At 73.2% G+C, this 55,439-nt stretch carries 54 protein-coding genes and 1 pseudogene (1 of these 55 cut by a window edge); 17 read left to right on the plus strand and 38 right to left on the minus strand.

Features of this window, described 5'->3' with window-relative positions:
• Positions 1–35 precede the first annotated feature (35 nt).
• Together HAV39_RS03075 and HAV39_RS03080 are read right to left on the minus strand one after the other, a co-directional pair.
• A complete protein-coding gene (locus HAV39_RS03075; protein WP_191837638.1) occupies positions 36–890 on the minus strand; it encodes an alpha/beta fold hydrolase in 855 nt (284 codons plus the stop codon).
• A gap of 131 nt (positions 891–1,021) precedes the next feature.
• Positions 1,022–2,080 carry a 3-deoxy-7-phosphoheptulonate synthase gene (locus HAV39_RS03080; protein WP_191837639.1) on the minus strand — a complete coding sequence of 353 codons (1,059 nt, stop codon included), beginning with the start codon at positions 2,078–2,080 and terminating at the stop codon, positions 1,022–1,024.
• 379 nt (positions 2,081–2,459) lie between these two features.
• On the opposite strand from HAV39_RS03080, the gene HAV39_RS03085 reads away from it, so the two are divergent.
• Both HAV39_RS03085 and HAV39_RS03090 read left to right on the plus strand, forming a co-directional pair.
• Entirely contained in the window at positions 2,460–3,137 is a 678-nt protein-coding gene (locus tag HAV39_RS03085; RefSeq protein ID WP_191837640.1) for a GntR family transcriptional regulator, read from the plus strand.
• A gap of 145 nt (positions 3,138–3,282) precedes the next feature.
• Positions 3,283–3,936: an MBL fold metallo-hydrolase gene (locus HAV39_RS03090; RefSeq protein WP_191837641.1), complete on the plus strand. Its 654-nt coding sequence runs from the start codon at positions 3,283–3,285 to the stop codon at positions 3,934–3,936.
• Between the two features lie 18 nt (positions 3,937–3,954).
• Here HAV39_RS03090 and HAV39_RS03095 read toward each other — a convergent pair whose 3' ends face one another.
• The 3 genes from HAV39_RS03095 to HAV39_RS03105 form a co-directional block, all read right to left on the minus strand.
• Positions 3,955–4,779 carry a hypothetical protein gene (locus tag HAV39_RS03095; protein ID WP_191837642.1) on the minus strand — a complete coding sequence of 275 codons (825 nt, stop codon included), beginning with the start codon at positions 4,777–4,779 and terminating at the stop codon, positions 3,955–3,957.
• 125 nt (positions 4,780–4,904) lie between these two features.
• Positions 4,905–6,110, minus strand: a complete 1,206-nt coding sequence (locus HAV39_RS03100; RefSeq protein WP_191837643.1) for an RNA polymerase sigma factor — start codon at positions 6,108–6,110, stop codon at positions 4,905–4,907.
• A 1-nt stretch (position 6,111) separates the two neighbouring features.
• A complete protein-coding gene (locus HAV39_RS03105) occupies positions 6,112–6,459 on the minus strand; it encodes a YciI family protein (RefSeq protein WP_191837644.1) in 348 nt (115 codons plus the stop codon).
• 182 nt (positions 6,460–6,641) lie between these two features.
• Between HAV39_RS03105 and HAV39_RS03110 the strand changes: the two genes are divergently transcribed.
• Positions 6,642–6,848 carry a hypothetical protein gene (locus tag HAV39_RS03110; protein ID WP_191837645.1) on the plus strand — a complete coding sequence of 69 codons (207 nt, stop codon included), beginning with the start codon at positions 6,642–6,644 and terminating at the stop codon, positions 6,846–6,848.
• A gap of 3 nt (positions 6,849–6,851) precedes the next feature.
• Here HAV39_RS03110 and HAV39_RS03115 read toward each other — a convergent pair whose 3' ends face one another.
• On the minus strand, positions 6,852–9,602 hold the full coding sequence (locus tag HAV39_RS03115; protein ID WP_308440867.1) for an FtsX-like permease family protein: 2,751 nt from the start codon (positions 9,600–9,602) through the stop codon (positions 6,852–6,854).
• A gap of 5 nt (positions 9,603–9,607) precedes the next feature.
• The gene (locus HAV39_RS03120; protein ID WP_191837647.1) at positions 9,608–10,363 is read right to left on the minus strand and encodes an ABC transporter ATP-binding protein; all 756 of its coding nucleotides are present in this window, start codon (positions 10,361–10,363) and stop codon (positions 9,608–9,610) included.
• A gap of 93 nt (positions 10,364–10,456) precedes the next feature.
• Between HAV39_RS03120 and HAV39_RS03125 the strand changes: the two genes are divergently transcribed.
• Positions 10,457–10,975, plus strand: coding sequence for a PadR family transcriptional regulator (locus HAV39_RS03125; RefSeq protein ID WP_191837648.1), 519 nt, complete (start codon positions 10,457–10,459; stop codon positions 10,973–10,975).
• 3 nt (positions 10,976–10,978) lie between these two features.
• Here HAV39_RS03125 and HAV39_RS03130 read toward each other — a convergent pair whose 3' ends face one another.
• A complete protein-coding gene (locus HAV39_RS03130; RefSeq protein ID WP_191837649.1) occupies positions 10,979–13,732 on the minus strand; it encodes an FtsX-like permease family protein in 2,754 nt (917 codons plus the stop codon).
• A gap of 137 nt (positions 13,733–13,869) precedes the next feature.
• Between HAV39_RS03130 and HAV39_RS03135 the strand changes: the two genes are divergently transcribed.
• The 5 genes from HAV39_RS03135 to HAV39_RS03155 all read left to right on the plus strand — a co-directional run bounded on the left by HAV39_RS03135 (position 13,870) and on the right by HAV39_RS03155 (position 17,242).
• The gene (locus tag HAV39_RS03135) at positions 13,870–14,442 is read left to right on the plus strand and encodes a dihydrofolate reductase family protein (protein ID WP_191837650.1); all 573 of its coding nucleotides are present in this window, start codon (positions 13,870–13,872) and stop codon (positions 14,440–14,442) included.
• A gap of 49 nt (positions 14,443–14,491) precedes the next feature.
• Positions 14,492–14,764 (plus strand): hypothetical protein, encoded by a 273-nt coding sequence (locus HAV39_RS03140; RefSeq protein WP_191837651.1) that lies wholly within the window; start codon positions 14,492–14,494, stop codon positions 14,762–14,764.
• A gap of 212 nt (positions 14,765–14,976) precedes the next feature.
• Positions 14,977–15,180, plus strand: coding sequence for a cold-shock protein (locus HAV39_RS03145; RefSeq protein ID WP_120318694.1), 204 nt, complete (start codon positions 14,977–14,979; stop codon positions 15,178–15,180).
• Positions 15,181–15,393: 213 nt separating this feature from the next.
• A complete protein-coding gene (locus HAV39_RS03150; RefSeq protein ID WP_239120373.1) occupies positions 15,394–16,767 on the plus strand; it encodes a DEAD/DEAH box helicase in 1,374 nt (457 codons plus the stop codon).
• 211 nt (positions 16,768–16,978) lie between these two features.
• Positions 16,979–17,242 (plus strand): hypothetical protein, encoded by a 264-nt coding sequence (locus HAV39_RS03155; protein ID WP_120318696.1) that lies wholly within the window; start codon positions 16,979–16,981, stop codon positions 17,240–17,242.
• Between the two features lie 7 nt (positions 17,243–17,249).
• Here HAV39_RS03155 and HAV39_RS03160 read toward each other — a convergent pair whose 3' ends face one another.
• Positions 17,250–18,023, minus strand: coding sequence for a class I SAM-dependent methyltransferase (locus tag HAV39_RS03160; protein ID WP_191837653.1), 774 nt, complete (start codon positions 18,021–18,023; stop codon positions 17,250–17,252).
• 121 nt (positions 18,024–18,144) lie between these two features.
• Here HAV39_RS03160 and HAV39_RS03165 point away from each other — a divergent pair, with 121 nt between their 5' ends.
• Complete coding sequence (locus HAV39_RS03165) at positions 18,145–18,915, plus strand: hypothetical protein (protein ID WP_191837654.1); 771 nt, start codon at positions 18,145–18,147, stop codon at positions 18,913–18,915.
• On the opposite strand, the gene HAV39_RS03170 is transcribed toward HAV39_RS03165, so the two are convergent.
• From HAV39_RS03170 to HAV39_RS42130, 3 genes are all read right to left on the minus strand, one after another.
• Positions 18,912–19,340 (minus strand): hypothetical protein, encoded by a 429-nt coding sequence (locus HAV39_RS03170; RefSeq protein WP_191837655.1) that lies wholly within the window; start codon positions 19,338–19,340, stop codon positions 18,912–18,914. The two genes, HAV39_RS03165 and HAV39_RS03170, sit on opposite strands and share 4 nt — an antisense overlap.
• A gap of 57 nt (positions 19,341–19,397) precedes the next feature.
• Positions 19,398–20,837: a SigE family RNA polymerase sigma factor gene (locus HAV39_RS42125; RefSeq protein ID WP_203736141.1), complete on the minus strand. Its 1,440-nt coding sequence runs from the start codon at positions 20,835–20,837 to the stop codon at positions 19,398–19,400.
• A 226-nt stretch (positions 20,838–21,063) separates the two neighbouring features.
• On the minus strand, positions 21,064–22,545 hold the full coding sequence (locus tag HAV39_RS42130) for a SigE family RNA polymerase sigma factor (protein WP_203736140.1): 1,482 nt from the start codon (positions 22,543–22,545) through the stop codon (positions 21,064–21,066).
• An 87-nt stretch (positions 22,546–22,632) separates the two neighbouring features.
• Between HAV39_RS42130 and HAV39_RS03185 the strand changes: the two genes are divergently transcribed.
• Entirely contained in the window at positions 22,633–23,022 is a 390-nt protein-coding gene (locus HAV39_RS03185) for an ArsC/Spx/MgsR family protein (RefSeq protein WP_239120372.1), read from the plus strand.
• Position 23,023: 1 nt separating this feature from the next.
• A complete protein-coding gene (locus tag HAV39_RS03190) occupies positions 23,024–24,247 on the plus strand; it encodes an ArsB/NhaD family transporter (protein WP_191837656.1) in 1,224 nt (407 codons plus the stop codon).
• A 1-nt stretch (position 24,248) separates the two neighbouring features.
• On the opposite strand, the gene HAV39_RS03195 is transcribed toward HAV39_RS03190, so the two are convergent.
• Positions 24,249–25,046, minus strand: coding sequence for an isocitrate lyase/PEP mutase family protein (locus HAV39_RS03195; RefSeq protein ID WP_191837657.1), 798 nt, complete (start codon positions 25,044–25,046; stop codon positions 24,249–24,251).
• Between the two features lie 121 nt (positions 25,047–25,167).
• On the opposite strand from HAV39_RS03195, the gene HAV39_RS03200 reads away from it, so the two are divergent.
• On the plus strand, positions 25,168–26,532 hold the full coding sequence (locus tag HAV39_RS03200) for a DNA-3-methyladenine glycosylase 2 family protein (protein ID WP_191837658.1): 1,365 nt from the start codon (positions 25,168–25,170) through the stop codon (positions 26,530–26,532).
• Positions 26,533–26,581: 49 nt separating this feature from the next.
• Complete coding sequence (locus HAV39_RS03205) at positions 26,582–26,935, plus strand: hypothetical protein (protein ID WP_191837659.1); 354 nt, start codon at positions 26,582–26,584, stop codon at positions 26,933–26,935.
• Here HAV39_RS03205 and HAV39_RS03210 read toward each other — a convergent pair.
• The 8 genes and pseudogenes from HAV39_RS03210 to msrB form a co-directional block, all read right to left on the minus strand.
• Complete coding sequence (locus HAV39_RS03210) at positions 26,928–27,407, minus strand: DUF4231 domain-containing protein (RefSeq protein WP_155387313.1); 480 nt, start codon at positions 27,405–27,407, stop codon at positions 26,928–26,930. The genes HAV39_RS03205 and HAV39_RS03210 overlap by 8 nt on opposite strands.
• A 159-nt stretch (positions 27,408–27,566) precedes the next feature.
• Entirely contained in the window at positions 27,567–28,769 is a 1,203-nt protein-coding gene (locus HAV39_RS03215; RefSeq protein ID WP_203736139.1) for an ABC transporter permease, read from the minus strand.
• A complete protein-coding gene (locus tag HAV39_RS03220) occupies positions 28,766–29,473 on the minus strand; it encodes an ABC transporter ATP-binding protein (protein WP_191837965.1) in 708 nt (235 codons plus the stop codon). The genes HAV39_RS03215 and HAV39_RS03220 overlap by 4 nt, the downstream gene beginning before the upstream one ends.
• Positions 29,474–29,475: 2 nt before the next feature.
• On the minus strand, positions 29,476–30,528 hold the full coding sequence (locus HAV39_RS03225) for a peptidoglycan-binding protein (RefSeq protein ID WP_191837660.1): 1,053 nt from the start codon (positions 30,526–30,528) through the stop codon (positions 29,476–29,478).
• Positions 30,525–31,106, minus strand: coding sequence for a hypothetical protein (locus HAV39_RS03230; protein WP_191837661.1), 582 nt, complete (start codon positions 31,104–31,106; stop codon positions 30,525–30,527). The genes HAV39_RS03225 and HAV39_RS03230 overlap by 4 nt, the downstream gene beginning before the upstream one ends.
• 213 nt (positions 31,107–31,319) lie before the next feature.
• The gene (locus HAV39_RS03235) at positions 31,320–32,480 is read right to left on the minus strand and encodes a sensor histidine kinase (RefSeq protein ID WP_191837662.1); all 1,161 of its coding nucleotides are present in this window, start codon (positions 32,478–32,480) and stop codon (positions 31,320–31,322) included.
• A gap of 77 nt (positions 32,481–32,557) precedes the next feature.
• Positions 32,558–32,899, minus strand: a pseudogene (locus HAV39_RS03240) (response regulator transcription factor); the annotation flags it as partial.
• Positions 32,900–33,038: 139 nt separating this feature from the next.
• Positions 33,039–33,443 carry a peptide-methionine (R)-S-oxide reductase MsrB gene (gene msrB / locus HAV39_RS03245; RefSeq protein WP_120318712.1) on the minus strand — a complete coding sequence of 135 codons (405 nt, stop codon included), beginning with the start codon at positions 33,441–33,443 and terminating at the stop codon, positions 33,039–33,041.
• Positions 33,444–33,472: 29 nt separating this feature from the next.
• Between msrB and ligD the strand changes: the two genes are divergently transcribed.
• A complete protein-coding gene (gene ligD / locus HAV39_RS03250; protein ID WP_191837664.1) occupies positions 33,473–34,507 on the plus strand; it encodes a non-homologous end-joining DNA ligase in 1,035 nt (344 codons plus the stop codon).
• Positions 34,508–34,519: 12 nt separating this feature from the next.
• Here ligD and HAV39_RS03255 read toward each other — a convergent pair whose 3' ends face one another.
• Positions 34,520–35,185 (minus strand): helix-turn-helix domain-containing protein, encoded by a 666-nt coding sequence (locus HAV39_RS03255; protein WP_191837665.1) that lies wholly within the window; start codon positions 35,183–35,185, stop codon positions 34,520–34,522.
• A gap of 66 nt (positions 35,186–35,251) precedes the next feature.
• On the opposite strand from HAV39_RS03255, the gene HAV39_RS03260 reads away from it, so the two are divergent.
• A complete protein-coding gene (locus HAV39_RS03260; RefSeq protein ID WP_191837666.1) occupies positions 35,252–36,094 on the plus strand; it encodes an aldo/keto reductase in 843 nt (280 codons plus the stop codon).
• 89 nt (positions 36,095–36,183) lie between these two features.
• Here the strand turns inward: HAV39_RS03260 and HAV39_RS03265 are convergent, their stop codons facing one another.
• The 6 genes from HAV39_RS03265 to HAV39_RS03290 form a co-directional block, all read right to left on the minus strand.
• Positions 36,184–37,719, minus strand: a complete 1,536-nt coding sequence (locus HAV39_RS03265; RefSeq protein ID WP_191837667.1) for an alpha/beta hydrolase — start codon at positions 37,717–37,719, stop codon at positions 36,184–36,186.
• 38 nt (positions 37,720–37,757) lie between these two features.
• Positions 37,758–38,822, minus strand: coding sequence for an ATP-dependent DNA ligase (locus HAV39_RS03270; protein WP_191837668.1), 1,065 nt, complete (start codon positions 38,820–38,822; stop codon positions 37,758–37,760).
• 129 nt (positions 38,823–38,951) lie between these two features.
• Positions 38,952–39,683, minus strand: a complete 732-nt coding sequence (locus HAV39_RS03275; RefSeq protein WP_191837669.1) for an SDR family oxidoreductase — start codon at positions 39,681–39,683, stop codon at positions 38,952–38,954.
• A gap of 48 nt (positions 39,684–39,731) precedes the next feature.
• Positions 39,732–40,160, minus strand: a complete 429-nt coding sequence (locus HAV39_RS03280; protein ID WP_191837670.1) for a hypothetical protein — start codon at positions 40,158–40,160, stop codon at positions 39,732–39,734.
• A gap of 143 nt (positions 40,161–40,303) precedes the next feature.
• Positions 40,304–40,846 carry a hypothetical protein gene (locus HAV39_RS03285; protein ID WP_191837671.1) on the minus strand — a complete coding sequence of 181 codons (543 nt, stop codon included), beginning with the start codon at positions 40,844–40,846 and terminating at the stop codon, positions 40,304–40,306.
• 63 nt (positions 40,847–40,909) lie between these two features.
• Positions 40,910–41,536, minus strand: a complete 627-nt coding sequence (locus tag HAV39_RS03290) for a CG0192-related protein (protein WP_191837672.1) — start codon at positions 41,534–41,536, stop codon at positions 40,910–40,912.
• 134 nt (positions 41,537–41,670) lie between these two features.
• On the opposite strand from HAV39_RS03290, the gene HAV39_RS03295 reads away from it, so the two are divergent.
• The gene (locus HAV39_RS03295) at positions 41,671–43,407 is read left to right on the plus strand and encodes an MOSC and FAD-binding oxidoreductase domain-containing protein (RefSeq protein ID WP_191837673.1); all 1,737 of its coding nucleotides are present in this window, start codon (positions 41,671–41,673) and stop codon (positions 43,405–43,407) included.
• A 12-nt stretch (positions 43,408–43,419) separates the two neighbouring features.
• Here the strand turns inward: HAV39_RS03295 and HAV39_RS03300 are convergent, their stop codons facing one another.
• The 10 genes from HAV39_RS03300 to HAV39_RS03345 form a co-directional block, all read right to left on the minus strand.
• On the minus strand, positions 43,420–44,319 hold the full coding sequence (locus tag HAV39_RS03300) for a DNA-3-methyladenine glycosylase family protein (RefSeq protein WP_191837674.1): 900 nt from the start codon (positions 44,317–44,319) through the stop codon (positions 43,420–43,422).
• Positions 44,320–44,338: 19 nt separating this feature from the next.
• Entirely contained in the window at positions 44,339–45,268 is a 930-nt protein-coding gene (locus HAV39_RS03305) for a lytic polysaccharide monooxygenase auxiliary activity family 9 protein (RefSeq protein WP_203736138.1), read from the minus strand.
• A 98-nt stretch (positions 45,269–45,366) separates the two neighbouring features.
• Positions 45,367–46,326: a hypothetical protein gene (locus tag HAV39_RS03310; RefSeq protein ID WP_120318724.1), complete on the minus strand. Its 960-nt coding sequence runs from the start codon at positions 46,324–46,326 to the stop codon at positions 45,367–45,369.
• A gap of 23 nt (positions 46,327–46,349) precedes the next feature.
• Entirely contained in the window at positions 46,350–48,827 is a 2,478-nt protein-coding gene (locus HAV39_RS03315; RefSeq protein WP_191837675.1) for an AAA family ATPase, read from the minus strand.
• 37 nt (positions 48,828–48,864) lie between these two features.
• On the minus strand, positions 48,865–50,028 hold the full coding sequence (locus HAV39_RS03320; protein WP_191837676.1) for an exonuclease SbcCD subunit D: 1,164 nt from the start codon (positions 50,026–50,028) through the stop codon (positions 48,865–48,867).
• A gap of 31 nt (positions 50,029–50,059) precedes the next feature.
• The gene (locus HAV39_RS03325; RefSeq protein ID WP_373311656.1) at positions 50,060–51,811 is read right to left on the minus strand and encodes an ATP-binding protein; all 1,752 of its coding nucleotides are present in this window, start codon (positions 51,809–51,811) and stop codon (positions 50,060–50,062) included.
• 244 nt (positions 51,812–52,055) lie between these two features.
• Positions 52,056–53,120 (minus strand): hypothetical protein, encoded by a 1,065-nt coding sequence (locus tag HAV39_RS03330; protein WP_191837678.1) that lies wholly within the window; start codon positions 53,118–53,120, stop codon positions 52,056–52,058.
• Entirely contained in the window at positions 53,117–53,611 is a 495-nt protein-coding gene (locus tag HAV39_RS03335; protein WP_191837679.1) for a SigE family RNA polymerase sigma factor, read from the minus strand. Before HAV39_RS03335 ends, HAV39_RS03330 begins: the two co-directional genes overlap by 4 nt.
• A 177-nt stretch (positions 53,612–53,788) precedes the next feature.
• Positions 53,789–54,532: a pyrimidine reductase family protein gene (locus tag HAV39_RS03340; RefSeq protein ID WP_373311661.1), complete on the minus strand. Its 744-nt coding sequence runs from the start codon at positions 54,530–54,532 to the stop codon at positions 53,789–53,791.
• 206 nt (positions 54,533–54,738) lie between these two features.
• Positions 54,739–55,439, minus strand: partial view of a potassium channel family protein gene (locus tag HAV39_RS03345; RefSeq protein ID WP_191837680.1) — the 3' portion only. 370 nt of this gene lie beyond the right edge of the window; only the last 701 of its 1,071 coding nucleotides appear in the window; its start codon lies beyond the right edge, outside the window — the gene reads right to left on this strand; the stop codon is at positions 54,739–54,741.

The following is a 55,439-nucleotide window of genomic DNA, read 5'->3' on the forward strand; positions in this document are numbered from 1 at the left end:
CGGGCTCACGCCGAGCGGGGGTGTCGATCCTCCGGTCAGATCCGGTCCAGGAATCCGGCGATCAGCGGGGCGATCTCGGGCAGGCATTCCTCCAGCGCGAAGTGCCCGGTGGGGAACAGGTGCAACTCGGCGTCGGGCAGGTCGCGCAGGTAGGCCCGGGCGCCGGCGGGCAGGAAGAACGCGTCGCCGGTGCCCCACAGGACCAGGGTCGGCGGCCGGTGCTCGCGCAGCCACCGCTGCCAGTCCGGGTACAGCTCGACGTTGGTGTGGTAGTCCAGCAACAGGTCGATCTGGGCGTCCTTGCGGCCGGGCAGGTCCAGGTAGTGCTGGTCCAGGGTCCAGCTGTCGGGTGCGACCAGTTCGGGGTCGCTCGTGCCGCCCTCGTACTGGCCGCGGGTCACCGGGAGCACCAGGATCTCGGCGACCGCCTCGCGCGCGCCCGGCACGCCGGGCCGGTGTCCGGTCAGGCCGCGGGCGAGGTCGGACAGGCCCTCGTCGTACGCGTTGGCGTTCTGCACGACCAGGCCCGCGATCCACTCCGGATGCCGGGTGGCCAGCCGCATCCCGACCGGCCCGCCGAAGTCGAAGGTGTACAGCGTGAACGGGTGCAGGCCGAGCCGCGCCACGAAGCCCTCGATCACGTCGGCCAGCCGCTCGAACGTGTACGTGAACCCCGCCGGGACCTCGGTCTGCCCGGACCCGGGGTAGTCCGGCGCGACGACATGCCAGCGGCCGCCGAGCGCGTCGATCAGCCGCCGGAACTGCGCCGAGGAGCTGGGGAAGCCGTGCAGGAGCAGCAGCGTCGGCGCACCGGGATCACCGGCCTCGCGATAGAACACGCGCACCCCGTCGACGTCGACGAACCGGTGCGTGACCTTGGGGATCTCCACACCATGCCGAACTGCCCGGCGCGCGGCCGCGACACGGCAGGCGGGCAAACGAAGACCGCCGTTTCCGGTCGGCACCCGCGGTGTGACCCGAGGTGGCGACCGGAAACGGCGATCTTGGAAGGGTGGGGAGGTCAGGCAGCCGCGCGGCGGGCGGTGACGGCGTGGGCCAGGGTGGCCAGGGTCTGCTCGGTGGTCTCCCAGCTCATGCAGGCGTCCGTCACGCTCTGGCCGTAGGTCAGCGGCTGCCCGGAGTCGAGGTCCTGGCGGCCCGCGACGATGAAGCTCTCCAGCATCACGCCCGCGATGCCGGCCTGGCCGCCCGCGATCTGCGCCGCGATCTCGTCGGAGACGACGGCCTGGCGCTCGTGGCTCTTGCCGCTGTTGCCGTGGCTCGCGTCGATGACCAGGCGGTGCTTCAGGCCGGCCTTCTCGGTCATGGCCAGCGTCGCGGCCACCGACTCGGGGCCGTAGTTCGGGCCGCTGCGGCCGCCGCGCAGGATCACGTGGCAGTCCTCGTTGCCGGTGGTGGTGACGATCGCGGCCCGGCCGTCGGTGTCCACCCCGAAGAAGACGTGGCTGTTGCGGCCCACCTCACAGGCGTCGATCGCGCCCTGCACACCGCCGTCGGTGGTGTTCTTGAACCCGACCGGCATGGACAGGCCGGACGCCAGCTGGCGGTGCACCTGGCTCTCGATGGTCCGCGCGCCGATGGCGCCCCAGGTCACCGCGTCGGCGATGTACTGCGGGCTGGTCGGGTCGAGGAACTCGCAGCCCACCGGCACGCCCAGGTCGAGGATGTCGAGCAGCAGCGCCCGCGCGGTGCGCAGCCCGCGGTGCACGTCGTAGGTCCCGTCCAGCCCCGGGTCGTTGATGAGGCCCTTCCAGCCGATCGTGGTGCGTGGCTTCTCGAAGTAGACCCGCATCACCACGCACAGCTCGCGGGAGTGCTGCTTGGCGGCCTCGGCCAGCCGGCGGGCGTAGTCCATGGCCGCCTCGGTGTCATGCACCGAACACGGGCCGACCACCACCAGCAGCCGGTCGTCGCGACCGGTGAGCACGTCGCGCACCTCCTGGCGGGACCGCTCCACCAGCGCGGCGCGATGTTCACCGAGCGGCAGCTCGGTGAGCAGCTCGCGCGGCGGCCGCAGCGGCTCGAAGGACAGGACGTGGACGTCGTTGGTCTGGGTCATCGGAGCGTCTCCCGGTTCCGTGGGGGGACGGGCCCCGCACCTCGGAATGTCCCAGGCCAGCCCGTCCATGACATGGCAAAGGGCGAAGACGAGACGTCTTCGCCCTGCTGGCTCTGGGTGGAATCGCGGTCAGCGCACAGAACCGCCGGCTCCACCCAGAGCCAGCGTAAAGCGCCAATACATGCGAACCACGGGGGAAGCCTACCCCATGTGACGGCATCGATCCAGACTGCTGTCCCACCGGAACCGGACAGGAGGGCCGACACCTCCGTGCGGGCAGGCCGAGCCGAGCGTGGCTGTGGTGATGGACTCATGGCAGCCGTCACGTCGATACGTTTACTGTGGGCGCTCGAGACGGACACGACGAGGAGGCGGCCAGGTGCCCCCAGCAGATGCTGAGCCGCGGCAAGAACTGCCCGCTGAGCCGATGCACGCCACGCGCACCCTGTCGGACAACGTCTACCGCTGGCTGCGCGACCAGATCGTGCTGGGCAAGATCGGCCCCAACGAGCCGCTCGTCGAAGCGGTGATCGCGGAGAAGCTCCAGGTCAGCCGCACGCCCATCCGGGAGAGCCTGCAGCGGCTGGCCGCCGACGGGCTGATCGTGTCCCACCGCCGCCGCTGGATCGTGCGCCAGCACGGCCGTGACGAGATCGTGGCCATCTACGAGGTCAGAATGGCGCTGGAGTCCTTCGCGGCCCGCTTCGCCTGCCAGCGCGCCACCGACGCCGAACTCGCCGCCATCGCCGCACACTGCGACACCTGGTCGGCCGGCGGGCCGCCCGACGAGTTCGTGGTCTTCAACGACCGCTTCCACCACCTGATCGTCGAGGCCGCGCACAACCCCCGCCTGGCCCGCGTGATCGAGCAGAACCACCTCTACTACTTCAACGACCAGGTCGCCGCCCAATACCGCCCCGACGAGATCACCGCCTCCCAGTCCGAACACCAGGACCTGGTCGACGCGCTGCGCAAACGCGACGCGGACCGCGCCGCCGACCTCTCCCGCCGCCACGCCGAGGAAGCCCTCGACCTAATCCTGACCCGCCTGTTCTAACCCCCACCCCACCCCCACCCCACCCCACCCCCACCCGGGCGATCTTGCGTGAACTGTGGGGGCGACACGGGTGAAACGGGCAAAGGGGCAACAGTTCGCGCAAGATCGTCGCGATCTTGCGCGGTGGCGGGGATAGTCTGCGGGCATGTCCTATACCGGAGAGGTGAGCCGCGGGGCGGCTGCCGATGTGCGTGAGCTCGACGAGCTGGTCATCAGCAAGGTGTCCGTCGGGCCGCACGACAACAACGCCTACCTGCTGCGCTGCCGGCATACCGGTGAGCAGGTGCTGATCGACGCCGCCAACGACGCGGACACGCTGCTGGCGCTGGTCGGCGAGGGCGGGCTGGCCACGGTGGTGACCACGCACCGGCACGGCGACCACTGGCAGGCGCTCGCCGAGGTCGTGGCGCAGACCGGCGCGACGCCCGTCGCGCACCCCGACGACGCCGAGGAACTGCCGGTCAAGGCGCAGACCATCGAGGAAGGACAGACCGTCCGCGTCGGGCAGGTCGAGCTGGAGGTCATCCATCTGGTCGGGCACACCCCGGGATCGATCGCGCTGCTCTACCGCGATCCGCACGGCCACCCGCACCTGTTCACGGGTGACTCGCTGTTCCCGGGCGGGGTCGGCAACACCTGGGGCGACCCGCAGGCATTCGCGTCGCTGCTGCACGACGTCGAGACGAAGCTCTTCGCCCGGCTGCCCGACGACACCTGGTTCTACCCGGGCCACGGCAAGGACAGCACGCTCGGCCGCGAACGGCCGTCCCTGCCGGAGTGGCGCACCCGAGGCTGGTGACCCGGGCCGCCGCGGATGTCAGCCCTTGCGCCAGGGCAGCCAGGAGCGTCGTGCGGGTGTGACGGCGGCCAGTGCGGGCACGGACGCGACCAGGAACACCGTGCCCCCGATGACGTTGCCCGGACGGGGCAGCTCGGCGGTGTCGGCCGAGGCCAGGCACAGGTCGACCTCGAAGCCGACTGTGCGTACCCGGGCGACCACGAAGGATCCGCCGGTCAGGGCGACCGTGCGCCGCTGCGCGGAGAGCACGGTGCCGTGCAGGCGGGCGTACGCCTCGGCCTGCTCGGGCGGTCCGAACACGCCGTAGGAGATGAACGACTCGGGGCCCATCCGTGGCGGCCACGGATGGCCCTGCTCGACGACGTGGGCCGGCGGTTCACCGGGCTCGCTGCCGGGGCTGAGCAGACTGGCGTCCGAGGCCGCGAACGCCGCCTCGTCGGCGTGCACCGTGACGTCGACCCCGAGCGCGACCACGGCCGCCTCGGCGTCCACGGGCTGCTTGCCCGCGGACAGCAGGCGGCGCTGCTCCACCTCGACGGCCAGCATGGTCAGGGTCTCGCCGTCCGCGTCGACCACGTGGGCCACGGCGACCTCGTCGTTGACCGCGTGGAGCCCCGCCAGGCGCGCGCCGGGCGTGCCGGCGTACGAGGGAAGCAGGTCCTTGACCGTGCGTTCCTGAGTGGACACGACGAGCCGGGCGCCGCTCGGGTCCTGCCACGCGTGCACGGACGTCCCGGCGACCTCGCCGAGCAGTTCGGCCCGCTCCAGCGCTTGACCGATCAGTGCGGACAGCCCGTCGCCGTCGGAGACGCCCAGGCCGACACATTCCAGGTTCGATGCCATCCGGCGACCTTAACGATCACCATCGCCCGCTGTCGGCCTGTTTTCCGGCGGAAGGTCCGCCGCGCGCGGCAGTGGACTCGATCGCCAGGGACCGGTTCTGGGCCGGTGGTGCGTGCGGGCCCGCCTCAGGCGGGCAAAGCCTGCCGGCGGCGGCGCAGGAACTCCTGTTCGGCCGCGTTGGCGGTGCGGGACGCGGCCGTCTGGTAGGCGGCCGCGGCCTCCGGGTCGCGGCCCAGGCGGTGCAGCAGGTCCGCGCGCACCGCGTGGTACACGTGGTAACCGTCCAGGTCGAGCGTGTCCAGCACGGCCAGGGCCGGGCCGGGGCCGTGTACTTCGGCCACCGCGACCGCGCGGTGCAGCGCCACGACCGGGCTGGGCGTCAGGGCCAGCAGGCGGTCGTACAGGGCCAGCACGCGCGGCCAGTCGGTGGACGCGGCGTCCGGGGCGGCGGCATGCACCGCGCTGATCGCCGCCTGGAGCTGGTACGGCCCCGGCTGCCGCCGCCGCAGGCACCGGCCGACCAGGGTCAGCCCTTCGGCGATCAGGGCCCGGTCCCAGCAGCTGCGGTCCTGCTCGGGCAGCGGCACGAGCTGCCCGGTCGCGGTCGTGCGGGCCGCCCGGCGGGCTTCGGCGAGCAGCATCAGGGCGAGCAGGCCCAGCGCCTCCGGCTCGTCGGGCATCAGTTCGGCGAGCAGCCGTCCCAGGCGTACCGCCTCCTGGCACAGGTCGGCCCGCATCAGCGCGTCCCCGGAGCTGGCCGTGTAGCCCTCGTTGAAGATCAGGTAGACCACGGCGAGCACGGAGCGCAGGCGGCCGGGCAGGTCGGCGTCGCGCGGCACCCGGTACGGGATGCCCGCGCCCTTGATCTTGTTCTTGGCCCGGACCAGGCGCTGCGCCATCGTGGCCTCGGGCACCAGGAACGCGTGCGCGATCTCGGCGGTGCTGAGGCCGCCGAGCAGCCGCAGCGTCAGCGCCACCTGGGCGGTGACCGCGAGCGCCGGGTGGCAGCAGGTGAAGATCAGGCGGAGCCGGTCGTCGGGCACGGGCCCCTCCTCGGCCGGTGGGTCCGGGGCGAGCAGCAGCGCGGCCTGCGCGTGCCGCTCGTCGCGGGTGGCCTCGCGCCGCAGCCGGTCCACGGCCCGGTTGCGGGCCGTGGTGATGATCCAGCCGGCCGGGCTCGGCGGCACGCCGTCGTCCGGCCAGCGCCGCACCGCCTCGGCGAACGCGTCCTGCACGGCCTCCTCGGCGAGGTCGATGTCGCCGAAGGCGCGCACCAGCACGGCCACCGCGCGGCCGTACTCCGCCCGGAAGACGCCGTCGACGTCGGCCAACTCAGGCCTCGGAGTGCAGCGGGCGCACCTCGACGGGCAGGGTGACCGCACGGGCCGCCTTGGCCGCCCAGGCGAGCGCCGCGTCGAGGTCCGGCGCCTTGATGATCCAGAACCCGCCGATGTGCTCCTTGCCCTCGACGTACGGCCCGTCGGTGAGCAGGATGTCGTCGCCCTTGGCACGGACCACCGTGGCGGTCTCCGGCGGCAGCAACCCGTCCTTGAAGACCGTCACGCCCGCCGCGTCGAGTTCGGCGTTCAGCACGTCGAGGGCCCGCAGCACGGGGTCCAGGACCTCGGGCGGCGGCGGCCCGCCGTCGGGCTGGTAGATGCTGAGCAGGTACTGCTTCATGACGGCGCTCCTCGTCTCGGCTGCGGCTGACACTCCACCCTCCATACGAACAGGGTCCGCCCGCATCGACACCCTCCGGCGCGAAAGAAGACGGTGGTGTGGCGCACGTATCGATCAGCACCCCTTCCCGCAGCTGCGGGTGCGGCGGTAACGTGAGCGCTCCCCGCCCCCCGGAGAGTTCCATGCCTGCCACCGAGCCCGTCGTCGCCGACCGGTTACTGCTGGTCAGCGTGCTGACGATCGGCGAATACGTGCTGGAGCTGTCCGAGACGGTGCTGGTCCGCCCGGGGCAGCGCACCTGGGTGCAGGGCAGCGCCTTCTTCGTGCAGTCGCCGAACGGGCAGACGCGCCGGATCGAAGGCGACGTCCACCCGTTCTGCCACGGCTGAGCGCTACTCCTGGGCGAGCAGCGTCGACAGGCGCAGCCGGCGTACGGACAGGGCGGGCAGCACCGCGGCGAGCCCGGACAGCGCCACCCCGGCCAGTGCCGCGGCGGCGGTGGCCGCCACGGCCGTCGCGGGCACGGCGGCGGCGAACCGGTCGACGAAGAACAGCCCGACACCCGCTCCGGCCAGCGCGCCCGCGGCGCCGATGAGCACGCCCTCGTACGCGATGAGGCGGGTCAGCGCCCCGTCGCCCCACCCGGCCGCCTGCAGCGTCGCCAGCTCGGCCGAACGCTCCCGTACGTTGAGGTAGAGCACGTCGGCCAGGGCGAGCACGGCCAGCACCAGGGTCGCCGCCACCGCGACGGTGTCCACGGCGCGGACCCGCAGCGACACCGCGTCGCCGAGCAGGGTGCCGGTGACGTTGCCGTGGAAGACCCAGGTCAGGGTCAGCAGTGTGGTGAACGCCCCGACGCCGAGCGCGACCGCGACTGCTGCCAGCAGCGTGCGGCCCGGCCTGCGCCGCGTGTTGCGCAGCGCGGCGGACAGCACGGTGTGCCCGGTCCGCGTGCGCCGCGCCCGGCGTACCGGGGAGACCAGCGGGGCGAGCGCGGTGCCGGGGTGGGCCCGGGCGGCCTGGACCGCCGGGACGACCGCGGCGACCACGGCCAGCAGCAGGGCCAGCGGCACCGCGAGCAGCGCCTGCGATGTTCCGGCGGGCACGTCCACCACCCGGCTCAGCGGGACCGCGAGTCCGGCGGAGACCAGGCCCGCGGCGAGTCCGACGACGGCGACCTCGCCGGTGACCATGGCGGCGAGCCGGTATCGGGGCCAGCCGACGCAGGCGAGCACGGCCAGTTCGCGCCTGCGGTCGCGGACCGCGGCGGTGGTGGCGTTGGCCAGGAACAGCACGCAGACCACCAGGATCAGGCCGAACAGCAGCACGCTCTTGCGGTCGATCGCCTCCATGATCGCCACGGCGACGCCCTTGCGGCTCCACCACTCGGACAGGCGCAGCTCGGGTCGGCCCAGCGTGCCCGCGGCCAGGTCGACGGTCTGCCGCTGCAGCGACGAGCCGACGGTGATGTCGACGTCGAGGCCGGTCGTGGTGCTGATCTCCTCGGCGATCCGGCGGATCCGCTCGCGGGTCAGCTCATCGAGCGTTTGCACGTCGGCGACCCGAACGCGGACCGCCGAGATGGCGTTCTCCGCCGCCTTCGCGCCGAGCAGGCCGGGCACCGCGGCCAACGTCGTGATGAGCTGCGGCGCGGAGACGAGGTAACCGGCCGGGTTGCTGGACGGCGCCAGCGGCCGGTCGCCGAGCAGTTCGCGGCTGCGGGGGTCGGCGCCCTCGGCCTCGGGCGACCGGTACGTCTCCAGAGGCACCCGGCTCAGCTCCGAATACCCCTGCAGTTTCGCCGGGTCGAAGACACCGACGGGTTCGGCGGACAGCATCGACTCACGATTGGCCAGTTCGACGTCGCGGAAGGCGGTGTCGAAGATGAGGCTCGGTGTACCGCCACCGCCGAGAAGCGGGCCGTGGATGATCCAGCTGCCCGGAGCGGCGGCGCTGACCACGGGGCGCAAACCGCCGTCGGCGGTCGTGTCGTACCGGGGCAGCCCGCTCCGCAGCACGAACATGAAGATCACCAGCGGCGTCTCCAAGGCGGGATCGGGCTGAGGAGGCCGTGTCTCGAACGTGCGCGTCCCGGACGGTGCCGCCTCGGCCTTGCCGAGTCTGGCGTGCAGGACGTCGCTACGGGTGCCCGGGATCGTGCGGACCAGGTCGTCGTCGACGGTGCCCAGGGTGACGCGCAGCGTCTCGTCGACCTGCGGCCGGGCCGCGGTCAGCACGGGCAGCCGCACCTTCTTCGCCAGGTCGGCCGTCTCGTCCTGACGCAGGTAGCGGCCCGACACGACCGCCTGGTCCAGGCCCAGCAGGCGTGCCTCCATCACCGGATCGACCGCCGCGAGCCCGACGGTCGTCATCCACCAGATGTTGACCACCAGGCGATCCGTGGCGTACTGCGGGTCGCTGCCGCCGCTGCTGAAGCGGCCGTCGGGCAGTAGGCCGTAGACGTCGAACGGCGGGGTTCGGAAGCCCCCGAAGTCGTCCGGCCAGTTCGACAGGGACGCCCCGCACAGGCGCTTCTTCGTGCCGTCCTCCTGCACCTCCAGCGAGCCGGTGTCGCAATACTCCCTGGGCGGCAGGGCGGTGCCGTCGGTGAAGTACGCGGTGGGGCCGGTCGACCTCGCGGTGTCCAGCCCGATGAGCGGCCGCTGGGTGACGTAGATGTAGTGGCTGACCCGCAGGGCGCTCGACAGCCCGCGGTCGGCGAGCATCGTGGGCTCGAGCCGGATGAGCTGGCGGGGCTTGGACCGGTCCACGAGATCGGTGATGTCGACCTGCGCGGTGTTCGAGACGAGTGTGGAGCCCAGTGTCGCGATCGGAGCCGCGACCTCGACGCCCTGCACCGCCTGGATCGCGCGGTACTGCGCCGTGGTGATGCCGCCGTTCGTGCCGGACAGCTGGTTGGGCGCGACCGTGCCGCGCTCGTTCTCGACCGCGGTGCGGGCGCCCTTCGGGCGGACCAGGATGTCGTAGGCCCCGCGGAAGTTCGCGTCCACCTCGCCGGTGACCTGCAGGCGCGAGGTGTTGACGGTGCCCGTGAGCACGGTGAAACCGGTGGTGGCCAGCAGGATCGCGGCGAACAGCGCGCTGCTGCGCCACAGCCGGCGACGCAGCTGCGACCAGATCATGGTGATCACAGGCGGGGACCGCCCAGCCGGCTCAGCGTCTCCTCGGGCTGCTCGCCGCCGGCCAGTGACACGTCCTGCACGACCTCGCCGTCGCGCAGCCGGATGAGCCGGTCGCAGGCAGCGGCGACGTGCTGCTCGTGCGTGGCGACCAGCACCGTCATGGCGTGCTCGGCGCGCAGCGCGGCCAGCAGGTCGAGGATCTCGGTGCCGGTGCGCGAGTCGAGGTTGCCGGTGGGCTCGTCGGCCAGCAGCAGGGTGGGCGCGCCGATGAGCGCGCGGGCGATGGCGACGCGCTGCTGCTGACCGCCGGACAGCTGGGAGGGCAACGAGTGCTCCCGGCCCGCGAGCCCGACCGCGGCGAGCAGCTCCCGGCCGCGGGCGGCCTTGTCGAACCTCACCCGGTACGGCACCACGGGCGCGATGACGTTGTCGAGCGCGGTGAGCGCGGGCAGCAGGTGGTAGCGCTGGAACACGAAGCCGACGCGGCGGCGGTAGGCGGTGAGGTGGCGCCGCTTCATGGAGGTGATCTCCATGTCGTCGACGGTGATGCTGCCCGCGTCGGGCGCTTCGATCGCGCCGATGAGGTGCAGCAGGGTGGACTTGCCGGATCCGCTGGGGCCGGTGATCGCGGTCATGGTGCCCGGAGCGAACTCCAGCGACACCCCGGCTACAGCGGGTATCCGCACGTCGCCGCCTTGGTAGTGCTTGGCCAGCTCGGCCACGCGCACCGTGGCGCCGGCCCCCGTCGTGCTATCGGTCATAGCGATCACTGTCGGTGTTACATTGTCACAATGCAAGAACCGTCCGGTCGGTTGTGATGCAGCTGTGATGTCGAGAGGGGAGGGTGGTGTGCCATGCCGATCCAGCATGCAGTGCTGGCCCTGCTGCGCGAAGGGCCGAGCCACGGGTACGAACTGAAGAGCGCGTTCGAGTCCGCGGTCGGACCGCAGTGGGGCGCGCTCAACATCGGGCACCTGTACCAGGTGCTGGAGCGTCTCTCCCGGGACGGTTTCGTCGACTCCAGCCGGATGGCGCAGGAGGTCAAACCCGACCGCGTGGTGTACCGGATGACCGACGCCGGGCAGCGCGAACTCGGCGACTGGATGACCTCGCCCAGCCCGCGCACCGCCGGTTTCCGGGACGACCTGTTCCTCAAGGTGGTCGCCGCGACCCGCACCGGCGATCCCGGCACGGTGTCCGATGTGCTCGCCGCGCAGCGCGCCCACCTCCTGCGGGAACTGCGCAACCTGGAGACGCTGCGCCGCGATCCGGCGCGCGAGACGGTGGTGCGCCTGCTGCTGGCCGCCGCCGCCCGGCACGTCACCGCCGACCTGACCTTCCTGGAGGACGTCGAGGCGGAGCTGCTGTCCTGATCCTCACTCCCGGGCCAGCAGCGCCGCCAGGGGCAGCCGTCGCACGGACAGGGCAGGCAGCACGGCCGCCGACCCGGCCAGCGCCAGACCGCCCAGGGCGGCCCCGGCGCTCACCGCGTACGCCGCGGGCGGGATGCCGCCGGCGAGCCGGTCCAGGAACAGCACCCCGGCCGCGGCCCCGAGCGCCGCGCCGAGCGCCCCGATGACCAGCCCCTCGTAGGCGACCAGCCGGATCAGCGGACCGTCGCCCCAGCCCGCGGCGCGCAGCGCGGCCAGCTCGGCGGCGCGTTCGCGCACGTTGAGGTAGAGCACGTCCGCCACGACGAGGGCGGCCAGCGCGAGCGTCACCGCGACCGCGACCGTGTCGACGGCCCGGACCCGCAGCGAGACCGCGTCGCCGAGCAGCGTGCCCGTGACGGCGCCGTGGAACGCCCAGGTGAGGGTCAGCAGCGCGGTGAACGCGCTCACGCCCAGCGCGACGGCCGCGGTGGCCAGCGTCGTGCGGCCCGGTCTGCGCCGGGCGTTGCGCAGCGCGGTGGCGAGCACGGTCCGGCTGGGCCGCGCCCGTCGCCGCCGCACCACCGAGGCCTGCGGGGACAGCGCCGCGCCGGGGTGGGCGCGGGCCGCCCGGATCGCCGGGAGGACCCCGGCGAGCAGCGCGAGCAGCAGCGCCAGCGGGGCGGCCGGCAGGGTCTGCGCCACGGTGATCCGGACCCCGGCGGCCGCGCCGAGCGGCACGCTCAGCGCGGCGGCGACGATGCCGGCGGACAGGCCCACGAGGGCCACCTCACCGGTGACCAGCGCGGCCAGCCGGCTCCGGGGCCAGCCGACGCAGGCGAGCACGGCCAGCTCGCGGCGGCGGTCGTGCACCGCGGCGGTGGTGGCGTTGGCCAGGAACAGCAGGCAGACCACCAGGATGAGGCCGAACAGCAGGGCGCTCTTGCGGTCGACCGCCTCGATGATGGCGACGGCCACGCCCTTGCGCGACCACAGCTCCGCCAGCCGCAGCTCGGGGCGGCCCAGCTTCCCCTCAGGCAGCACGACCGTCTGCGGCGCCAGCGAGGAACCGACGGTGATGTCGACGTCGAGGCCGGTCGCGGCGGTGATCTCCTCGGCGGTGCGGCGGATGCGCTCCCGGGTGACCTCGTCGAGGGTGTGCACATCGGAGATCCGCACCCGCACTGCGGAGATCGACTTCTCGGCCGCGTCCCGGCCGAGGATGCCCGGCAGCGCCGCGAGCGAGGTGAGCAGCAGCGGTGGGGAGACCAGATAGCCCTGCGGAGCGCCGGAGGGCCGCAGGGGGCGGTCGCCGAGCAGCGTCCGGCTCGCGGCGTCGGCGCCCGCCGCCTCCGGCGCCTGGTACGTCTCCAGCGGCACCCGCCCCAGCGCGGAGTTGCCGTGCAGGCGGCCGGGGTCGAAGGCGCCGACCGGATCGGCGGCGATGGTCGCCTCGCCGCGCATCACCGCGTTCAGCGACCGGAACGTGGTGTCGTTCAGGAACACCGGAAACCGGCCGCCCGACACCCGGTAGAAGCCCGTCCACCGGGTCGGGTCGGGCGCGCCGGCGACCGGGGCCAGCGAGTCGCCGGACCCGGTCCGGTACTCGGGCAGCCCGCTCTGCAGCAGCATGTTGAAGGCGACGAGGGCCTGTCCGCGGAACCGGGACACGTCACCGCGCAGTGCCGCCGCGTCGAGCCGCCGCTCGCCCCGCGCGGCCACCGTGACCGCGGCGAGCCGGGTCCGCAGCACGTCGCTGCGGGTGCCGGGCAGGTCGGCCACCGCCGCGTCGGGCACCGCGGAGAGGGCCAGCCGCAGGCTCTCGTCCACGTACGACTCGTCGGCCACCAGCACCGGCACGCTCTTGCCCACCTCGGCGGGCTGGGTGGCGTCCGTGGCGGTGAGGTAGCGCCCGGAGACGAGCGCCTGGTCGAGGCCGACGAGCCGCGCCTCCGCCGCCGGGTCGACGGCGGCGGCGCCGATCACGGTCCACCAGACGACCGGGACGACCAGCCACGGCTGCGGGCCGATCGTGGCGCCGAACTGCTCGAAGCGGCCGTCGGGCAGCAGCCGCACGATGGTGAACCCCGGCGCGCCCTCACCGGAGTCGCCGTCGCCCGGCTGCACCACCGACGTGGTGCAGATGGGCAGCTTCGTGCCGTCCTCCTGCACCTCCAGCACCGCGAGCGGGCAGCGCGGGTCGTCGGGGCGGGTCGAGCCGTCCGGGTAGCGCAGCGTCCCCCCGGCCTGCTGGACGTTCTGCGGGGCCAGCAGCGGGCGGGTGGTCACGTAGACGTAGCTCTCGGTCTTGCGGAACGACGAGAGCCCGCGGTCGGCCAGGAACGTCGGGTCGAGCCGGATCAGCTGGCGGGCCTTGGCCCGGTCCACCAGGTCCGTGAGGTCGACGGGCACGGTGCGGAGCACCGCGACGAAGCCGAGGTTCGCGATCGGCGCGGCCACCTCGATCCCCTGGACCGCCTGGATCGCCCGGAGCTGCGCCTGGGTGATGCCGCCGAACGTGCCCGACAGGTAATTCGGGCCGACCAGGCCGCGCTCCTGCTCGATCGCGGTGCGGGCGCCCTTCGGACGGACCAGGATGTCGTACGCCCCGCGCAGGTTGGCGTTCACGTCCCCGACGACCCGCAGCCGGGCGGTGTTGACGGTGCCGGTCAGCACGGTGAACCCGGTGGTGGCCAGTAGCACGGCGGTGAACAGGGCGCCGGTGCGCCAGGCGCGGTGGCGCAGTTGCGACCAGATCATGGCAAGCACTCGACCACTGTCACTCTTTACATTGTCACAATGCAAGGAGTCGCGACACTCGTTACTCGGCTGTGACGTCCGCTGTGGACCGTGGCAGCATGTAGGCGCATCCATGGCGCTCTACCCGGGGGACGGCGATGGCACAGGTGATCGCGCACGTGACGATGTCGCTCGACGGCTTCATGGCCGGGCCCGACGTGGGTGTGGCACACCCCATGGGCCGCGGCGGCGAGCGACTGCACCAATGGATCTTCGACGGGTCGAGCGAGGTGGACGCCGAGGCCGTGCGGCGGCAGTTCGCGCTGACCGGAGCGGTCCTGCTGGGCCGGCGCACCTTCGACGTCGGGGTGGGCGTGTGGGGGGACACCCCGTACGCGGTGCCCTGCTTCGTGCTGACCCACCACCCGGCGCCGGACCGGACCGAGCGCAGCGGCACGTTCACCTTCGTGCACACCGGCCTGTCCGACGCGCTGGACCTGGCCGTCGCGGCGGCCGGGGCGCGGGCGGTGACGCTGATGGGCGCGGACGTCGTCCAGCAGGTGCTGCGGGTTGGACTGCTCGACGAGATCCACCTGCAGCTCGCGCCGGTGCTGCTGGGCGGCGGCCGGCGGTTGTTCGACCAGCTCGGGACCGACCACATCGAACTCGAGCAGCTGGCCGCGCAACCGTCGCCGCACGTCACGCACCTGCGATACCGCGTCGTGAAATAGCCACGCCCGTCACTGGCCCCGGCGCGGCGCAGCGGCTACCTTCGGTCGCATGTCTGCCGGTGAGGTCGTGCTCTGGGTGCTGCTCGGGCTGGCCGCGCTGGCCGTGCTGGCCTTCGCCGGCATCGTGGTGAAGTTCGTGGGCAAGGCCGCGGTGTCCTACGCGCGGCGCAAACCCCCGCAGGCGGTCGGCTTCTTCGCCGTGCCGGGCGGCCTGGCCAGCTTCGTCGCCACCTTCTTCGGGGCCGGCCTGCCGCTGGCCATGGGCCTCGGGATGATCACCGGTCTGGCGGTATTCCTGCTCGTCGCGATGGAGCTGGGTTAGCCAGGACACACCGACGCGGACCCGGGACACCCGTCCGGGGACGTCGCGACGTGTATGGTGGAGAGACAGTTTCTTGTTTGTGGTTGCTTCACCTGCCTGGTTTCAGTACACCGGGATCGGTTCTCCTTCCGGATCACCGTGGGTTTACCGCTGCTCGAGACGGCCCATCCGGGCCTCGCAGCGAGCGTGGCCCATCCGTAGAGGAGAACACCATGGCTTCTGGCGTCGTGAAGTGGTTCAACGCCGACAAGGGTTTCGGCTTCATCACCGTCGACGGTGGTGGCGCTGACGTCTTCGTCCACCACTCGGTCATCCAGCTCGACGGCTTCCGCGAGCTGCGCGAGAACGAGCGCGTCGAGTTCGAGATCGTGCAGGGCCCGAAGGGCCCGCAGGCCGAGGCCGTACGCCTCGTCTGACCCCCACGCCACGCCCCTGAGCGTGGCGCGGCATGCTTGATTGTCCGGTTCCGCGGCGGCAACGCCGCGGAACCGGCGGCAACACCCCACCATTCGGTTCGTTACCTGTTGACTCTCCCCGGGCATCACCCGGGTCGAGAGCCTTCGCGCGGCGTGCCGACAGCGAAAGGCTCCAATTTGACCGCCGCAGTACACGGTTCGTCGGCTCACCCCGTGCGCCGTCGCCCCCGTCGCCGCCCCACGCAGACCGGCCAGCAGGCCGTCGCCAAGGCGACCCCCACGCCGACGCCGGTGACGGCGGAGCCGGAGTTCACCGGCCCGCTGGCGACCAGCTTCACCGAACTCCCGCTCCACCCCTCGCTGGCGGCGGTGCTGGCCAAGCAGGGTCTGACCGTGCCGTCGCCGATCCAGGCGCGCACCATCGCCGACGCCGTCGCCGGGCGCGACGTGCTCGGCCGCGCCCGCACCGGCTCGGGCAAGACGCTCGCCTTCGGGCTGCCGATGCTGACCCGCCTGGCGGGCCGCCGCGCCCGCTCCCGCCAGCCGCTGGCCCTGGTGCTGGTCCCCACCCGGGAACTGGCCGCCCAGGTCGCCGCCGCGCTGGCCCCGTACGCCAGCGCGCTCAACCTGCGCACCGTCACCGTCGTCGGCGGGCTGTCCCTGGGCCGTCAGGCCGACCAGGTGCGCGCCGGTGCGGAGATCGTCATCGCCACCCCGGGCCGCCTCAACGACCTGCTGGACCGCGGTGACTGCAAGCTCGACCAGATCGACATCACCGTGCTCGACGAGGCCGACCAGATGGCCGACATGGGCTTCCTGCCCCAGGTCACCTCGCTGCTGACGGCCACCGCGCCGGGCGGGCAGCGCATGCTGTTCTCGGCCACCCTCGACGGCGACGTGGACCGGCTGGTCCGGCGCTTCCTGAGCAACCCGGCCCGGCACTCGGTGGACCCGCCGGCCGGCGCGGTCACCACCATGGAGCACCACCTGCTGCACGTCGACGCCGCCGACAAGGACACCGCCACGGCGCACATCGGGGCGCGCGACGGTCGGGTGATCATGTTCGTGAAGACCAAGCACCGCGCGGACCGGGTCGCCCGGCGGCTGCTGGCCAGCGGGGTCACCGCGGCCGCGCTGCACGGCGGCAAGTCGCAGCCGCAGCGCACCCGGATCCTCGACCAGTTCAAGTCGGGCGCGGTCAACGCGCTGATCGCCACCGACCTGGCGGCGCGGGGCATCCACATCGACGACCTCGACCTGGTCGTGAACTACGACCCGCCGAACGACGCCAAGGACTACCTGCACCGCGGCGGCCGCACCGCCCGCGCCGGGCGCACCGGCACCGTCGTCACCCTGGTGGTGGCCGAGGAGCGGCGGGAGACCGCGCGGCTGCTCGCCGCCGCGGGCGTCGCCGCCCGGACCACCGCGGTCCGCCCGCACGACCAGGAGCTGGCCCGGATCACCGGCGCACGCACCCCGTCGGGCACCCCGGCCGTGCTGCCGGCCCCGCCCGCGGCAGCCACCTCCGAGGACGGACAGGCCGCGCGCCGCTCCAGCCGTTCCCGCCGAGGCCGCCGGTCGCGCTGACCGCGCAGTCCGACCCCGATTGTCATGGACGCTGGCCTATCTCATCGAGTTTCCGCAGCTCGAATTCGATGAGATAGGCCAGCGTCGTTGTGTGGGCACGCCGAGGCGGTGGGCGCGGGCCGGTGGTGTTCGGTTGCGCGCGGTCATGAGTGCGGCGACGCAGGGCGGTCGCGTTTGGACAGGCTGCTTGGCGCTGCGGCACAATGGCCGCATGACGCGCTGGCAGTACGCACGGCTCGAATACCGATCGGCGGGCACCCTGGGCGCGGATCGCTTCATGGACTGGGACGCGGTCTTCCACGGCCCCGACGGCGTCGAGCGGTGGGGCACCGACGAGCGGTTCGACGACCTGCGCCACCTCAACCGGGCCGGTGAGTCGGGCTGGCAGGCGTACGACCGGGGTGCGGTGTTCCTGCACACCGAGCCCTACCGCCTGCACGCCGTGACCTACTCGATGCGCCGCCGGGTCGGCTGACGGCGTTTCAGGCCGTGCGGCGGCCCAGGTAGAGCAGCGTCTCCACGGCCAGCGTCACCTTCTCGGGCAGGCGTTGCAGCAGCGCGGTGAACAGCGCCTCGCGGGTCGCCTCCGGCAGGATGCGATACGTCGGCTGGGTCGACAGGTAGGAGACGTAGTCGTCGGCCGACAGCGTGCGCTCCCAGGTGTAGAGCCGCTCGGTGAGGTCGCCGAACTCGGGCAGCGCGGCCAGGTCCGGCCCGGGCCAGTACGCCGACAGGTCGGCGCCGTCCGCGGGCTCCTCGTCGATCATCGCGTGCGGGGCGTAGCCGGCGTGCACCTCGCGGACGAGAGCGCGCAGGTCGTCGTCGGCGATGCGGTCGAAGTTCCAGAACAGCGCGATCGTGCCGCCGGGGGCCAGCGCCGCCGCGGCCCGCCGCCAGCGCTGCGAGCCGTCGGTCCACTGCCACGCCTGGGCGCAGAACAGCAGGTTGAAGGCGAGGTCGGGTTCGTACTGCTCCCACAGCGCGACCACGATGCGCACCGAGGACTGCCCGGACAGCCGCTCCGACAGCAGCGCGGCCATCTTCGGGTCCGGCTCGATCGCGGTGATCTGCAGGCCGCGCGCCGCGAACGCGGTGGTGGCCTTGCCGGTGCCCGCGCCCACCTCCAGCGCCTGGACGCCGATCCCGGTGTAGGCGAGCACGTCGTCGACGAGCCCTTCCGGGTAACCGGGTCGGATCCGGTCGAACTCCTCGGCGATCTCGCCGAACATGAGGCCCTGGGTGCGCGCGTCACTCATTCGCGAGAGCGTAGTGCCATCCCGGCCGCCGCGACACTCGGGGGAAACGGTCCGTCCACACCGATCCCGGTGCTCCGAAACGTGGTGAAGGCGGGTGACGTGCGTTGTTACGCTGCCGGCCATGGTGCGGGTGACGAACAGGTCCATGGCCGGCGGCTGCTTCGGCCCCGTGCGGGTCACGGTCGACGTGGAACCGGCCGCCGCAAGCAGCGTGCACGTCGCCGACGACTTCATCGACCTGCGCGACCGGGACCGCGACGACGAGTACATGCGTGCGGAGCTCGCCAACGAGCAGTGGACGGCGGAACTGACCACCGGCGCGCTGCGCGGCGTGCGCGCCGCGCTCCTGCAGCACGAGTACCGCACCGGGCCACTGCGCGTGGTGCTGGTCAAGCACTACCTGCACATCGTCGAGTCCAGCTACTTCTCGGTGCGGGCGGGCGCGTCCCGGGCGGTGCGGGCCGCGATCGAGCAGCTTCCCCACCGCATGGTCCGCGAGTGGGTCACGCTCACCCCGGGCGGGCCCGTGGTGCGGCTGGCCAACCCGGTCGACCCCGAGGTCGGCGACACGGACGCCGAGGTCTTCATCGAGGTCGCGCCCGCCGCCGCGCGCTCTGTCGTGCTCGCCGAGGACTTCGCGACCGACGCCACCGGACCCCGGCTGGACGCGGCGGATCTGTCCCGGATTCCCGGCATCGCGGTCGCGGCCGCGCACGCCGCCCTCGACAGGCATGAGGAGCGGGTCGGGCCGCTGCGCCTCACCCTGGTCGGCCACCGGCCGCACCAGACCGTGTCCTGGTCGTTGGAGCACCAATATCGCGATGCCCTCGACGACGGGGTGCGGATGGCCGTCGAACAGCTGGAGTTCGCCCTGGCCGAGCAGGCCGGCTAGGGCCAGTCGTCGCCTGCGGCCAGGCGGCGCTGCAGCAGCGTCTCCAGCGGCATCGACTCGCCGTCGCGCGCGCCCCGGCCGACGATCAGCGGCGGGTCGGCGGGCGGCACCTGCGCGCCGAGCAGCCGGGCCCGCAGCGACGACGGCACGCCGAGCACGTAGTAGCGGCCGTCCTCGGTGATCGCGAGGGTGCGGTTGCGGTGCACGTACCAGCCGCGCAGGTCGGTGCGGTAGCGGCCCCCGCCGTCGTAGGCGAACGCCGTCAGCGCCGTGGTGCGCAGGCCGCGCGCGGCCGCCTCGCGGGCGAACCGGGTCACCAGCTCCATCGCCTGCGCCGTCTCGGCCGCCCGGCGGCGCTGCTCGGCCAGCGCATGCTGCGCCACCGCATGATCGCGCTGCGCGCGCCAGTCCGACTGATCCGCCACAAGCCCGACCCTAACGCGGCCACCTTGGCGGCCCGCAGCGGATCTCCTACGCGCCCGTCAGCCGGCCGGCATCACCGCCAGCCACCAGTCGCCGGTCAGGTGCTCGGGCTCGACGGTGATGGTCAGCTGATCGGGATACTGGGCGCTCAGCCCGCGCACCTTGGCGTCGTCGCCGGCGGGCGCGAACTCCGACTGCCAGGTCTGCTGGTCGTAGTCCCACCAGGTCTTCACGTCGACGAGCACGCCGTTGATGCGCAGCCGCAGCACGCCGGGCGTCTGCGAGCGCGCCATGATGCGCACCGCGCCGCTGCGCCAGTCCAGCGTGGCGGTGCGCGGACCGTCGGCGGTGAGCAGCACGCTGGTGCCCGTCGCGTACGCGGGCCGGTCCAGCGGCGTCAGGGTCGCCGGCCGCTCGGGCAGGTCGACCTTGTCGAACCCGACGGACTCGCCGACGAGGAGCGCGAGCACACCGTCCGCGGGCACCTCCGTCTTCGGTTCCGTGACCGGGGTCGTGGGGTCCGTGTAGACGTACGACACGTCCAGGTCGAAGGAGACCGTCACGGGCTTGCCCACCTCGACGCCGGCGGCGCGCAGGGTGTCCGGGGCGGGCGTGAGCCGGTTGTCGAAGGACAGGCCGTCGGTGGCGCAGTCCGCCGCGCCGATCGACCTGCCGCCGACCCACACCTTGACCTCCAGCGGCACCTCGTAGCCGGAGTGCGTGCAGGCGGGGAAGAACGCCAGGTCGAGAGTGGACGGGGTGAAGGTGATCTCGCCGGTCCGCGCCGGGAAGCCGGCCTGCGCGCGTTGCGTGATGCGGTAGCCCTGGTGGAAGTCGGGCACGCCGGCCAGCCCGTCGGTCTCGCCGCCAGGCGCGATCACGTACCCGGTGATGCCCGCCAGGATCACGGCGAGCGCCGCCGCGGCGGAGGCGAGCCGGCCGCGGCGCTGCTGCACGATACGACGGCGTACGCCGGCCAGCCGCTCGTTGCCGGCCGGGGCGTCGTCGTCGATCGCGGGCATGGGCTGCAGGTCGGGGTCGAGCCGCAGCCGGGCCAGTCCCTTGGCGGCGTAGCTCTTCACCGAGCCCGGCGAGATGTCCAGCGCCTTGGCGATCTCTGCCTCGCTGAGGTCCTCGAAGTAGCGCAGCACCAGCACGACCCGCTGCTGGCGGGACAGCCGACCGAGCGCCCGCCACACCTCGTCGCGCTCGTCGACGGCGGCCTGCGGCGCCGTGATCGGCTGCTCGGGCAGCGACTCGGCGGGGCGCTCGCCGTTCCACCGGCGGCGCCACCAGGACCGGTACGTGTTGAGCAACACCTGCCGCACGTACGGTTCCGGGTCGCCGTGGATGCGCCGCCACGCCGACCACGACTTGACCAGCGCGGTCTGCAGCAGGTCCTCGGCCAGCGCGTGGTCGCCGGTGAGCAGGTACGCGATGCGCAGCAGGTGCCGCGACCGCGCCATCACGAACTCGTCGAACTCCGCCGTGCCGGCCATGCTCCGCAAGCCTCCTGATCGCCGCCGTCAGCAACACGTACCGTTTGGACGGTGGCGTCGGTGGGGTGGTGTCGCGAGAATTTCCCGCCCGTAGGTTACGTCCCGGGCTGGTCGACGGTGAGCCGCCAGTCGCCCGTCATGAACTCGGGCTCCACGGTGATGACCACGGTCTGGCCGGTGACGAGGGCAGGCAGTCCCCGCCGCGCCGCGTCGGTCGTGTCGGACGTCAGCCGCGCGGCTGGGGGTGGACCGCGACGTACCAGTCGCCGACCAGGCGTTCGGGTTCGACCGTGATGGTGATCCTCGACCCTGGGCGCGGTGCGAAGTGGAAGCCGTTGGCGTAGCGGGCTGCGGGGTCGAGCAGGAGACCGCTGTCGCCGACCACCTGCCCCGCGAAGGGCGTACCGAAGTCCAGATTGCTCACCAGCGCGCCGTCGACGAGGATGCGCAGCCGGCCGGGTGTCTGCGCGTTCGCTGACAGTACGAGCGGCCCGGTCCAGGTGAGGGTGGCGCTGTGCGCGCCCCCGGCCTCCAGCATGGTGACGGTGGCCGGGTCGACCATGTCCCGCGGCATGCGGTCCAGCGGCGCGCGGGACGGGGCCGTGCCCGGCCACGGGAGCTCCGCGTACGGCGTGAGTTCACCGATCGCGACGGCGACGGTGCCCGCTGGCAGCGGGTCCGTGCCGTTCTGCCCGAATTCGAGGTCCAGGGTGACGGTGGCGGGACGGCCCGCCACCAGGCCAAGCGCCGCCGGGTCCAGCCGGGTGAAGAAGCCGTCGAGGCCCAGGTCGGTGTCGCCGGTGCAGATGTCCATGCCCATGCCCGCCGTCCGCCCGTTCACCCGGACATGGGCGATCAGCGTGTTGAGCTGCCCCAGGTGGCGGCAGGCGAGGAACAGGGCCTCCGGCCGGTCGCCGGGTGTCCAGGTGAGCGCCGGGTCGAGGTGGGGCGAGTAGTCGTGCTGGGCGGACGTCGTCAGGCGGTAGTAGTCGAGGTCGGCGAACCTGCGGCCGTTCTGCGCGAACTGCGGCACCTCGATCGGGAACGCCGGTTCCGGCAGCGCCCGCGCGCGCAGGTGCGGCAGCAGCGCGTACGCGGCGATCAGCGCCAGCGCGACCAGGCAGGCCGTTGCGATCCCGGCGACGCCGCGGCGGCGGTTGCGGGTGATCCGGGTGCGCACCGCGGACAGCCGCTCGTTGCCCACCGGCCCGTCGTCGTCCGCCTGCGGCAGCTCCCGCAGGCTCGGGTCCAGCCGCAGCTTCGCCAGCCCCTTGGCCGCGTGGGTCTTCACCGAGCCCGCGGAGATGCCGAGGGTCCGGGCGATGTCGGCCTCGCTCAGATCCTCGAAGTACCGCAGGACCAGGACGACCTTCTGCTGCCGGGGGAGCCTGGCCAGGGCTCGGCGGAGCTGGTCGCGGTCGTCGACGGCGGCGTGCGCCGAGGGCGCGGGGTGCTCCGGCAGCGTCTCGGTGGGGCGCTCGCCGTGCCACCGCCGTCGCCACCAGGAGTTGTACGTGTTGGCCAGCACCCGGCGTACGTACGGCTCGGGGTCACCGTTGATCCGCCGCCAGGCCGGCCAGCAGCGGGCCAGTGCGGTCTGCAGCAGGTCCTCGGCCAGCGCATGGTCACCGGTGAGCAGGTAGGCCACCCGCAGCAGGTGCCGCGATCGCGTCACCACGAACTCGTCGAACGTCGCCGTCTCGGCCATCCCCGTCGCCTCCTGATCGTCCCGGTCAGCAACAGGTACCGCCTGACCGGCGGGTCAGGTTGAACCCCTGTTCAAGGAGATCCCGGGATGGGTGAGGATAGCGGGGTGGAGATGTGGAACAACCCCTCGTGCTCGAAGTGCGCCACCGCGCGGGAGACGTTCGAGCTCAACCAGGTGCCGGTGACCCTGCGGCCGTACCTGGACGCGCCGCCGACCGCCGCCGAGCTGGCCGACGTGCTCGACCGGCTGGGCGCGCAGCCGTGGGAGATCTGCCGGCTGGGCGAGCCGGCCGCCGCCGACCTCGGCCTGGCGGACTGGAGCCGGGACGCGGTCGACCGGCCCCGCTGGATCGCCGCGATGGTGGCGTATCCGCAGCTCATCCAGCGCCCGATCCTGCTGCTCGACGACGGCACCGCGATCGTCGGACGCACCCCCGAGGCATTGGCGCAGGCGCTCTCCACCCCGACCACCGACTGACATGGCGCAGGAAGTCGTCCCGGCGGAGGCCGCCGGGACCGGGCCCGCGCGTGCCCGGAACAGGTTCAGCGGGCTCGACCTGCTCGCGTTCGCGCTGCTCGGCACGGGGCTGCTCGCGGTGGCGACCCGGCTGGTGCCGCCGGCCGGCGCGCTGGCGACCGGCCGCCGCATCCTGCCGATCCTGATCTTCCTGGGCACGGTGATCGTGCTGGCGGAGCTCGCCGCGCGGGCCGAGCTGTTCGACGTGATCGCCACCCGGCTGACCGGCTGGGCCCGCGGCCGCAACGTCGCGCTGTTCGCGCTGTGCTTCGGCTTCGCCGCGGCGACCACCGCGCTGCTCAACCTCGACACGACGGCGGTGCTGCTCACCCCGGTGATGCTCGCCATGGCGGCGCGGGCCGGCGTGCCGCCGCTGCCGCTGGCGATGACGACGATCTGGCTGGCCAACGGCGCGAGCCTGCTGCTGCCGGTGTCGAACCTGACGAACCTGCTGGCCGCGGACCGGATCGGGCTGTCGGTGGGCGGGTTCGCCGGGGCGATGGTCCTGCCGCAGGCGGCGGTGCTGGTCGCGGTCGGCGCCTGCCTGTGGATCCTCTACTGGCGCGGCAACCCGGCCCGGTACACCCCGCCCGCGCCGGTGCGCCCGCGCGACCGCCGGCTGCTGCTGTCCGCGGCTGCCGCCTGCACGGCGTTCCTGCTCGGCGTGCTGTGGGGCGAGCGGCTGGAACTGGTGTCGGCGGTCTGCGCGCTGGTCCTGGCCGCCGCGTACGCCCGCTGGGACCGGGCCGCGCTGCGCTGGAGCCTGCTGCCGTGGCGGCTGCTCGTGCTGGTCACCGGCCTGTTCCTGACCGTCGAGGCGGTCGGGCGGCTGGGCCTGGCCGACCTGATGAGCGCCATGATCGGCGTCGACCCCGGGGCGGTGGGCGTGGTGCGGGCCGCCGTCACCAGCGGGCTGCTCGCCAACGCCGTCAACAACCTGCCCGCGTACGTGGCGGGCGAGGCCGTGGTCGCCGCCGGGCACCGCGACCAGTTGCTCGGCCTGCTGCTCGGGGCGAACGTCGCCCCGCTGGTGACGGCCTGGGCGTCGCTGGCCACGCTGCTGTGGGCGCAGCGCTGCCAGGCCGCCGGGGTGCGCATCGGCTGGGGCAGGTTCGCGGTGACCGGGGCGGTCACCGGGGCCGCCGCGCTGGCCGCCGGGACCGCCGTGCTGCTGCTGGCGCGGTGACTCAGGCCAGCAGCTTGTTCAGCTCGCCGTAGCTCACAGCGCCCGAGAGCGCTTCGTAGCTGCCCTTGGCCAGCAGCTCCTCGGCCGCCCGGCGCATCACCGCGTACGCCGCCTCGGCCACCGACGAGCCGAGGCTCACCCGGGCCACCCCGAGCGCGGCCAGCTCGGCGACGGTGGGGGAGCCCGGCCCGGCCAGGATGTTCAGCGGCGCGCCCACCCCGGCGACCAGCTCGGCGATCACCGCGGGGTCGGCCGTGCCGGGCACGAAGACGCCGTCCGCGCCCGCGGCGATGTACGCCCGTGCCCGGGTGAGCGCGTCCGCGACGTCCCCGCCGCGCAGGAACGTGTCGACCCGGGCGTTGATGAACAGGCCCGCTCCGGCGGCGGCGCGGGCGGCGGCGATACGCCGGGCGGCCTCGTCCACCGGCAGCAGCGGCGCGGGGCCGACCCGGTCGCTGTCCTCCAGGTTGACGCCCGCCGCACCCGCCGCGACCACGAGCCGGACCGTCTCGGCGACCCGGGCCGCGTCGGTGGCGAACCCGCCCTCGATGTCGGCGGTCACCGGCACGGCCACCGCGCCCGCCACCCGGTCGACCAGGTCGACCGCGCGGTCGCGGTCCAGCACGTCGCCGTCGGCCGCGCCCAGGCTCCAGGCCACCCCGGCGCTGGTCGTCGCGACCGCCGCCGAGCCCGCCTGCTCGGCGAGCCGGGCGCTGGCCACGTCCCAGGCGTTGGCGAGCAGGAGGGGGGTGCCGGGCTGGTGCAGGGCGCGGAAGGCGGTGTACTTGTCGATCGTCATGGGCCCAGTCCACCACGGGCCGCCGACAGCGGCTGGCAGGAAAACGACGTCGGCGTCACCGGCGACCGCGATGTCGTCTTCTCGCGAGTGTCCGGGTCCCCGCCCTGGCTACGGTGGGGGCATGCACGAGGATTTCGAACGTTGCGTCCGCGCGGTGCACTCCCGCGACGCCCGCTTCGACGGCTGGTTCTTCACGGCCGTGACCAGTACGCGCATCTACTGCCGGCCCAGCTGCCCGGTGCCGCCGCCGCAGGTGCGGCACATGACCTTCCTGCCCAGCGCCGCCGCGGCCCAGCAGGCCGGATTCCGGGCCTGCAAGCGGTGCCGGCCCGACGCCAGCCCCGGCTCGCCGCAGTGGAACGCGCGCGCCGACCTGGTGGGCCGCGCGGTCCGGCTCATCGCCGACGGGGTCGTCGACCGGGAGGGCGTGCCGGGCCTGGCCCACCGGCTCGGCTACAGCACCCGGCAGGTGCAGCGGCACGTGCTCGCCGAACTCGGCGCGGGCCCGCTGGCGGTCGCCCGCGCCCAGCGTGCCCAGGCGGCCCGCACCCTGATCGAGACCAGCACCCTGCCCATGGGCGACATCGCGTTCGCGGCGGGCTTCGGCAGCATCCGCACCTTCAACGACACCGTCCGCGAGGTGTTCGGGCTGACCCCCGGCGAGCTGCGCGAACGGGCCGGTCGCGGCGCGCGGGCGCAGGCCGCGGCGGGCACCGTCACGGTCCGCCTGCCGTACCGGGCGCCGCTGGCCGCCGGCGAGCTGTTCGCGCAGCTCGCCTCGGACGCGCTGCCCGGGGTCGAGGAGTGTCGCGACGGCGCGCTGCGGCGCACGCTGCGGCTGCCCCACGGCACCGGCGTCGTCGCGCTGCGCCCCGCGGCCGGGCACGTCGAGTGCCGGCTGGCCCTGGCCGACCTGCGTGACCTCGGCAGCGCCGTGAACCGGTGCCGGTGGCTGCTCGACCTGGACGCCGACCCGGTCGCCGTGGATGCGGCGCTCGCCGCCGACCCGCTGCTCGCCCCGCTGGTCGCCGCCGTGCCGGGCCGGCGGGTGCCGCGTGCCGTGGACGGGGTCGAGCTGGCGGTGCGGGCGGTGCTGGGGCCGGACGCGGCGGCGCGGCTCGTGACGGTCTGCGGCGAACCGATCGACGACCCGGACGGCGGACTGACCCGGGTGTTCCCCGACGTGTCCGCGCTGGCCGCGGTCGATCCGGCGGTGCTGGAGGTCGCGGCCGCCGTCGAGAAAGCGTTCGTGGCGCTCGTCGAGGCGATGGCTGCGGGCGGGCTGGACCTCGGCGTCGGCGCGGACTGGGCGGTGGCCCGGCAGCGGCTGCGGGAACTGCCGGGACTGGACGAGTCCACCGTGGAGTTCATCGCGATGCGCGCCCTCGGCGACCCCGACGCGTGGCCGGGGACCGGGCCGCACGGCGCGCCCGACGAGCGGTGGCGGCCCTGGCGCGCGTACGCCTTCGGACACCTGGCGGGCTGACCGGAACGGCGTCTTGGCCGGACCCGGCGGTCCGGGTTACCGTGCGGCGATGCAGGAGACGTCGATCAGCCGCGGCACCGCCGGATCGCTCAGCGCGGCACTGCTGGTCCTGGTGCTGGCCTACCTCTACGGAGCCGTCGCCTACCTCGTCAGCGACGCGGCGTACTTTCCCGAGCAGTCCCCGCCCGGCTGGTCCTGGCCGGCCGTGCTGGTGACCATGTTCGGCTTCGTGCCCGCGGCGGTCCTGCTGCTGTTCGCCTGGGGGGCGTGGCGTTCGCCGCGGGTGCGCGCCGACGCGTTCACCCGGCGGCTGGTGGCCGTCGCCGGGGCGGCCGCCGTGCTGATGCTGCTGGTGATGGCCACCCCGCCCGGCTGGGAGCTGTTCGACTGGTACGTCAGCTGACCGGCTGCTGCTCCGGCTCGGAGCGGCGCACCGTGCGCTGCTCGGCCCACTGCGACGTCTCGGCGGCGACGAGGCTCTCCACGTTCTCCACGAGCAGGGTGTCGGCGCGCTCGCCGTCGTAGGGGACCGCGCCCGCGCTCCACACGACCGCCTCGCGCTGCATCGCGACCAGCGTCGCGCTGGCCCGGATCCAGCTCTCGCCGGGCCGGACCAGCTGCCGCAGCCCGGCCAGCACCGCGACCAGGGCGCCGAGCACGGCGGTGACGGCGGTGGACGCGCCGAGCGCGGCCGCGGCGGGGATGCTCGCGGCGATCACCACAGTCACGCCCTCCACCGTGTAGTTGGCGATCCGCTGGCGGCGCACCTGCTTCGAATACCACAGCAGCCGCTCCTGCACGCTCATCGGCAGCTGCGCGCCGCCCGGTGAGGTGAGCCGCTGCCACCAGATGCCCTGCGCCGTGCCGTCCGCCATCGCGTCCCTCCCGGAAGTCCCGATGATGGTGGCACGCAACGGGTTCCCGGGCCAGACCCGAGCGCCCAAGCCGACAACCCCGGCTGCGAAAGGAAGGGCACCTTCTTAACGGACGTCCGTGTAGAAGGTGCCCTTCCTTCGCTGCTGTGCGGCGGCGGCTCAGATACCCGCCAGCGCTTCCGTCGGCGTGAGCCGGGCGGCTCGTACGGCGGGGTAGAGCCCCGCCACCGCGCCGATCAGCAGCGTCGCGGCGAACCCGCCCGCCGTCGCCCACAGCGGCACCACGGCCGGCCAGTCCTGGGTGGCCGCGTATCCGCCGGTCACCACGGTGCCGATCAGGATGCCGCCGAGGCCGCCGAGCGCGGACAGCAGCAGCGACTCCACCAGGAACTGCAGCAGGATCTGACCGCGGGTGGCCCCGAGCGCCCGGCGCAGGCCGATCTCCGACCGGCGTTCGAGCACCGAGATGACCATCGTGTTCGTGACGCCGATCCCGCCGACCAGCAGTGCCACCGCGCCCAGGCCGAGCAGCAGCCCGCCGAACGTGTTCTCGGTGATCGACTTGGCGGCCAGCGCGTCGGACGGTCGCGATACCAGGACCTCGCTGGGCGCCCCCGGCTTCACGGTGCGCGGCAGGGTCTTGCGCACCTGGACCACCGCGTCCTCCGCCGTTCGCGTGTAGACGGTCGTCGGGTGCCCGTCGAAGCCGAGGTAGGCCACCGCGGCCGACCAGCCGACGAACACGGCCCGGTCCAGGTCCTCGGCCAGCGGCACCGGCCGCAGCACGCCCACCACGGTGAAGCGGTGGCTGCCGACGACGATCTGCGGCTGTGCCGCGGTGTCGCCGACGCCGAGCCGCTGCGCCGCGGTCCAGCCCAGCACGGCCGTCGGGAAGTCGGCGCTGGGCAGGCTCAGCCAGCGCCCGCTGACCGGGCTGAGCCCGACCGTCTCCGGCAGGTCCAGCCGGCCCGCGTACACGGTGAGGCTGCCGGTCTGCGCGGGGTGGACGTGCTCGTTGCGGTACGCGTGCACGTCGGGCAGCCGCCCGACCGCCGACACCGCCTCCACCGACCCGATCCTCGCGATCATGCCGATCGCCTCGTTCGGCAGCTGTGTCGGCTTGTCGTCCTGCGTTCGGCCCGCCTCGACCGTCAGCAGGTTGGTGCCCAGCTCGTCCAGCTGCCGGTCCAGTTCGGCCTGGCTGGAGCTGGAGATGCCGACCACGGCGATCATCGCGGCGATGCCGATCGCGATGCCGAGCGCGGACAGGAACACCCGCAGCCGGCGCGACCGCAGCCCGGCCGCGCCGACCCGCAGCACGTCACCGGGCGACAGCCGCCCGGGGCGGGGTGGGGCGCTCACCGCGCCGCCCCGATCCGGGCGGCGAACGGCGCCACGCCGGCCTCGCGCTCGTCGCGCACGATGAGCCCGTCGGAGACCTCGACCCGCCGCGGCAACCGCGCGGCCAGCTCCCGGTCGTGGGTGATGACCACGACGGTGGTGCCGGCCTCGTTCAGCTCCGTCAGCAGGCCCAGCACGGTCTCGCCGGAGGCGGAGTCGAGGTTGCCGGTGGGCTCGTCGGCCAGCAGCAGCGGTGGATCGCCGATCAGCGCCCGCGCGATCGCCACTCGCTGCCGCTCACCGCCGGACAGCTCGTGCGGACGGTGGTGCAGCCGGTGGCCCAGGCCGACCCGCTCCAGCGCGGCGTCGGCCCGCCGCAGCCGCTCCGGGGCGGCCACGCTCGCGTAGAGCAGGCCGTCGGCCACCGCCGCCCGCACGGCGACGCCCGGGGTCAGGTGGAACTGCTGGAAGACGAAGCCGATCGTGGCGGCCCGCAGCCCGGACAGCTGCCGGTCGGACAGCGCCGCCACGTCGTGCCCGCCGATGCGGACCTGGCCGCTGGTGGGGCGATCCAGAGTGCCGATCAGGTTGAGCAGGCTGGACTTGCCCGACCCGGACCGCCCGACGACGGCGACCGCCTCGCCGTATCCGATGTCGAGGCTGACCCCGCGTACGGCCCGTACCCCACCGGGGTAGGTCTTGGTGACGTCCGTCAGCTCGACCACGTTCACTGGGCCACCCCCACGGTGACACCCTCGGTGATGCCGTCGCCGGTGATCTCGACCTTGCCGCCCGCGAACAGCCCCGTCTGCACGGGCACGATCCGGCTGGTCGCACCGTCGCGCACCTCGACGCCGTAGCCGCGCTCGCCGACGGCGACCAGGGCCTGGATCGGCACGACCAGCACGTCGGCGTGCTCGGCGGTGACGAACCGGACCCGCACGGCCCCGGGCTCCGGCTCGGTGCCGGCTTTCAGGGCCAGCTGCACGGTGACCGTCGGCGGGCCCTGCTCCGGTGTCTGGCCGGCGGGTGCCCCGTCGGCGGGTGTCACCACGCCGAGCACGGTCGCCTCCGCCGCCGCTCCGTCGGGCAGCGTCACGGTGGCCTTGGCGCCCTTCTTGGCCAGGTCGGGTTCGGTGGTCGGCACCTTCGCCGTGACGACCAGGGTGGTCGGACCGGCGGTGACGACGTCACCGGCAGCCGGTGCCCCGAGCCGGGCCGAGTGGGCGGCGATCCGCAGCGCACCGGGCGCGACGATGACGTCCGTCGGCGCCACGGTGCCCGTGACGGGCCGCCCCAGATCCTTCTGCCAGCGCTTCACCGCGGCCGCGGTCGATGCGGAGTAGGAGGCGTCGGTCTCGAAACCGGTGTACTTCAGTGCGGCCAGGTTCGCCTCGAGCTGGGCGACGTCCGGGCCTTTGACGCCGTCGGCGAGCGGGCGGTAGAACGGCAGCTCCCCGTAGAGCAGCACGACCGGGTTGTTGTCCGCCCGCAGCAGCGGCTGTCCCCGCTGCACCGTGCTGCCGACCGCGGCGAGCCAGGTCAGGGTGCCGACCGCCTTGGACGTGACCGCCGCCGGCTGGCCGTAGCCGATCTCGCCTTCGACGACCTTGGCCGCCGTGATCGTGGTCCGGGTCACCTTGACCGTGTCGACCGTCGGAGCGCCGACGGGGCTGTCGTCCCCGCCGCCGGTGAAGACCCCGGCGGACATCGCCGCCGCGGTGGCGACCACCGCGGCGGCGACGACGCCGAACAGCACCCGACGCCACCGGCCGCTCATCCGACACCCGTCAGGTCGCTGGTGTCCGGCATGCAGATCTTCGCCGCGGCCTTGACCGCGGGCTGCTGCATCTTGGCCCTGTGTTCGTCCTTCTGGCGGCGCAGGGTGGCCCCGTCGATGGGCGCGGGGTTGGGATCGGGGTCGGGCCAGTCGGGCACGCCGTTCTCGCGCATGCACTTCGCGACCTCCCGGTCCTCGCGCAGCCGCTCCTCGGACGGCTTCTCGGGAGTGTCCATCACCGGCGGGTCCAGCGCGGGCCACCTCTTGAAGCAATCGATCATCTCGGGGGTGAAATCGCCCTCCGGCACACCCGAGAAGTCGTCCAGGGTGTCGTGCCCGAGGTAGCGGACCTGTAGGCCCGTCTCGTTCAGGCACGTCGCCAGGTTCTCCTTCTGCTTGTCGTAGGCGTCCCACTGGCCGGCGGCGCCGGTCTCCGACGCCGCGCCGGTGGTCGTCTCCGACGTGTCCGGCCCGCACGCCGTCAACACCGTCACCAGCAGCGGCCCGCAGGCCGCCAGTGCCGCGTACCGGATGCCACGCCTTGACCGGCGGCCCACACGTCTGCCGTCGATTGGCATCTACTTCTCCTTGGGGGCTGGGTTCGCATCGCGGAGGACGTGTCCGATCCGGAACGTCGCTCGCGAAGCCTGTCCTGGACGGCGGAGGGGGTCTCCGTCGTCTCGGTACACAGTCCACCAAATGAGGTGTTAACAGGAGGTTAACGAACTTTCACACATACCGCTAACATCATCCGAAATGGATGCATAGCGAATCCTTGGCACGGAGGCGGATCAGGACCGGGGAGCGTCGCCGCGGGGCAGGATCACGCGCACGGACAGGCCGCCGTCGGGGCGCGGGATGGCCAGCGCGTCGCCACCGTGGGCCTGGGCGACCGCACGCACGATGGACAGGCCCAGCCCGCTGCCCCGGGCCGAACCCACCCGGTCGGTGAGCCGGCGGAACGGCTCGAACAGCACCGGCACCTCGTGCGGCGAGATCAGCGCGCCCGTGTTGGTCACGATGACCTCGGCCTGCCGGTCCTCGGCCAGGGTCTGCACCCACACGGAGCCGTGCGGATGGTTGTACCGCACAGCGTTGTCGACCAGGTTGCGGATCAGCTGCTCCAGCAGCACCGGGTCGCCGACCACGGGTGACGCCACGAGCTTCGACTGGACCTGCACCCGCTGCTCCACGGCCGCCTTCGCGGTGACGTCGAGGGCGTACTCCGCCAGTTGTGCCAGGTCGACCGGCCGCCGATCGGTGACCGCGTCCTCCGCCCTGGCCAGGGTGAGCAGCGAGTCGATCAGCCGTTCGTGGCGCACGTTCACCGCGAGCAGGTTCTCGCCGAGCCGCAGCACCTGCGGCGAGCTGTCCGGACGGGCCATCGCCACGTCGAGCAGGGTGCGGTTGAGCGCGATAGGGGTCTTCAGCTCGTGGGCGGCGTTGGCGATGAACCTGCCCTGCCCGGCGAACGCCTCGTCGAGGCGGTCGAGCATGCTGTCGAACGAGTCGGCCAGGCTCTTCACCTCGCTGGGCGGACCGTCCAATTCGATCCGCTTGTGCAGGGTGCGCCCGGCGATCCGGTGCGCCGTCTCGGTGATCATGTTGAGGGGGCGCAGCAGCCGTCCCGACAGCCACCAGGCTCCGGCGGTCGCCACCAGGCACACCGCCAGCAGGGTCAACCCGCCCTTGAACAGCAGGTTGTCCCGCATCGAGTCCAGGATGATCTGTCTGGAGACCTCGTCCTCGCTGACCACCTGGGCTATCCAGGCCTCCGCTGTGGGGTCGTACTTGTCCAACTTGCGCGCGAAGACGACCGCCAGGCTGTAATCCATGCTGTTCTGGACCAGGATCAGCACGCCGCCGAGCACCACGCTGCCGGCGAGCAGGAACATCAGCCCGAACATGAGGGTATGGCGCACCCGCAGGCTGCCGTGCCACGAACCCTTCATGGCAGCCGGTGCCCCGGAGCGTTCACCGTCTCGGCGAGCTGCGGCTGCCCCTGAGCACCCGAGTGCGCCACCACGCTCCCCAGCGCCCGCACCCGGGCCACCAGCTCGGCGAACGCGAACGGTTTGGCCAGGTGGTCGTCGGCCCCCACGCGCAGCCCGGCAACCCGGTCGGCATCGGAGACGAAGACGCTCAGCATCAGCACCCGAACACCCGTCCCGGCCGCCACGATCCGGCGGCAGACCTCGTCCCCGCGCACCCGGGGCAGACCCAGGACCACCACGTCGTATCCGCCGGCGGCGAGCCTGTCCAGCACCTCGGCCCCGTCGTGCGCGACGTCCACCGCGAACGCCTCCTGCCGCAGGCCCTCGGCGATCGCCCCGGCCATCAGTTCCTCGTCGTCCACCACGAGCACCCGCATCGCACCCTCCTCGCCAGACTGACCTGGGCAAGTATCCGGAGGTCGCGTTAGCGGGCGGTGAACGGTTCCGCTCACACGCCGCTAACGCGCCGGAGGCCGCGCCAAGGCCGGACTGTCGCGGATGCCGCTCCGCGGTGGGCTACTTCGGCTGCTCTTCGAGGTCGAGGCAGACGCTGTTGATGCAGTAGCGGGCGTCCTTGGGCGTGAAGCCCTCACCGTCGAACCGGTGCCCCAGGTGCGAGTCGCAGTTGGCACACCGCACCTCGACCCGCAGCATGCCCATCGACCTGTCCTCGATGTACTTGATGGTCCCCGGCAGCGCCTCGTCGAACGACGGCCACCCGCAGTGGCTGTCGAACTTCGTCACGCTGTCGAACAGGGCCACGCCACAGGCCCGGCAACGGTAGGTGCCCGGGGTCTTGGTCTCGACGTACTTGCCGCTCCACGGGGCCTCGGTGCCCGCCTGCCGCAGCACCCGGAACTCCTCGGGGTTGAGGCGCACGCGCCATTCCTGCTCGCTCAGCTGGCTCACGTTCTGCTCCATGCCTCGACCGTACGCGGTAGCGTCGGGCCATGCCCAAGGCCCCAGCGCTCGAGTACGAGGTCGGTAACCGATCCGTAAGACTCAGCAGCCCGGACAAGATCTACTTCCCGGAGCGCGGTTTCACGAAGCAGGACGTCTTCGAGTACTACCTGGCCGTGTCCGAGCCCATGCTGCAGTACATGCGCGAGCGGCCCACCATGCTGCAGCGCTTCCCGGACGGCATCGGCGGGGAGATGTTCTTCCAGAAGCGGGTGCCGACCCGCGGCGTGCCCGACTGGATCACCACCGCGGAGATCAAGTTCCCGAGCGGGCGCAAGGCCGACGAGCTGTGCCCGAAGGAGCCCGCGGCCCTGCTCTGGGCGGCCCAGATGGGCACCATCGTGTACCACCCGTGGCCGGTGCGCGCCCCCGCCACCGAGCACCCCGACGAGCTGCGCATCGACCTCGACCCGCAGCCCGGCACCGACTTCGCCGACGCGGTCAAGGTGGCGGGGCTGGCCCGTGCGGTGCTCGACGACGCGGGCCTGGTCGGCTTCCCGAAGACCTCCGGCGGCCGGGGCGTCCACATCTATGTGCGGATCAAGCCCGACTGGACGTTCGTCGAGGCGCGCCGGGCGGCGATCGCGTTCGCCCGGGAGCTGGAGCGGCGCGACCCCAAGCTGATCACCACGGCGTGGTGGAAGGAGGAGCGCGGCGAGCAGGTCTTCATCGACTACAACCAGATGGCCCGGGACCGCACCATCGCCGCGCCGTACTCGCTGCGCGCCAACCCCCGCGCCACCGTCAGCACCCCGGTGACCTGGGACGAGCTGACCCAGGTCGAGCCGAACGACTTCGACCTGCGCACCGTGCCGCCGCGGCTGGCCGAGGTCGGCGACCTCTACGCGGGCATGGACGAGGTGCGGCACGACCTCGGCACGCTGCTGGAGTGGTGGGACCGCGACGAGCGCGACCGCAAGCTCGGCGAGATGCCGTACCCCCCGGACTATCCGAAGATGCCCGGCGAACCGATGCGGGTGCAGCCCAGCCGCGCCAAGGACCCCGTCGAGCAAGCCGAGGGCTGACCGGGCGCGGCCTCAGGCGGGTAGGCCCAGCTCCGCTGCGCGCATTCCGGCCTGGAACCGCGAGTCGGCCTCCAGCTTGGTCATCAGCTCGGCCACGCGACGCCGGTAGGTGCGCAGCGAGACGCCGAGCCGCCTGGCCGCGGACTCGTCGGTCGCGCCCGAACCGAGCGCCTGGAGGATCAGGCGGCTGTCGGCGTCGAGGTGCGGGACGTCGTCGCGCAGGTAGGCGTCGAGTTCGACGGCGCTGTCCCAGACCGCCCGGAACAGCGAGTGCACGCCGTCGACCAGGACCTGCGAGGTCGTCACGGTGTACTCGCGGCCGCCCGGGGTCTCCCGGCCGGCGAGGATCATCACCCGCTGGTCGATGACGATGGTCTCGTGCGGCAGCGGCGAGCCGCTGATCCGGACTCCGGTGCCGTTGCGCTGCACCTGGCGCAGGTGCGCGCGGGCCTGCTCGTCGGCGAGCGCGACGGGGCTGAGCAGCTTGCGGCAGGTGAAGCCGGTCGAGGCCGCGGCGCGCACCCGGTTGCGGATGGCGCACATGGCCTCCGGCTGTGACCAGGTCCGCATGTCCCGGGCGGCGCACACGAACTCGGTCCGGGCGGACTCGATCAGATGGCCGGCCCGCGCGATCAGCTCCGCGTCCCCCTGGATCGAGACCACCTGTTCGCTGCGCATCCTGCCAGTGTGGCAGCAAGTGGCCAAGAGCTCGCCGACCCCTCGGGCGTCGGACACCATGGGCGCATGACGATCATGAACTTCTCGCTCGGCGGGGACCTGCCCGTCAGGCGGCTCGGCTTCGGCGCGATGCGCCTGGCGATGGGCACCTTCGACGGACCGTCCCGGCCCGCGGAGAGCGGCATCGCGGTGCTGCGGAGGGCTGTCGAGCTGGGTGTGAACCACATCGACACGGCCGGGTTCTACGGCCGGGGTGAGGTGCGGGCGAACGACCTGATCCGCACCGCGCTGAGCCCCTACCGGGACGACCTGGTGATCGCCACGAAGGTCGGGCCGCTGCCGGGGCCGACCGGCGCGCCGAGCGGGCAGGCGGCGCCCGGTCAGCTGCGCGGCCTGGTCGAGGCGGACCTGCGGGCGCTCGGGCTGGACCGGCTCGACCTGGTCTACCTGCGGGTCGGCGGGATGGCCGGGCCGGGCGGCGAGTCGATCGCCGAGCGCTTCGCGGTGCTGGCCGAGCTCCGCGCGCAGGGGCTGATCCGGCACCTCGGGGTGAGCAACGTCGACGGGGCGCAGCTGGCCGAGGCCCGGGAGATCGCACCCGTCGCGGCGGTGCAGAACCGGCACAGCGGTGACCGGGGGGTGCTGAGCGAGTGCGAGCAGGCGGGCATCGCGTACGTGCCGTACTTCCCGCTCGGCGGCGGCGCCCAGCGGCTCGACGCCGACCGGCTGGGCGTCGTCGCGGCTCGCCTGGGCGCCACCACGGCCCAGGTCGCGATCGCGGCGCTGCTGGCGGCCTCGCCGGCGGTGCTGGCCATTCCCGGCACCGGCTCACTCGATCACCTGGCGGAGAACGTCGCGGCGGGCGACCTTCACCTCACCGACCAGGACCTGGCCGACCTGCGAGGCTGACCGGCCGGCTGCCGGCCCGAGGTGGGGAGCCGCTGACGGAGATGCCCCGCCACCGAACCGGTGGCGGGGCATCGCCGCGCTACGACGGCTCACTGCGCTGGGCACACCGTGCCCGGTGGCGGCACCACCAGGTTGATCAGGAAGTCGTTGACGTGCTTGTTGATGCAGCGCGTCTCCGGGTAGGCGGTGTGGCCCTCGCCGTCCCAGGTGAGCACGACGCCCACGCCGAGCATGTCGGCGAGCTTCTGGGTCTGCTCGTACGGCGTGGCCGGGTCGCCCTTGGTGCCCACCACCAGGATCGGCGGCGCCCCCTCGGCCTTGCCGGTCGGGTACGGGTCGCGCTGGGCGGGCCAGACCGAGCAGGTGAGCATGCCCACCGCCAGCGGTGCGCCGAACAGCGGATACTTCACCCGCCACTCCGACTGCAGCCGGCGGATGTCCTCCACGGAGGCCGGTTTGCCGTCGTCGGCGCAGTTCACCGCGGCGTTCGCGTCGAACAGGTTGGTGTACTGGCCGTTGGCGTCGCGGTCGGCGTACGAGTCGGCCAGCGCGAAGATCGCCTCGGACTTGCCGTCCTGCAGGTCCGCCAGCGCCTGGCCCAGGTCCGGCCAGCGGGCCTGGGTGTACAGCGACGACACCACGCCCCAGAAGATCCAGCCGGCGGTGGCCTTGCGCCCGTCGGGGTTGCCGACCGGGTTGGTGTCAGCCTCCTGCATCAGCTTCTCCACGACCGCGCGGGCGTCGCCGTCGATCGGGCACTGGGTCTTGTTCTTCGCGCACCAGGCCGAGAAGTTGTCGAACGCGCGCTCGAAGCCCATCGCCTGGCTCTCCGACGACTGGGTCGAGGACTGCAGCGGATCCACGGCGCCGTCGAGCACCATGGCCCGGATCTCCTTCGGGTACAGCTGCGCGTACACCGCGCCGAGCAGCGTGCCGTAGGAGTAGCCGAGGTAGTTCATCTTGCCCTCGCCCAGCGACAGCCGGATGGCCTCCATGTCCCGCGCGGCCTGCTCGGTGGCGAACAGGCCCAGCCGGTCGCCGTACTTGGCCTTGCAGCCGTCGGCCATCTTCTTGGTGAGCGCCAGGACCTCGTCGAACTCCTCCTGCGTCACCGGATCCGGCTGGCTGGCGAAGGTGGCGTCGAGGTCGGCGTCGGTGTAGCAGTCCACCGGGGTGGACCGGCCCACGCCGCGCGGGTCGAAGCCGACGATGTCGAACCGCCGGGTGATCTCCGCGGGCAGGCCGAGCGTCAGGTATGCCGCGAGGTCGACGCCGGACGCGCCCGGCCCGCCCGGGTTGACCATCAGCGCGCCGATGCGGTCGCGCTGGTCGGTGGCCCGGGCGCGCATGACCTCGATGTCGAAGGTCTGGCCGTCGTCGGGCTTGTGCCAGTTCTGCGGCACCTTCACGATCTTGCATTCGAAGGTGTACCCCGACGGAGCCTTGCCGAGCAGGTCGGCGGCGATCTCCGGGCACAGCCGCCAGCCCGGTTCGGGGCTGACGGCCGCGGACTCGGGGCGGCGGCCGAAGTCGGGCAGCGGGAGTATGCACCCGGTGGTGGTCAGCGCCGAGGCCGCCAGCGCGACGACGGCGCGCACCACCTTCTTGTCAAGCCTGAGTCGCACGAGCGTGTTCACTCCCCCCGGAACGGATCCGCCCGAGCCTACGGGGTACGCAGTACCTCGTCGACGTTGAGGCTGATAGGACGGTCGAGTTGGTCATAGGTGCAGGACCGGGGGTCGCGGTCGGGCCGCCAGCGCTTGAACTGGGCGGTGTGCCGGAAGCGGTCGCCCTCCATCGCGTCGTAGCCGACCTCGACCACGAGTTCGGGGCGTAGCGGTTCGAAGCCAAGGTCCTTCCCCCCACTCCATCGGCTCGGCGCGCCCGGCACGCGCTGACCCTCCGAAGCCGACCCCCACGTGTGCTCCGCGGGGTTGCGGTAGGGAGCCAGCTCGTCCAGCAGTTCGGCCCGGCGTGCCGCGGTGAACGCCGAACTCGCGCCGACGTGGTGCAGCACGCCGTGCTCGTCGTACAGGCCGAGCAGCAGCGATCCGACCACCGGCCCGGAGGTGTGGTACCGGAACCCGGCCACCACCACGTCCGCGGTGCGCGCGTGCTTGATCTTGAACATCAGCCGTTTGCCGGGGGAGTAGGGCATGTCGGCCGGTTTGGCGATGAGCCCGTCGAGCCCCGCGCCCTCGAACGCGGTGAACCACTCCCGGGCGGTGTCGGCGTCGGTGGTGACCGGGGTCAGGTGCACCGGCGGCTCGACGTGGGCGAGGGTCTGCGCCAGCAGCGCCCGGCGCTGGGCATACGGCTGGTCCATCAGCGACCGGTCGCCCAGCGCCAGCAGGTCGAACGCGATGACGTCGGCGGGGGTCTCCACGGACAGCTTGTTCACCCGGGAGGCCGCCGGGTGGATGCGCTGGTTGAGCATGTCGAAGTCGAGGCGGGGGATGCGGTCGGCGTCGCGGCGGATGCAGACCAGCTCGCAGTCGATCACCGACCGGGTCGGGAACTGCTTGAGCGCCAGATTCACGACCTCGGGAAAGTATCGGGTCAGCGTCTTGCCGCCCCGGCTGGCCAGCTCGACCTCGTCGCCGTCACGGAAGATGATGCAGCGGTAGCCGTCCCACTTGGGCTCGAACGTCATACCCGGCGCATCGGGAATCTTCGACACCGGCTTGGCCAGCATCGGTTCCACAGGGGGGTTCACCGGCAGATCCATGTCACCAGTCAACCAGCAAACCGCCCACCCCGCGCCAATCCCCCCGTTTTCCCAGCCCCTTCTCACCTTTCCCGTCGATCATGAACTTATGGCACGGCTCGACGGTGTGTCGTGTCCACAACTTCATGATCATTGGGTCGGATCCGGGTCGGGAGCGGGCTGATCCTGCTCGAACCGGAACTCGCGGATGAAGCAGTCCCGCGGCTGGCCCACCGCGAACAGCACGCAGTCGGCGACCGAACGTGCCGTGAGCATCGCCCCGGCGGTACGCGGCCCGTCCTGCACGAAGTCCGGCGGGTAGAGCGAGATCACCCGGATGCCCTCGGGGCGCAGCCGGTGCGACAGGATGCCGGCCAGCCCCGCCTGCGCGTGTTTGGCGGCGTAGAAGGCCGGATGGGCGGTCGAGCGGTGGTGGCCGGTCTCGCCGCAACCGGAGATCAGGTTGACGATGTCCGGTCGCGCCGATGCCCGCAGCAGCGGCAACAAGTGCTTGATCAGCAGTGTGGTCCCGGTAGCCGCCCCGCTGATCATCGACACGATGGCGTCGTCGGGGGCGTCCTCCAGGCCCGGCCCCTTCGCGTACGCGGCCGCGTTGTTGACGAGCACGTCGAGGTGGCCGGTCCGCTCGGCGAGTGCCGCGGCGAACCCGCGCACCGCGTCGGGGTCGGACAGGTCGCACCGGAACGCCTCGGCCCGGTCCGGCCCGTCTCTGTTGATCAGGTCAGCGGTGGCGGTGGCGGCGCCGACGTCCCGGGCGGACAGGTACACGTGCGCGCCCCGGGCCGCGAAGTCGGCGGCGAGCAGCCGCCCGGTGTCCCGCCCCGCGCCGGTGACCGCCACTCTCAGCCCCTCGAAGATCATGCCGAGATCCCACCACCTCCACCGCGCTTGAGGTCAACCCGCCCGGCTTCAGTGGCGGCCGACCGCGAGGGTGAGGACGATGGGCAGTTCCTGGTCCTCCCAGGCGACGACCACGCTGACGTGACGGTCGCCCCGCCGCCACAGCGGGGCGGCGCCGCCGGCCACGTTGCACAGGTAGGCGGTCAGCGGGGTCGGCGCGTGCCCGCGCATCGAGCTGTCCAGGATCTCACCGAGGTCGATCCGTTCCGCGGCGCCCCAGCGCTCGGTCAGCGCGGCGACCAGCCCGTCGCGGGCGGCCTCGTACTCCCGCAGCACCGGCTCCGCCACCTCGTGATCGTCCTCGTCGTAGAAGTCCTGGCTGGTCATCAGGTAGGCGACGTGCAGGCCGGGCTCGGCGATGCCGTCGGCCCGGTGCGTCACCGTCTCGGCGTACGGCTCGGTCAGCAGGCGCTCGGCGGTCGTGATCCATTCGTCCACGCGCGGCAAGGTAACAGCAGAGTCCGACGGGCGGAACCGGGCGAAGACCTGACCGCCGCACCCGTTCCCACCGCCGAGCACCCCGGGCACCCGACCACGACCCGAGGGGCGGCCTGGCGGCGCCCCTGTCCGCCGGGAACGGGTCAGCAGGAGCCGAGGTCGGTGGTGCGGGTGACGCGGAACTGGGTGATGGGGGCGACGGGCGGGTTGTCGACGGCGTACGCGGTGCCGTCGTGCTTGCTGAACTCGACCACGGCCTGCACGGACAGCGGCACCAGGACCAGGTTGAACTCCTTGCCGGCGTCGCCGGGCGCGCCGATCACCACCCGGTCGGCCCGCCACGAGTCCCCGTCGAACTTGAGGACCTTCTCCCAGTAGTACTTGGTGTCGCCCGGGACCTGGATGAACAACCCGACCTCCCGGCCCTGGGGCTTGGTGCCGTACCCGGTGATGTCCGCGCATTGCGGCACCGAGACGGCGCTGGTCAACGTGAAGGCGACCGGGGACGGCGATCCGGATGCGGAGGGTGGCGGCGGGGATCCGGTGCCCGTGGGGGTGTCGTCGGGCAGCAGCCGGTCCAGCAGCGCGGGCGTCACGCCGATGAGGGCGGCCAGCACGACTCCGGCAAAGGCCAGCTGGGGCCCACTGATGCGGCTCTTGGGCTGCTTCTTCTCCTGCGCGGTCATCCTTTGTGGATACCGCACGCGGGCGAGGCGCGCCATCGCCCGCGTGCAGGAACCCGGGCGGCGTCAGCGCAGCGTCGCCTCGGCGAGGGTCGTCGGCGAGCCGCCGTCCCAGGCGCCGGTGAGCGTGAACCCGCCGCTGCCGGCGGAGCCGAGCACGCGGTGCACGACCAGTCCAGCGGTGGCGGTGGTGATGCGGGTGGGATCGCCGTCGGTGGTCTGCTCGATCGCGCCGACCGCCGGGACGGCCGTGCCGGGGGCGCCGCTGCCGTGCAGCGACATGGCCGGGGCGCGCTTCTCCTGGCGGCCGTCGACGTCGACGAACTCGTCGGCCTCGCCCCCGCCGGTGAGGATCGCGGTGGCCAGGGCCTGCAGGTACACCGGGTCGCCGGTGGCGTCGTACACCCAGCGCTTGCCGAGCACGGAGTGCTCGGTCGTGCCGACGAGCCACGGCTCGCCGCCGTCCAGCGGTGCGCCCCGGTAGGTGAGCGGGACGTGCAGCACGGGGCCGTCGCCGGCCTGGACCAGGATCGTCTCGACGCCGACCTCGCCGTCGGGGTCGTCGAAGCGGCAGGCGGCCACCCGCCGCACACCGGGCTCCGCCGGTCCCTGGTACCAGGACCGGGTGGGCAGCCACGAGTCGATCAGCTCGAGCTTGGTCGGCTGGATTTCCGCGCGGTACAGAAGTGCCATGTGCCGCATCGTAGACGCCGGTCGGGACACCCCAGCGGGGCCGCGTCAGTGCGGTAGCACGCGTCACCGGCGAAACGCGGCGAGGATCGGCAAAGCAAGCGCCGGGCGTACGCGCGGGGCGTAGTTTCGGACGCGTGGCCACCCTGCTGACGGTGAGCGTGGGCCTGCCCAAGGACGTCGACTGGCGCGGGCGCACCGTGTACACCGGCGTGTGGAAGCAGCCTGTGGACGGCCCGGTGATGCTGCGCCGGCTCAACCTCGACGGCGACGGCCAGGGCGACCTGGGCGGGCACGGCGGTGAGCAGCGCGCGGTGCTGGTGTACCAGCAGGACTCCTACCGCTACTGGGCGCAGGTGCTGGGCCGCGACGACCTGATGCCCGGCCAGTTCGGCGAGAACTTCACCGTCGACGGGCTGCCCGACGACGAGGTGTGCATCGGCGACCGCTACCGCGTCGGCGAGGCTGTGGTCGAGGTGACGCAGCCGCGGGTGACCTGCTACCGCGTCGGGCTGCGGATGAACGAGCCGCGCATGGCGGCGCTGATGGTCGCCCACCACCGGCCCGGCTTCTACCTGCGGGTGCTGACCGAGGGCCTGGTGCGGGCCGGGGACGGGATCGTGAAGCTGTCCACCGGACCCGAGGCGATGACCGTCGCCGAGCTCGACGCCCTGCTGTATCTGCCGGGCCACTCCCGTGACGACGCCGCGCGGGCGCTGCGGATACCGGCGCTCAGTCCCGGGTGGCAGGCCTCGATGCAGGGGCTGCTGGACCAGGCCGACGAGCAGGAGGGCAATGCGGGCCTGGAGACGGCCGCCGCTCCGCCCGCCTGGGCCGGGTTCCGCCCGCTGACCGTCACCGCGCTCGACGAGGAGACCCGCGACGTCTTCTCGCTGCACCTGGCCGCCGCCGACGGGACCCCGCTGCCCTCAGCGCTGCCCGGCCAGTTCCTGACGCTGCGGCTGCCCGGCGAGGCCGGGCCGCTCGTCCGCAGCTATTCGCTGTCGGGCACGCCCGGGGACGCGGTGTACCGGATCAGCGTGAAGCAGGAGCCGCACGGCGCGGCCGGGACGTATCTGCGCGCCAATGCCCGGCCCGGTCTGACCGTGGAGGCGGCCGCGCCGCGGGGCTCGTTCACCCTGGATTCCGGCGAGCAGCCCGTGCTGCTGCTGTCGGCGGGGATCGGGGCGACGCCGGTGATGGCCATGCTGCACGCTCTCGCCGCGACGCAGCCGGACCGGCCGGTGTGGTGGGTGCACGGCGCGCGGGACGGCGCCGAGCACGCCTTCGCGGCGGAGAGCCGCGAGCTGCTGCGACGGCTGCCGCACGCGCACACGCACATCTGCTACAGCCGGCCCGGCCCCGAGGACCGCGACTACACCACCGCCGGACGGATCACTCCGGAGGTGCTGCGCGGGCTGAACCTGCCCCCGGACACGGCCGCCTACCTGTGCGGCCCGACGGAGTTCATGGGAGAGATCACCACCGCTCTCGGCGAGCTGGGTCTGGGTCCCGGGCAGGTGCACAGCGAGCTGTTCGGTGCCCAGGGCGGCCTGACCCCCGGCATCGCCGCCGCGCCCGCCGCGCCGCCGCATCCGCCGGACGGCCCGCCCGGACCGGGTCCGGCGGTGTCGTTCGTCCGCAGCGGGCTGACCGTGCCGTGGAGCCCGTCCTACGCCAGCCTGCTGGAGTTCGCCGAGGCGTGCGACGTGCCGGTGCGCTGGTCCTGCCGGACCGGGGTGTGCCACACCTGTGTGAGCGGCCTGCTGTCCGGGCAGGTGGCGTACTCACCCGAACCGGTCGAGGAGCCCGGCGAGGGAAACCTGCTCATCTGCTGCTCCGAGCCGACCTCCGAGTTGGCGCTCGACCTGTGACCCGGCCGCGGGTCAGAACGTCTTGAAGCTGCGGATCGGCATGCGGGGGCCGTACTTCGGCGCGCCGATGCCGGAGACCTCGATGAGGTGGCAGACCCGGCCGCGCTGCCCGGCGAACGGGGCGAGCAGCTCCAGCATCCTGGCGTCGGTGCCGCGGGGCTCCCCGGCCAGCGCGTAGCAGACGAAGTTCGGCAGGTGGAAGTCGCCGACACTGACCGCGTCGGGGTCGCCGAACACCACGGCCGCCGTCTCCGCGGCGGTCCACGGGCCGATGCCGCGGATGGTCAGCAGGTGCGTGGTGAGCGCGGCGCTGTCGGGGCGGCGTTCCAGCCGGCCGGCCTGGGCGGCGACCCGCCGCAGCGTCTCGGCCCGGCGTTGTTCCAGGCCCAGCGGGTGGAACTCGTAGTACGGGGTGGCGGCGACGACCTCCGGGTCGGGCGGCAGCCACAGGTTGTCCACGGGCCCCGGGGCCTTGGCGCTGAGCTTGCGGACGATCGCCGCGTACGCGCGGTACGCCTCCGTGCCGGTGACCTTCTGCTCGCACACCGCCCGCAGCAACCGGGGGAACGCCAGGCGGGTCGTCGGCAGGCGCAGCCCGGCGTGCTCGCGGGCCAGCCGGGCGACCAGCGGGTGCGCCTTGGACAGCGCGGCGAACCCGGTGACGTCGTCGCGCAGCCCGGCGATCGCGTCGGCCTGCTCGGCCAGCCAGCCCGCGCCCTCGCCGTACGCCTCGACGTGCAGGAACCGGCCCGCGGAGCGCAGCGCCAGGCTGCCCGGACCCTGTGGGGTCCGGGCAGCCAGCCAGTAGACGCCGTCGACCCAGCGTGCGCAGGGGTCGTGCCGGCCGAGGCTGAGCTGCCCGAGCGTGCCGGCGATGTCGTATCGCTCAGGCAGCTCGTGTCGCTCGGTCACGGCATCGAATCTGCCACGCTCAGACGGCGAGCCACAGTGCGGGGGTGGTGGCGGGCTCCCAGCCGGACAGCGAGGTGTGCGCCTGCCGGCAGGAGTAGACGACGCCCTGGTAGGTCACCCGGGCGCCGGTGGCGTAGCTGACGTTGGGCGCCCACACCGGGTACGAGCCGGTCGGGCTGGCCGACGGGCTGCTGCTGGGCGGGGCCGACGGGGACGCGCTGGGCGACTTGCTCGGCGACGGCGAGGTGCTGGGCGACGCGCTCGGCGACGGCGGGGCGCTCGGCGACACCGACGGCGACGGCACGGTGCCGCCGATGACCACGTCGGCGCAGGAGTAGAACGCCTCCGGGCTGTCCGAGCGCTGCCAGATCATGTAGATCAGGTGGCGGCCGGGGTGACCGGACGGGATCGTGCCGGACAGGCTGTAGTAGCCGTCGACGACCGCCGGGTTGGTGACGGTCAGGAACGGGCTGGCCTCCAGGTCGCCCCAGCGCAGCGGGGTCGACGGGTGGTAGCCCGGCCGGGTGATGTAGAGCTGCCAGCTGCCCAGGTGCGGGGCGGTGGCGCGGATGCGGAAGGTGTACGCCCCGGACGCGGGCAGCGTGGTGGTCTTCCAGTCGCTGCGGCCCAGGTCGAGCCCGGCGTACTTGGTGCGGTTGGCGCTGCACAGCTTGCCGTCGGGGATGATGCTGCGGTGCTGCCCGGCGGCGTTGGCGATGTTCACCTCGTTCCAGTCGTAGAGCGGCTGGGTGCCGCCGAGGGCGACGACGGCCTGGCAGGCGGGCGTGTCCGGGGACTCCGGGCCCTCCAGGTAGCACGTGTAGACGCGGCTGGCGGGCGTGGTCATGGTGCCGTGGCTCGACGCGGGGCCGGTCAGGGCGATCACGGCGAGGGTCGGGGCGAGGGCCAGCAGGGTCGTGGCGAGGGCAGCGCGGGAAGCGGCGCGCATGCGTTCCACCTCTCTGTGGAAGTTCCAATAAGGAAACTTAACTAAGAGATGAATTTACGCCTCACGTCCATACTGATCAATGGGCTGCGCCCAGACTGTTACCCGGCGGCGCCGGTGCCGCGCTGGGCGGCCAGCGCCAGGGAGCGGTGCAGGAGTTTGCCGTCGCCGAGCAGGTGGCGGAGCTTCTTCTCCAGCCCCGCGATGGGCACCAGGTTCTGCGGGGCGCGGGGGTCCTTGTAGGGCAGCGACGCGAAGCGGGGGATCGTCGCCGTGGACAGCTCGGCCAGCGCGACGGCCTGGTGCTCGGGCACCTCGGCCGAGCACTCCACCCGCACGATGCCCGCCCACGGCGAGCTGCCGCCGTGCGGCAGGCGCAGATACCAGGTGAGCCGCTCGTACACGCCGGCGATCCGGAAGACCGGGGTGCGCTGCGCGGGCCGGAGCGCGGCGACCACGCTGATCAGGCGATCGGGCAGGTACTGCTTCTGCTGGGTCTTGATGTAGCCCAGGGTGCGCGGCAGCGCGTCGCGGCTGCGCAGCGGCCCGTCCACGATCAGCAGATCGCCGTCCTCGCGCAGCTGCCGGGACACCTCGATCTCCAGCTCGGTCAGCGCCCGCTGCACGCCGTTGGACAGGTCGCCCTCGTCCGCGCCGACGATGGTCTCCGCGCGGTAGCGGGCGGCCTGCCCGGCGTCCACGTCGGAGGGTCGTTCGGCGGCGGTGAACAGGGTGCGCTCGACCTTCACACCGGTGACGCTCGCCCCGGACGAGCGCTCGCAGCGCACCACCCCGGCCGCGTACGAGCAGGCCAGGCCGGGACGGGTCACCCCGTCGTGGTCCTCGATCCACAGGCGGGCGTCGGTGCGGCGTACGCCGTCGACGAGCAGCACCACGTCGGGTGCGCGTACGCCCGGCGGGGTGTCCAGGGGTTGCCAGGCCGCCGCCGGCAGCTCGATCTCGGCGTCGAGCTTGGCGCTGCTGGCCTCGGCGGGCCCCCGGTCCGCGCCGTCGAGACTGGCGCCGAAGCCGGGATCCCAGGCGTCCACATGGAACTTCATGAGATCTGTCTACCAGCTCTCGTCTATCCGACCCGCTCCACGCGGGCCGTGCGGGCGTCCTTGCTGATCTCGAACCGGACCGGGATGCGCTCAGCCAGCGCCTGGACGTGCGTCACCACGCCGACCATGCGGTCACCCGTCGCGGCAAGGTTCTCCAGCGTCGCCGCGACGGTGTCCAGAGTGGACGCGTCCAATGTCCCGAAGCCCTCGTCGAGCATGATGGACTCCAGGCTCGCCGTGGGTGACAGGCCGCCGAGCTGGTCGGCCAGGGCCAGCGCGAGCGCGAGCGAGGCCTGGAACGTCTCGCCGCCCGACAGCGTCCGCACGGTGCGGCGCAGCCCGGCGTCGTGGTGGTCGACCACGAAGAACTCGCGGTCCTCGTGGATCAGGTCGTACTGCCCGCCGGACAGCTCGCGCAGGATCGCCGACGCCCCGTCCACGAGGGCGTCGAGCGCCTCCTGCAGCAACCAGGCCTCGAAGTTGTTGGCCCGCAGGTGGGTGGCGAGCGCGGTGGCCACCTGCCGGTCGGTCTCGATCACGGCCCGCTGCGCCCGCAGCGCCTCGGCCTGGGCACGCCGCTCCAGCAGCGTGTCCCGGGCGGCGGCCATGCGTTCCACGGTCACCGCGGCGGCCCGCTGGTGCTCCCCGGCCCCGGGCCGGGGCAGCTCGGCGGCGGCGAACAGCCCGTCGAGCCGGTGCACCAGCGCGGCCGCGTGCTCGCGGGCCTGCGCCAGGCGGGCCCGCTCGCCGTCGCGTTCGGCCTGGGCGGCGCTCGCCTGCTCCCGGGCCCAGCCGTCCAGGGCGCGCCAGGCCGCGGCGAGGTCGTCGCGGTCCGCGGCGGGCGGGGCCAGCGCGGCCACCGTGTCCCGGGCCGTGTCGAACGAGCGCCAGCCGGCGGTCAGCCGGTCCTGCGCCTGCTGCGCGGCCGCGGCGGCGCGCCGCTGGGCCTCGCGCGCGGTGCGCAGCGCGGCGGCGGCCGCGGTCAGCTCACGCCGCAGCGCCTCGGCCGCGGTCAGCTGCTCCCGCAGCTTCGGGACCGGCGCGGCGCCCTGCAGCACCCTGGTGACCTCGGCAGCGCGCACCGCCAGCTGCTCACGCTGCGCGGACGCCTTCGCATGCCGCACGCTCGCCTCGTTGACCTTGCGGTCGAGCTGCTCGCGCCCGGCGCGGGCGGTGGAAACGGCCTGCTCGGCCTGCTCGACGACCTTCTTCGCCGCGGTCATCGCGGGCTGGTCCGGCATCGCCGGCACGGTCGCCACGTGCTGCGTGCAGACCGGGCACTCGTGGCCCGCCCTCAGGTCCCGGCGCAGCCAGGCGGCCCGGTCGGCGGTCTGCGCGGCCTGCAACGCCTGCTGTGCCTGGGTCAGCGCCGTCTCGGCCTGCGCCTGGCGCGCCACCGCGGCCTGCTGCGCGCCGAGCGCGGAGTCGTGCAGCTGCTGCGCCTGCGACGCGGCCGCGTCCAGCTCGGACAGCTGGGTGCCCAGCCGCGACGACTCGGCATGCGCTTCGAGCAGGCCGCGCAGCACCGTCGGGTCGGCGGCGGCCTCCAGCTGGGCCCGCACCTTCTCCTCGGACTCCTCGGCGGTGCCCACCGCGATGGCGGCGTCCTGCGCGGCGGCCGCGGCCGTGCGGGCCGCCTCGGCCAGGCTGGTCACCCCGGCCGGCGCGGCGACCGAGGTCAGCACGCGCAGCCGCTGCTCGGCGGCGGTCGCCTCGGTGCTGACCTGCTCGACTTTGCGCTGCGCCTCGACCAGCTCCGGCAGCGCGGCGTCGACGTCGGCGGCCAGGACGCGGGCCTGCTCCACCCGCCGCTCCGCGGCCTCGATCGCCTCGTCGGAGGCGGCGGCGGTCAGCTCGTTGAGCACCGGCTCGGTGGCGGCCAGCTTCGCGTTGGCCTCGGCGACCAGCGCGGCGGCCTTCTCCCGGATCTTCTCGTACACGTCCAGGCCGAGCAGGCGGACCAGGATCTCCTGGCGCTCCGCGGGCCGGGCGTGCAGGAACGCCGCGAACTCGCCCTGCGGCAGCACCACGCACTTGATGAACTGGTCGTACGGCAGCCCGACCACGTCCGCGACGGCGTGGTCCAGCTCGCTCGGCGTCCCCGCGAGCGCCTCGCCCAGCTCGTCGAGCAGGTCGTCGCCGTCCAGCGTGGACGCGTCGAAGCCCGGGGTGAGCGCCTGCAGTCCCGCGGCCCGGGTCGCGGCCCGGCCCTTGCCGTCCCGGCGCACCACCCGCGTCGCCGCGTACCGGGTGCCGCCGGCCTCGAAGATCAGCCGCACCGCGGCCTCGGTCGCCGACGGGGCGAGCGCGTGCGCGACGCTGCGCCCGCCGCCCCAGCGCGGCGCGGTGCCGTACAGCGCGAAGCAGATCGCGTCGAGCAGCGTCGACTTGCCCGAGCCGGTCGGCCCGACGAGCGCGAAGAAGTCGCAGTCGGTCAGGTCGACCGTGGTCGGCTCCCGGAACACCGTGAACCCACGCAGATCGAGTCGCAACGGCCTCATGCCCGCACCCTCCTCGGCGTGCTCGCGCTCCGGCCGCTCATCCGGCGACCTCCGTGTACAGGCGCTCGAACAGCGACTTCGTCGCGGTGTCGTCGTGCCCCCGGTGGGTCAGGTAGTCGCCGAACAGCTCCGGCGCGCTGCGGCCCGAGCGCTGCGGCCGGGCGGTGCGGGTCGCCGCGTCGGGCAGCACCGACGGGTCCACCCGGATCTCCAGCGCCCGCGGATACAGCTCCTGCACCTGCTCGCGCAGCCCGGCGCGGGGCGGCTCGGCGACGTACACCCGCAGCCAGGCGTCGTCCTCGGCCTGGGCTTCGGCCTGGGCGGTCAGCTCCTCCAGGGTGCCGCGCAGCGTGCGCAGCGGGGTGACGCTCGGCAGCTCCACCGTGCGGGCCTGCGCCGACGTCTGCGCGGTCACCTCGACCATGGTCACGCTGGGACGGTTCTCCTGCTCGCCGAAGTCGACCGCGATCGGGGAGCCGCTGTAGCGGATCGGGCACGCGCCCGGCAGCAGCTGCGCCCGGTGCAGGTGGCCCAGCGCCACGTAGTGCGCGTTGCTCGGGAACACCGACGACGGCACCGCGTAGCCGAGGATGCAGTGCGCGTCGCGCTCGCCGCCGCCCATCGTCCCGCCGACCACGGTCAGGTGCGCGGTGAGCAGGTTGACCGTCTTCGGGTCGCCGAACGCCTGCTCGGCCAGCCGCGCCATCAGCCGCGCCAGGTGGTCGGCGTACGTCGCCTGCGCCTCCGCCTCGGTCAGGTCGAACATCTCCAGCGCGCGCACCGCGTAGCGCTGGGACAGGAACGGCAGCGCGACGCAGCGCCACGCCTCGCCGCCCCTGGTGGTGCCCGAGACGATGTGATCGGCCGGGTTGTCGCTGATCCGGCCGCGCAGGTTGATGCCCGCCGCGTCGGCCCAGGAGCGCAGCGCGTCCAGCGCCGCGCCGTTGTCGTGGTTGCCCGCGATGGCGACGACCTCGGCCCCGGTGGCGCGCAGCGCGCTCAGCGCCCGGGTCACGATCTTCGTGGCCTCCGGCGAGGGCGCGGCCACGTCGAACAGGTCACCGGCGACGATGATCAGGTCAGGCTGCTCGGCCTGGGCGATCTGGACCACCGCGTGCAGCGCGGCGATCTGCTCCCCGGTGCGGGAGCGGCCCTTGAGCACCTTGCCGACGTGCCAGTCGGAGGTGTGCAGAATCCGCATCGTCAGTCCTTAAACTCGCTGCTCGGGGGACTCAGAAGGGGATCTCGTCGTCGGCCATGCCGTTGCGCGCGCCCGAGCCGACCACCGCGAACGGGTCGGTGGCGCTGACCATGCTGGCCAGCGTCGCCCGCGGCGCGGGACCCGCCTCGCTGGGCCGGGTCGCCCAGGCCGGGAACGGGAACTCCACCGCCAGCGGCACCGGGATCTCCGGCTGGCCGACGAACATGGTGCCGGGTTTGGCCAGCAGCACCCGCTGGCGCTGGGCGGGCGGCAGGAAGCCGTACTCCGGGCGGCCGGCCTCGGCCGGGTCCAGCCGGCCGACGACCCGGATCGCCGAGTTGGCGACGATGCGCCGCTCCACCTCCGACGCGGTCTGCTGCGCGCCGATCAGCACCACGCCCAGCGAGCGGCCCCGCTCGGCGATGTCGAGCAGCACGTCCTTGATCGGGCTGGAGCCGTCGCGGGGGGCGTACTTGTTCAGCTCGTCGAGGACCACGAACAGCAGCGGCTTGGGGCTGCCCGCCTTCTCCTTGCGCTCGAACTCGGTCTTCAGCGTCACGCCGACCACGAAGCGCTGCGCGCGGTCCGGCAGGTTGTGCAGGTCGACGACGGTGACCTGGGCGCTCTCGGCGGTGGAGATGCTGTGCGCGCGGCGCTCGGGCAGGTCGCCGCGGATCAGCCGGGCCAGGTCGCGCTTGCTGTTGATGAGCCGCCGGGCGAACGCGTTGATGGTGCCGATGCCGACCGAGCTGCCGGACCACACGCCCCGGGTGTCCTCGTCGTTGAGCTGCTCCACCAGGTGGTCGACGAGCTGCTCGTAGCTGTTGATGCGGAAGCCGTCGAGGGTGATGCCGCCGTCGGTGGGCACCGCGTGCTTGGCCAGCTGGGCGGTGACCGAGTGCACCACCATCGTGTACTGCTGGCGCTCGTCGTCGGCGTCGGCGAACACGTACGGCAGCAGCCGGTCGGTGCAGAACTGGGCCAGCGTCCAGTAGAACGGGTCCACCCCGGTGAGCCGGCTGGCCACGTCGGGGCTGCCGGTCGGGTCCCCGGCGCGGGCCGGGGCGAACACGCTGACCTGCGGGAACGGCGCGGCCTCCAGGCCGAGCTTGTGATACTGCGCGCGGGTGCGCTCGTCCAGGCGGGTGTTCTGGTGGTCGAGGAACAGCAGGTCCTCGCCCTTGACGTTGAAGATGAGCGCCTTGGTGTTGACCGCGTCGCCGCCGAACACGCCCGAGCGGAACACGGAGTAGAGCAGGAAGGTCGCGAAGCTGGTCTTCGTCGCCACGCCCGAGATGCCGGAGATGGACACGTGCGCGCCTCGGCTGCCGTCGAGGAAGTCGGCGTTGAGGTAGACCGGCATCCCGTCGCGGCCGGTGCCGATGGGCAGGCGGCGGTGCATGCGGTCGAAGGACAGCGCGCTGTCGCGCGACTCGCCCTGGGCCCGGAACGCGACCGCGCCGGGCAGCGGCGGCACGTACACCTCCGGCTCGACCCGGGTCACGGTGACCTCGGCCGCCTCCTGGACCTGCGCGGGCAGCATGCCCTCGGCGATGGCGAACACGTCGGAGTCGAAGCTCGCGCCCTCGTGGCGGGCCCGCACGCTGGTCACCACGCCGGCGATGGTGACCATGCCGATGTCGGGCAGTGGCCGCTGGGTCACCACGACGTCGTCAAGCTGCAGGTATGACCCCTCGGCGACCGCGACCCAGAAGGTCAGCGGACTCGCGTCCTCGGTGCCCAGCACCCGCCCGACCGGTGTCCCCGGCTGCTCCTCGCTCACCCGCAGAACCCTAGCGGTCACCAACGACAAAGCCACCGTTCTCGCGTCCCGACAGTGACCAGCACCCCTCCCCGTGTCACCACCCCGACACCAGCTCCCCGCCGACCCCCTCGCCGACCACCCCCGCCGCCTACATCGCCGCCTACCTCCAAGATCGCTGTCTCGTGCCGAATTGTCAGGTCAGAACACATTTTTCGACACGAGACAGCGATCATGGCACCGGTCAGCGCGATCACGGCACCGGTCAGGCGGCCTCCTTGCCGGGGATCACCTGGACCAGCCAGGCGCCGGTGACGTCGCGCGGGGTGACGGTGAGGGTGACCAGGGAACCGGGGGCGGGTGGGGTGAAGCCCGCGACCTCCGGCACGGGCCGGTACGTCGCCGTCTGCCAGTAGAAGCCGACCTCGCCGGCCTCGTAGTCCCACCACGTCGGCGAGTTCACCTCGACGCCGTCTAGCGAGATGCCGAGCGTGCCCGGGGTCTGCGCCCGCAGGCGCAGGTCGTAGCGGTCCCGCCAGGCGATGGTGACGCTCATCGGGCGCAGCGGATCGGCGGGGTCGCTGCGCAGCCACCGGTGCTCCTCGGCCGGCGCATGGTCCACCGCGCCCATGACCAGCGTGCCCTCGAACTCGACCGGGCGCAGCGCGGCCGGGCGTGCGGGCAGCGGGTAGTCGGCGAACGCCATGTTCTCGCCGACGGCGAGGCTCATCCAGGCGCTCGACGGCACCGGTTGCGGCTCCGTCTTCTGCTCCTGCTCGTGCCAGAGCACCATGCCCTTCGCGGTCATCGTGACAGTGGCCGGTGTGCCCGGGCGCAGGTCGTGTTCCGCCGCCGCCTGCCGGTGATCAGGCCACGAGAAGCTGCTGCTGCCGCAGGTGCCGCCGTGGCTCGCGTGACCGTTGATCGACATCTCGTATTCGAGCGTCCCGTTCGGCACCCCGGTGCCGCAGCGCAGGAAGTATCGCAGGTCCGTCGTCGTGGGAGTCCATGACACGGTCACCGACGTCGCGCCCGGCGCGGTGGTCGCGGCGGCCACCACGCGCGCGCCACCGGAATACTCCGGGAAGCCCTCGATGAGGCGGGGCAGCGGGCTCGGGGTGACCGCGGGCTGCGGGGCGCTGCGCAGGGCGGGCGTCACGCCGTACCCGATGAGGACCAGCGCGACCATGGCGGCGAGCGCGCCGCCCGCGGTCATCCGCCGACGGCGGCGCGTGGTGATGCGGCCCTGCACGTCCTGCAGACGCAGGTGGTGCGTCACGTCGGACGGGGTGGTGGAGCGGTCGTCCAGCAGCTCCTTCAGGTCGATCATGCGAAGGCCCCCTCGATCGTGAGCGACTCGTCCAGGCGCAGCCGGGCCAGCGCCTTGGCGGCCTGGCTCTTCACGGTGCCGACCGACACCCCCATCGCCTCGGCGATCTGCGCCTCGCTGAGGTCCTCGAAATACCGCAGCACCAGCACGGCCCGCTGGCGGCGGGGCAGCCGGCCCAGCGCCCGCCACACCTCGTCGCGGGCGTCGACGCCCAGGTGTGGATCGCTGCCCGCCGGTTCCGGCAGCACCGCCGTGGGCTGCTCGCCGCGCCAGCGCCGCCGCCACCAGGTGGCATACGTGTTGACCAGGATGCGGCGCACGTACGGCTCGGGGTCGGCGTCGATGCGCCGCCACGCGCCCCACGCCTTGACCAGGCTGGTCTGCAGCAGGTCCTCGGCCTGCCCCCAGTCGTGGGTGAGCAGGTAGGCGGTGCGGAGCAGCCGTGGCGAGCGGGTCGCCACGAACTCCGCGAAGGTGTCGCTGTGCGTCACCGGTCCTCCAGGGTGTCGGTCGCCGGTACTACCACTCGGCCGACCGAGGGGGTTGCCTGCTGCCCCGGAGCTGCCCGCAGGTCCCGTGAAGCTACCCGCAGCACCGCCTCCTCCGCAGGTCAGCCCCCATGGAGTGGCAAGAGGGTGCCCTTGCGCAACGGACAGCGGTGGGCGGAGCTACCGCTCGTCTCGCTGACGCGAGCCGACGACGCCCTTCCTGACGTGGCGGGTGAGGAGGAAACCCTCGTCGGTGGTGAGGACGTGGGCGGTGGTCATGGGGCGGGGCGGGTGGGGCGGGCCCGCGGTGATGCGGCCGGAGCCCGCCCCGGCCAGCAGCGGCGACAGGGTCAGGCACAGCTCGTCGACCAGATCCTCCGCGCCGAGGGAGCCGAGCAGGCGGGGGCCGCCTTCGCAGAGGAGCTGGGTCAGGCCCTGCCCGTGCAGCAGGCGCAGGCCGGCGGCCAGGTCGGGCACGTCGGCGACGTCGGCGACCGGGGCCAGGGCGCGGCGGGCGGCGGGTTCGGCGGCCGGGCCGGTGAGGATCAGGGGCCGCACCGGGGCGTCGGCCAGCGCGGGCGCGGCCGGGTCCAGGCGCAACGTGGCCGAGACCACGACCAGCCGGGGGTACGCGGGCAGCCCGTGCGCGCCCCGCCAGGCGCGGCGGGCCGCGTCCAGGGTGAGCGGGCGGTAGCGCTCGTCGCGCAGCGTGCCCGCGCCGACGAGCAGCCCGTCGCAGAGCTTGCGCAGGAGCCGGAAGACGCGCTTGTCGTCGTCGCCGGAGAGCCCGGTGGACAGCCCGTCCACGGTGACCGCGCCGTCCAGGCTGGACACGAAGTTCATCCGCAGCCGGGGAGAGTCCGCGCGCGGGTACAGCCGCGCCAGGTCGTCGTCGTCCAGCGCGGCCAGGCGGCCGGTGATCACTCGCCCGCCGCCCCGGTGGCCGGGGGCGTGGGCTGCTCCGGCCGGTGCTGGCAGTCGCACCACGACCGGCCCTTGCACTCGCGGTGCCGCCGCTCCCGGCACGCCTGGCAGATCATGTGACCACTTTATCCGCCGGTCGCGCCCGGCAGGGCCGCTGCGGCGGGCCGGACCACCCGGCCGGCCACGCCGGGGCAGGTGGGTGGCGGTCAGGGTGTCCCGATGACCGAGGTGACCTCGCCGCGGCGGTTGCGGGGCTTGCAACCCACCACGACCACGCTGTCGCCGGACTCCAGCGTGGCGACCTCCTGCCAGGGCAGCGCCTTGCCGCCGCGCAGCACGGCGACCACCGGCTCGGGGCACTCGCGCGGCGTCCGGCCGATCTCCTCTGGCCGCACCGGGCGTTCGACGAGCTCCAGCCCGTCGCCGTGCACCAGCAGATCGGAGAAGACCTCACTGACCAGGGGCGACTTGGCGGCGACGCCGAGCAGCCGGCCGGCCGCCGCGGACGAGGTGATCACCGCGTCGGCGCCGGAGCGCAGCAGCAGCGGCTCGTTCTCGGCCTCCCTGATCGCGACGGCGACCAGGCACTTCGGGTTGAGCTGGCGGACCGTGAGGGTGGCCAGCACCGCGGTGTCGTCGCGGTTGGTGGCCACGATGACGCGGGCGGCGGTGTGCACCGAGGCCTGGCGCAGCACCACGGCCCGGGTGGCGTCGCCGAGCACGGCGGCGTACCCGTCACGGTTGGCCTCGTCGATGTACTCCTGCCGGTTGTCGACCACCACCACCTGCTCCGGGGAGGTGCCGGAGGCCAGCAGTTGGCGGATCGCGTTGGCGCCCTTGGTGCCGTATCCGATGACGACGGTGTGCCCTCGCAAGGTCTTCCTCCAGCGGTCGCGCCGCACTTGGT

The sequence above is a fragment of the Catellatospora chokoriensis genome, from assembly GCF_011297315.1.
Classification (GTDB): domain Bacteria; phylum Actinomycetota; class Actinomycetes; order Mycobacteriales; family Micromonosporaceae; genus Catellatospora; species Catellatospora citrea.

Bases quoted from the DNA above. Each gene is read 5' to 3' on its own strand.
- HAV39_RS03080 (WP_191837639.1), bottom strand. From the start codon at position 2,080: ATGACCCAGACCAACGACGTCCACGTCCTGTCCTTCGAGCCGCTGCGG.
- HAV39_RS03090 (WP_191837641.1), top strand. From the start codon at position 3,283: ATGTCCTATACCGGAGAGGTGAGCCGCGGGGCGGCTGCCGATGTGCGT.
- HAV39_RS03095 (WP_191837642.1), bottom strand. From the start codon at position 4,779: ATGGCATCGAACCTGGAATGTGTCGGCCTGGGCGTCTCCGACGGCGAC.
- HAV39_RS03105 (WP_191837644.1), bottom strand. From the start codon at position 6,459: ATGAAGCAGTACCTGCTCAGCATCTACCAGCCCGACGGCGGGCCGCCG.
- HAV39_RS03110 (WP_191837645.1), top strand. From the start codon at position 6,642: ATGCCTGCCACCGAGCCCGTCGTCGCCGACCGGTTACTGCTGGTCAGC.
- HAV39_RS03115 (WP_308440867.1), bottom strand. From the start codon at position 9,602: ATGATCTGGTCGCAGCTGCGTCGCCGGCTGTGGCGCAGCAGCGCGCTG.
- HAV39_RS03120 (WP_191837647.1), bottom strand. From the start codon at position 10,363: ATGACCGATAGCACGACGGGGGCCGGCGCCACGGTGCGCGTGGCCGAG.
- HAV39_RS03125 (WP_191837648.1), top strand. From the start codon at position 10,457: ATGCCGATCCAGCATGCAGTGCTGGCCCTGCTGCGCGAAGGGCCGAGC.
- HAV39_RS03130 (WP_191837649.1), bottom strand. From the start codon at position 13,732: ATGATCTGGTCGCAACTGCGCCACCGCGCCTGGCGCACCGGCGCCCTG.
- HAV39_RS03135 (WP_191837650.1), top strand. From the start codon at position 13,870: ATGGCACAGGTGATCGCGCACGTGACGATGTCGCTCGACGGCTTCATG.
- HAV39_RS03140 (WP_191837651.1), top strand. From the start codon at position 14,492: ATGTCTGCCGGTGAGGTCGTGCTCTGGGTGCTGCTCGGGCTGGCCGCG.
- HAV39_RS03145 (WP_120318694.1), top strand. From the start codon at position 14,977: ATGGCTTCTGGCGTCGTGAAGTGGTTCAACGCCGACAAGGGTTTCGGC.
- HAV39_RS03155 (WP_120318696.1), top strand. From the start codon at position 16,979: ATGACGCGCTGGCAGTACGCACGGCTCGAATACCGATCGGCGGGCACC.
- HAV39_RS03160 (WP_191837653.1), bottom strand. From the start codon at position 18,023: ATGAGTGACGCGCGCACCCAGGGCCTCATGTTCGGCGAGATCGCCGAG.
- HAV39_RS03165 (WP_191837654.1), top strand. From the start codon at position 18,145: ATGGTGCGGGTGACGAACAGGTCCATGGCCGGCGGCTGCTTCGGCCCC.
- HAV39_RS42125 (WP_203736141.1), bottom strand. From the start codon at position 20,837: ATGGCCGGCACGGCGGAGTTCGACGAGTTCGTGATGGCGCGGTCGCGG.
- HAV39_RS42130 (WP_203736140.1), bottom strand. From the start codon at position 22,545: ATGGCCGAGACGGCGACGTTCGACGAGTTCGTGGTGACGCGATCGCGG.
- HAV39_RS03185 (WP_239120372.1), top strand. From the start codon at position 22,633: ATGGGTGAGGATAGCGGGGTGGAGATGTGGAACAACCCCTCGTGCTCG.
- HAV39_RS03190 (WP_191837656.1), top strand. From the start codon at position 23,024: ATGGCGCAGGAAGTCGTCCCGGCGGAGGCCGCCGGGACCGGGCCCGCG.
- HAV39_RS03195 (WP_191837657.1), bottom strand. From the start codon at position 25,046: ATGACGATCGACAAGTACACCGCCTTCCGCGCCCTGCACCAGCCCGGC.
- HAV39_RS03200 (WP_191837658.1), top strand. From the start codon at position 25,168: ATGCACGAGGATTTCGAACGTTGCGTCCGCGCGGTGCACTCCCGCGAC.
- HAV39_RS03205 (WP_191837659.1), top strand. From the start codon at position 26,582: ATGCAGGAGACGTCGATCAGCCGCGGCACCGCCGGATCGCTCAGCGCG.
- HAV39_RS03210 (WP_155387313.1), bottom strand. From the start codon at position 27,407: ATGGCGGACGGCACGGCGCAGGGCATCTGGTGGCAGCGGCTCACCTCA.
- HAV39_RS03225 (WP_191837660.1), bottom strand. From the start codon at position 30,528: ATGAGCGGCCGGTGGCGTCGGGTGCTGTTCGGCGTCGTCGCCGCCGCG.
- HAV39_RS03230 (WP_191837661.1), bottom strand. From the start codon at position 31,106: ATGCCAATCGACGGCAGACGTGTGGGCCGCCGGTCAAGGCGTGGCATC.
- HAV39_RS03235 (WP_191837662.1), bottom strand. From the start codon at position 32,480: ATGAAGGGTTCGTGGCACGGCAGCCTGCGGGTGCGCCATACCCTCATG.
- msrB (WP_120318712.1), bottom strand. From the start codon at position 33,443: ATGGAGCAGAACGTGAGCCAGCTGAGCGAGCAGGAATGGCGCGTGCGC.
- ligD (WP_191837664.1), top strand. From the start codon at position 33,473: ATGCCCAAGGCCCCAGCGCTCGAGTACGAGGTCGGTAACCGATCCGTA.
- HAV39_RS03255 (WP_191837665.1), bottom strand. From the start codon at position 35,185: ATGCGCAGCGAACAGGTGGTCTCGATCCAGGGGGACGCGGAGCTGATC.
- HAV39_RS03260 (WP_191837666.1), top strand. From the start codon at position 35,252: ATGACGATCATGAACTTCTCGCTCGGCGGGGACCTGCCCGTCAGGCGG.
- HAV39_RS03270 (WP_191837668.1), bottom strand. From the start codon at position 38,822: ATGGATCTGCCGGTGAACCCCCCTGTGGAACCGATGCTGGCCAAGCCG.
- HAV39_RS03275 (WP_191837669.1), bottom strand. From the start codon at position 39,683: ATGATCTTCGAGGGGCTGAGAGTGGCGGTCACCGGCGCGGGGCGGGAC.
- HAV39_RS03285 (WP_191837671.1), bottom strand. From the start codon at position 40,846: ATGACCGCGCAGGAGAAGAAGCAGCCCAAGAGCCGCATCAGTGGGCCC.
- HAV39_RS03290 (WP_191837672.1), bottom strand. From the start codon at position 41,536: ATGGCACTTCTGTACCGCGCGGAAATCCAGCCGACCAAGCTCGAGCTG.
- HAV39_RS03305 (WP_203736138.1), bottom strand. From the start codon at position 45,268: ATGCGCGCCGCTTCCCGCGCTGCCCTCGCCACGACCCTGCTGGCCCTC.
- HAV39_RS03310 (WP_120318724.1), bottom strand. From the start codon at position 46,326: ATGAAGTTCCATGTGGACGCCTGGGATCCCGGCTTCGGCGCCAGTCTC.
- HAV39_RS03315 (WP_191837675.1), bottom strand. From the start codon at position 48,827: ATGAGGCCGTTGCGACTCGATCTGCGTGGGTTCACGGTGTTCCGGGAG.
- HAV39_RS03320 (WP_191837676.1), bottom strand. From the start codon at position 50,028: ATGCGGATTCTGCACACCTCCGACTGGCACGTCGGCAAGGTGCTCAAG.
- HAV39_RS03330 (WP_191837678.1), bottom strand. From the start codon at position 53,120: ATGATCGACCTGAAGGAGCTGCTGGACGACCGCTCCACCACCCCGTCC.